The organism is Actinoallomurus acanthiterrae (genome assembly GCF_054775715.1).
Window position 1 is genome coordinate 6,913,682 of record NZ_BAAHCO010000001.1, and the last position, 54,247, is coordinate 6,967,928.

The following is a 54,247-nucleotide window of genomic DNA, read 5'->3' on the forward strand; positions in this document are numbered from 1 at the left end:
GTGGCGGTCGTGAACGCGCAGGCTCCCAGGTCGCGGGTAAGTCTGAAGGCATGAGCCTCCGGCAGCGCGTGTCGGCATTCCGCGGGTCATGGCGGCTCATGTGCCGGTCGTGCTTGTAGTCGGCCTGATTTTGTTGATCACCGTTGCCGACATCACCGCCTCGCGCGATGTCCACCTGAGCTCGCTGCTGATCGTCGCGCCCGCGATCACAGCCTCGTTCGAGGGCCCCAACATGACCGGGGCGATCGCGGTCCTCACCATCACGGCGGGCGCCGCCCCGGCCGTCTCATCTCGATCGATCGGCCGCCCTGGCCAGCCTGCTGCCTTGCGGCCGGCTGCTGCGGAAAATTCGGCTTCCTCGACCGATTCCTTTCGACAAGTCGCCGAGTCGGTAGGTGTGAGGGGACTTCGATGATGACTGAAGGGAGCGACCATGGCAGAGATGACGGGGATTCGGCTGGGCGGCCTGGTGCTAGGCAGCGACGACCCGGAACGGCTCAGCGCCTGGTACCGCGCAGCGTTCGCGCCGTCGGCCGAGCCAAGCACCGTGCTGACGGTGGGCGATAGCCAGTTGATCTTCGAACGCCGCGACGATCTCGCGCAGAACACACAGGAACCCGGCAGGATCCTGATCAACTTGAACGTTGAGGACGTCCAGGCGGTTGCGGCTCACCTGATGGCGCTGGGCATCGCGCGGTGGATCCGCCCCGTAGAGCCCTTCGGCGCCGGCCTCATCGCGACATTGGAGGATCCGGTCGGAAACTACGTACAGATCGTCGAGCTCGCCGCCCGGCCCGGCCCGGAGCGGTGACGCAGATGAGCCACACCGACGTCAAGGCCGATAACCTGGCGGGTGATGATCCCGCCGCCGCAAATACAGAGGGGTTGCGCACGCTCCGCACCACGTTCGAAGCGTTCGACCCCGGGGACGGCGAGCCAGCACGTCCCGGTCGACGGACTGGGGCAACGGTGACACCAGATAGCGACGTCTTCACACGGCTGACCCACCCATACCGGCCGGAGCTCCTGGCCTACTGCTACCGCATGCTCGGTTCAATCCACGACGCCGAAGACCTCGTCCAGGAGACCTATCTGCGCGCCTGGCGCTCCTACGAGGCATTCGAAGGCCGCGCGTCACTGCGCACCTGGCTCTACCGGATCGCCACCAACGTCTGCCTCACCGCACTCGAGCACCGAAAGCACCGGCCGCTGCCGTCGGGCCTCGGCGGTCCCGCCGACGACCCCGAAGGCCCTCTGGCGCCGCCGCCGGAAGTGACTTGGCTACAGCCCATCCCCGACCGGCTGGTCCGGGCCGACTCCGACGACCCCGCCACCATCGTCGCCGCGCGGGCAAGCTTGCGGCTCGCCCTGATCGCCGCCCTACAGTACCTCCCCCCGCGTCAGCGCGCCGTCCTGATCCTGCGCGACGTACTGGCGCTGCGCGCGGCAGAGGTCGCCGAGTTGCTCGGAATCTCCGTCCCCGCAGTCAAAAGCATCCTGCAACGCGCTCGCGCCCAACTCGGTCAGGTGGCACCGTCCGAAGCCGAGACCACCGAGGCCTCCGGCGCGCGGCAGCGGGAACTGCTGGACCGCTATGCCATGGCCTTCGAGAACGCTGACGTCGGAGCCCTGATGGGACTGCTGACCGAGGACGCCGTCCTGGAGATGCCGCCCACCCCGACCTGGTTCGCCGGCCGCGAGTCCATCGGCCGCTTCTTCAGGTCTAGGGTTCTCACGTTGCCCGGTGCCTTCCGGTTGGTCGCGACCGCGGCCAACGGGCAGCCTGCGGTCGCCTTGTACCAGCGCGGCCCGGACGGCGTCCATCACGCGCATGGGATGATGGTCCTCTCGACCTCCGCCGCCGGGATCACACACATTGTCAGGTTCCACGAGCAGGACCTGTTTGAACTCTTCGAACTCCCCCAAACACTCAGCCCCACTCCGGCGAGCCCTCAGGCCGGCGAACGGGCCAACGCTCTTGACAGCGGATCGCCCGCCCCGGACGAGTCGACGCCATGACGGTTCTGGCAAGCGGAGCCGCGATGCTGGAACGCGCAATCGGCTATACCCTCGGCACAATCCAAGCGGTATCGCCGGAACAGTACTCGAACCCCACACCCTGCACGGCCTGGAATCTACGGATGCTGCTTGAGCATCTCAACGACTCACTCGACGTGCTCCAGCAGATCAGCGACACCCAGCACATTGAGAGCAGCGCCATTCCCGCCCCCGACCACAACCGACCAATGACCGACCCGATGATGCACTTTCGGCGCCGGGCGACCCAACTGTTGGGATCATGGTCCGCCTCCGCCTACCACGACCGCATGACCGACATCGCCTGCCTCCCGCTACCGAACGAGATCGCGGCTTATACCGGAGCACTTGAGATCGCCGTACACGGATGGGACATCTCCCAAGCCTGCGGACACCACCAGCCGATCCCAACCGCCCTAGCCACCGACATGCTGCAAATCGCGCCGATCCTGGTTACCGAGGCGACCCGCCAGCCGCTCTTCGCCGCCCCGGCCCGGGTGTCGCAGCAGGCCAATCCCAGCGACCGGCTGATCGCCTTCCTTGGCCGCAGACCAGATGCCTGACCCGCGTCGTCTGAATACTCCAGCTGTAGATGGTGATCTTTCATGTTTTGTTCCGTGGATCGCCGCTGGTAGTGGCTTTCGCGTGGTTCTACGCGCGGCAGATGGCGCCTCGTCGCCGACCCTGGCTGCCGAGCTCGGTGACATCGCGAGCCGAGGTTTCAAGGCCGGGCGAACGTCCGCCCATGCCCGTAATCTCGTTCATGGATTCGGGGCCAGTCCAGTTAACGGCTCTGTCGCTCCTTCGGTGGTACAAGCATCCGCACTATGACCCGATGCTCCTCCCATCGGGCGAAGTACCAATGCACCGTCTGCCACGGCGGGAAATCCGCTGGCAGAGCGCGCCACGCGCACCGGTCTGCGCGACGCAAAATCGCATCCACCATCCTCAGCACAGGCAACAATCAAGATCACCCAAGCACTCCGGCACCCACCCAAGATCTACTTCCCAACACGCCAGGTGAGTCGGCCTTCGTCGCTACCCAGAACTCCTTGGCCTCCAGATCTCCATAGTCCGGCACTCAAGGGTGTGCGGGCGCAGGTCCAGCCGGGCGTCAGGCAGCCTTGTCGCGACCGTTACGGCCCCACGCCGAGATGTACAACCAGGCGAGGCGCATAAAAGTTTACTAAACTGACATGTCATTTTATGGACATATCAAGTACCTTCGATTTGCATTTTACTCGTCAGATCGGGCGACTCTCACCGAAAGGATTAGGCGAGTGCTTAGACAACGTCTGGTGCGTGCCCCGGTCGGTGCACTGACCGCGGCCGCGCCAGTGATCACCACAACGCCAGCTAGCGTCGCGTCCAAATTAGTCGGCGTGATTGGCAACGAGCCGTGGTGTACCGCCGGAGGCTACGAGGCGTGCCTGTCCGACGGCGCAGCATCACCAACGCGCACTGGCCCGCCAACCAGAGTTGGTCCGACCTGTCGGACCATTACTTCTCGCCTAGCGGCAAGACCTGCCAAAACACGAACGCGAATTGGAACGCCGGCGCCATGGCCTGTAGGTACGCCAACAAGTGCACAACCTGCACCGGCGCGGGCCACACCGTAAACGATGACTGGGAGTACAACGCGGAGGTCGGAGAATGTATTGGACCTTGGACCTGGAGTCTAAGCGGCCCCATTAAACTCTCCTAATGACCTAGTTGTATGATGCGCTCTGCCCGGCGGAGAGCAGGCCATAGCCTTTTGCAGGATTAGTAACAGGGAGTGGAATGCGAACCCATTCAGCATATCGACGTATGGTCGTCGTGGTAGTGGCCATTGCCGTACTGTTCGGTGTGGCGGCGGGATGCGGTTCGGGTGTCGATCCAGTGGCGGAGGCCGACCATGCCGCGTCGATCGCTACGACCCATGGGGGCAGCTCTGGTATTGAGATTGTCTTGCCGATAAACGCATATGAGTACACCGTGCCCGAACGCGACCAGATTGGCTGGGCACGTGATATTTTGATCGGCGAATGCATGCGTGGATTCGACTTCAGTTATGACGCCGCTGCGGACGCGGCGCAGAACCGTCGACTGGCCCGGATGGATATGCAGGATCTTGGGTTCTATGGCAATAAACGCCGCTACAGCGTGATCGACATGGCCACCGCCGCCAGCTACGGTTATCACCTGATCTCTACCACGACCGGCGCCCCGAGCACGGTAGATCAGACCAATCCGCACGGGCTGGGCAGGCTGAGCGCGACCAAAACAGTGGTGATGACTGGCTACGGTCCGGATGGTAAGCCGGTGTCTAGATCGGCCACCGGGCGTCGGATACCGGCCGGCGGCTGCGTTGGTGTGGCCGACGCCAAGCTGGTCGGTTCGGGATCGGTCGGGGAGGCCAAGCCCGTCAGTGAGCTGGCCGCCAGGTCATTCGACCAGTCGTTGAAGAACGTGAAGGTCACCGCAGCGTTCCGGGCTTGGTCGAGCTGCATGGCAGGCAGGGGCGACCACTACACAAGCCCGCTTGACAAAACCGGCTTCAACATCGACATCAAGACCGTTTCACCGCAGGAGACCGCCACTGCGCAGGCCGACGTGGCATGCAAGCAGCAGACCCACCTGGTCGACACCTGGTTCAACGTCGAGCTCGCGTACCAGAAGAACTGGATCGAAAAGCACGCCGACGAGTTCCACAAGGCCAAGACCGACCACGACAGGACGATGATAACGGTCTCCAGGATCATCTCTAGCAATCCCTGACCGGCAGGTTGCCACCAGGCGCGGACATAACCCACCGGCCAACGGCAGACGCTACGGCGGCAGGCCTGCTCCCATGCCTGGCCGGGTCTGGCCGGACGGGGCGTCGACAGTGCCGAAGACCGGCGTGTTCTCCAAGCACGCGATGGATACCTCGTAGCTGCGAATGAGGCTGCCGGTACATGCCCTTCAGCGCGGTCGGCGGCGCCTCTGCGTCCGAACTTGTTGATCGCGACGACATGGACGAAGTCGAGCATCTCGATCTTGAACGGACACTCCCGTGGCGAACGAGTACTGGCCGGGCAAGTTCTCGGCTCGCAGAAACCACAACAGGTCTCCGTGGCGGTATGGTGGGGCGACATGCCCCCTGGGATCAGCCTCCCGAGAGTGCTTTGTACTTCGCGTCGCCGGCGGACGCAGCTCTATGTTCGCGCCCTCGAACCGAAGTACGGCATGATCCCAGAGGGAAAGCCCAGCCGACGATCGCGTGACAGAAAAACATCACGACGAACGCAACGGTGACCGAGTCGTACCACGCCGAGATGTAGGTGAAGTCCGCTACCCGGGTCTTCGGCCGGTCGGCATGACGGCGCGCTGGAGATCATCGGCACGCTCACGCCTTTGGGTCGGTGACCATGGCGCGGATCTTCTTGCTCCGACGTTACCCTCTGTGGGCCGAATGCCTGCGTTATTACAACCCTGCCCCTCAGAGGATTTGACGGAGCCGACATGGTGATTAGTAAGGGTGGACAGCGCACCGACCTCCTAGTCGTATTCGTAAGCGTAATTACCGTTGCAGTCGAGGTCGTGGTAAGTCCTGCACTCATTGCCGCTTCTGCAGGCCATCGCCCCGGCACCGTACATCACGTTCGTGTTCTGGCCGGCCCCGGTACCGCTCCAAAAGCAGTGGTCCGACGGGTCAGACCAGCTCTGCATCGCGGTCCAGATCGCGTTGTTGAATCTGCCGCCCCAGTACAGGCACAGCACATAGCGCCCACTGGACATTTCAGATTCTCCTATTTCCGAGGATTCCCGATCGACGAAGTTCAGGTTCGCGGATGGCGCTTATCGCCGTCAGATCGATGCACGCCCAATCGTCAGAGAATGATTTTGATGGAACCGCTATGACCGCTGGTGTAGTGGAGCGCGCCAACCTCGTATGAGTTCTCGTAATCATAGTTGCCGTTGTAGTCCGCGTAATAATAGCTACGACACTCACTAGGGATTCCGCAAAACATCGCGCCCGCACCATTCATCACATTCATACCCTCACCGACACCGGTACCGCTCCAGAAGTAATGGTCTGACAAGTCAGACCAACTGTCATTGGCGGGCCAGAACGCATTCTTGATGCTGCCACCCCAGTACAGGCACGCCTCGTACCACGCATCCTTACACCGCGGCTCGGAACCGCTTACGCCGATGAAGTACTTGAAACCAGCAGCCTTGGCTGGCGTGGTGACCGCGAACGGCGTGGCTACGATTAGCCCCGCAATCAGGACGCGCACCAAACGGTATCTGAACACTCGAACTCTCCTAAGGAGGGAATCCCCGATGATCCGACCGGCATGATAATAGAAAAGTGAATTGACATAAGTCCACCGAGATGGACTCAGCGAATCGATTCGAACAGCAATGCTTTCGCGGAAAGCGCGGCCCGGCGCCCTTATCCCTGGCGATCGCCGCCGACGTCCAGACTGGGTGGACACTCTCCAGCAGGGCGAAAGCCGTCCCGCAGCGACGGCTAGCCGTTTAGGAGATTCCTCCGTTGACTGGAATGTCTTGGCCGGTGATGTAGGAGGCGTCGGTGGAGGCGAGGAATGCGACAACGCTGGCTACTTCCTCGGGTCGACCGAGTCGCTTCATGGGTGTTGCGGCGGCGATCTGGCGCATGCGTTCGACCTGCTCTGGGGGGAGGTGGGGTACGGGTAGGTCGATGGAGCCTGGACTGACGGTGTTGACACGGATTCGCCGGGGCGCGAGTTCGGCCGCCGTGGTTTGGGTGATGGCGTGGAGAGCAGCTTTGGACGCGGTGTAGACGGTGGTTCCGGGGCGGCGCCAGGCAGGGTCGACTGGGGCCAGGCCGCACATGATGATGGCGGCCCCGTCGTTGAGGTGCGGGATCGCCTTTTGCAGGGTGAAGAAGGCACCCCTGGTATTGGTGTCGAAGACCTCGTCGAAGGAACTTTTCGTCGCTTGATCCAGCGCCTGGAACCTCTTGAGGCCGGCGTTGATGAACAACACGTCGATCCGCCCAAGCGCCTGCGTGACGGTGGAGAACATCGTGTCGATCTCTTCTGTCCGGGCAACGTCTGCGCGGACGGTAAGGATGTCCTCGCCGATCGAGGTGGCGGCGTCGCGCAGTCGCTGTTCGTCCCGTCCAGCGACGGCGACATGGGCACCTTCCTGGTGGAACCGTTTGGCGGCGGCCAGGCCAATGCCGCTGCTTCCGCCGGTCACAACGACCACATGGTCGTCGAATCTGCCCATCGTCAGCGGGTTCCTCATCTCCGAGGCTGGTGGTGCCGTCAAGCCTTCCATTTGCATCACGCTAGTAACCTAGAGGCAGTTGGTAGCATAATGCAAGTAGGGCAAGGTGGTTGGTGCTCGGCCGGACCTACGATGGTCAAAACTGCCTGGTGCACGGGCCCTGGAGGTGGTCGGCGAACGCTGAAGCTTGTTGCGCCAGCTTCCGCCACGGGTCTGACACGAAAATAAGGACGCTACGCAGGTCGGAGGGGTGGCGGTGGGTGTCAAGTCAAGCGAGACGGGGGTCAGCGATCGTTAGGCGGCGTCTTGGTCGGGTCGGTTGATCAAGGCGACCGTGGGGATCTTGGGCAGCGTGGGCGTGCGGGTGAAGGCCTGTGAGCAGCAACCGAACGGGCAACGGCGATAGCGAGCTCGGTTCGGGCGGAGTTACCGCCGTCGACCGTTCGGATGCGGGTGGCCCATCTGCCAACAGGACTGAGGGGGCGGGGTCCTCGGGTCGGGCAGCAGGTCGGCCAGTGCGGTGCGCACGGCGACTCGGCTCACCTCGTACTCACGCGCGAGGCCCGCGATCGAGGCGCCTTTGTCACGGAACGCCGCCCGCACCTGCTCAAGCTGGTCTCCGGTGAGTGCGGGTGGCCGGCCGCGGTAGCGGCCTTCGGCTTCGGCCGCGGCGATCCCTTCAGCGGTCAGTTCGTTTGCAGGTCGCGCTGGAACTGTCCGACGGGGTGATCACGTTGATGATCAGGGCGGTGGTGGCGTCGTCGGCGGCCAGGTCGTAGAAGTTGGACAGCGGTCCTGACAGGACTCGCAGTACGACGCCGCGGGCCCGGTACCAGTCCCGGACGGCGTGGATGTCCGTCAGGTCTCGGCAGAGCCGGAACAGCTCTGACACGGTGAGGGCGTCGCCGGGGTGCGCGGCGGAGGCGACCTTGGCGAACGCGGGCCGCTCCAGTGCGGGGATCTTGGAGGTGGTCGCCGGGTCCTCGAACAGCAGCACCCCCTCGGCCGGGTGGAACCCTTCGGCGATTCCTTCGGTCCGGACCAAAAGCCCGGCCTCGGTGAGGATGTGCCGCTGCCGGAGCAGTGACTGGGTCGCGGTGGACAAGCGGGAGTAAACGATCCGCACGGGCGCTCCTGGGTTGGGGTCCCCGTGGCACTGACGAAGTTTCGGTCGGATATAGCCGCGACCTGCGGTGATGTCGAGGTGTAGGGCCTGACTCGTGGTCTGGTGATCTCTGCCGCTACGTTCTGATCCGGTTTGTTCGGGTCAGGCGGTGCGGTGGCCGGTGTCAGAGAAGATGTTCTCCGAGGAGCAGCTGGAGCAGCTGCGGTCGTTCCCGAAGATCACCAGGGACGAGCTGATCAAGTACTTCACGTTGACGCCGGCGGATCTGGCGTTCGTGGATCCAGGGCGCGGCCGTGGGCCGGCGGACCGCTTGGGCCTTGCTGTCCAGCTGGCGAGTTTGCCGTGGTTGGGGTTCGTGCCGGACGAGGTCGCCTCAGCGCCGGCTGCGGCGGTGGCCAGGGTCGCCGAGCAGTTGGGGTTGGACCCGCGTGTGTTGCAGGGGTATGGGAAGCGCGCTCATACCCGGACGGATCATTTGGTGCTGGCGGCGAAGTATCTGGGGTGGAAGAACGCGGCGGCCGGTAGCCGGGAGTGGAAGGAACTGGAGCAGTTCCTGCTGGACCGGGCGTTGGAGCACGATTCGCCGACGTTGTTGTTCAATTTGGCGCGTGAGTATCTGCTGGCCGCGAAGGTGATCCGCCCGGGCCCGATCGTTCTGGCGAAGATGATCGGGTCGGCGCGCAAGGCCGCCGACGATCTGACCTCGCAGCTGCTGGCGCCGGTGCTGACCGGGCAGTTGCGCGCCGACCTGGAGCGGATGCTGCTGGTGGACGTCGGGTTGAGGCTGGGACATGTACCTCCACTCGCTGGCCCAGTACCTCACCCACTTCCGCAGCCGGACCGCGAAGGTCGTCACCGCCATCCGGCCGCAGGCCGGCGCGGGCGATGACGTGTGGGCCGTGCTCAAGGGCGAGCTCGGGCTGGCCGGCACCGTCGCCGAGGGCGATCCCGTACGCCTCGCCGTCGCCGGGCTCCCGCCGGTCGAGGGCGTCGTGGACTTCGCTGGCCTTCCGACGTTCCTGGGCGTCCGCACGAGCGACGGGCTGTACTGGTTCATCCACTCGGGCCCGCTCCGCGGCGACGTCGTGGTGCTGGGTCATCACATCTTCGCCGGCGACGTGGACGAGCGGGAGACCGAGCAGGCCTGGCAGTCCTGGCTCGCTCGGTTGTCGTTCGCGTAGCACCCGCGACGACGCAAGACGCGTACGTGACGACGCCGAGACGCGTACGTGAGGTGGCCGGGGCGAGCCCCGGCCACCTCACGCGTACACGCCGGTCCCGCGAAAACGATTTAAGAAAGAGATTTGAGTAAGTAGGATGGCCTAACTGAAGATCGTCCGGGAGGTTCGCGTGCGGGGGCAGAACGGTGACACCCCTCTTGCCAGGAGGCTCAGCTCCACAGCGGTCCTGAAGGTCCTGCACGAGACCGGCGCCGCGACCCTCACCGAGCTGGCGAACGCCGTCGGCGTCTCGCGCCCCACCGCCGAGGGGATCGTCGAGGAACTCCTCGACGAAGGCCTGATCGAGGAGTCCTTCGAGGAGCCCGAGGGGCGTCAGCGCGGCAGACCGGCCAAGCGCTTCCGGTTCCGGGCGTCCTCCGGGCACGTGATCGGTGTCGACATCGGCGCGTACAAGCTGCTGGCCATGGCGGCCGACCTGGGCGGGCGGATCCTGGCCACGCACCGGGTGGCGGTCTCCCCCGGCATGCGCGTATCCGAGCGGCTGGAGGCCATCGTCGCCGCGGTCGAGGCCGTCGCGAAGGAGTCGGGGCTCACCACCTCGGACCTGTCCGTCGTCGGCTTCGGCACCACGGGTGTCGTGGACGGCGAGGGCCGGGTGGTCAAGAGCGTCGCGATGCCCGAATGGACCGGCCTGGAGCTACAGGCCAGGCTGGACGAGATGATCGCGGCGCCGGTGCTCGTCGAGAACGACATCCGGCTCGCCATACTCGCCGAGCACTGGCTCGGAGCCGCCCAGGACAGCCAGGACGTGGTGTACCTGTTCACCGGCAATCGGATCGGGCTCGGCCTGCTGATCGGCGGCCGGCCCTACCGCGGAGCCCACGCGGCCTCAGGAGAGCTCGGCGAACAGCCCCACGACCACTGGCGCGGCTACCGGCACGTGATGGAGTACGCGATGTCGGTGGAGCCGGGTGAACTGCGCTCGCCCGGCCAGGCGGCGGAGTTCACCTTCGAGATGGCCCGGGAGGGCGACGCGGCGGCCGTCGGCGCCGTCGAGGCGTTCGCGGGCAGCCTGGCCAACGGCCTCATCACCATCGTGACCCCGCTCGACCCCGAGCTGGTCGTCATCGGCGGCGGCCTGTCCAAGGCCGGCGACCTGCTCGTCGACCCCATCCAGCGGCGCCTGGGCGAGGTCTGCCTCTTCCCGCCCGGCGTCGTGGCCTCCCGGCTCGGTGACGAGTCGATCGCGCTGGGCGCGGTCAAGCTCGCGCTCGACCACGTGAGCCACGCCCTGCTTTCGCCACAGGGCTGAATAAATCCCTTCGTACACGGGCCTCCCGGGCCGTCGGAGCGCCTGATGCCGACGGTCCGTACTGCCGCTTCGCTTGTCTCTCGTCGAATTACTCTAGAAATTTTCATAAATTGTCGCTAGCCTCCTCCTACTGCGGCCCGACAGATAGAGACAAGATGGGCAGGAAGGCCTGGGCGCTGTTGTGCGCCGGTGCGATCGCGGTGGGAGCGGCGGGATGTTCGTCCGCCAAGGGCGACGACTCCGGCGGGAACGTCACGCTCACCTACGGGATCTGGGACAAGAACCAACAACCGGCGATGGAGAAGATCGCGCAGGAGTTCACCCGAACCCACCCGAAGATCACGGTGAAGATCCAGCTCACGCCGAACAAGGAGTACTGGACCAAGATGCAGACGGCGGCGGCCGGCGGCAGCGCCCCGGACGTCTTCTGGATGAACGGCCCTCACGTGGGTCTCTGGGCGTCGCAGGGCGCCCTGCTGCCGCTTTCGGACCGCATCACGAAGGACTCCTACGACACCTCGAAGTATCCCAAGTCGCTCGACGACCTCTACACGCTCAAGGGCAAGCAGTACGGCATCCCCAAGGACTTCGACACGATCGGCCTGTTCTACAACAAGGACCTGTTCGACAAGGCGGGCGTGAAGTACCCCACCGCCTCCTGGACCTGGGACGACCTGCGTACGGCCGCGAAGAAGCTGACCGGCAAGGGGACGTACGGCATCGCCGCGCCGGCCTGGTCGCAGGAGGTCTACTACAACACGATCTTCCAGGCCGGCGGGCACGTGATCTCCCCGGACGGCACGAAGGCCGGCTACGACGAGCCGGCGAGCATTCAGGGCCTGCGGTTCTGGGTGGACCTCATCAACAAGGACAAGTCCTCCCCGACCATCCAGCAGCTGACCGACACCGACCCGACCCAGATGTTCCAGAACGGCAAGGTCGCGATGTTCACGGACGGCTCGTACGACGCGAACCAGACCAAGGACCTGAACGCCGACGTCGCTCCGCTGCCCGCGGGCCCCAAGGGGAAGGCCACGGTCATCCACGGTCTCGCGAACGTGATCTACGCCAAGACCAAGCACAAGAGCGAGGCGTGGGAGTTCGTGAAGTTCCTCGGCTCGGAGCAGGCCAACCGGATCCAGGCCGAGACCGGAACGGTGATCCCGGCCTACAACGGGCTCCAGGAGGCATGGGTGAAGTCGATGCCCAAGTTCCACCTGCAGAACTTCATCGACGAGGTGCCCTACGCGGTGCCGTACCCGCGCTCGATGAACACCTCGGTCTGGGCGACCAAGGAGACCGAGATCATGTCGCAGGTCTTCTCGGGGACGAAGGACCTGGACGCGGGGGTGAAGGAGCTGACCACCTTCACCGACGCCGCCCTGGCCAAGGAACCCAAGCATGACGATCACGGAAAGGGCGGTCGCCTCACGGGCGGCCGCCCGCCCCGTCGTCCGGCGCCGGCTGCGCGACCGCGAATGGGTCTGGGGCTACCTCATGATCGCCCCGCTCACCCTCGGCCTCGGCGTCTTCTTCCTGTGGCCGGTCGTGCAGTCGGTGTACTACAGCTTCACCACGTGGACGCTGTTCGGCGACAGCAACTGGGCTGGCTTTCAGAACTACACCCAGCTCATGCACGATCCCGAGGTCGGCCGGGCGCTGTGGAACACCTTCGTCGTCACGCTGCTCGGACTGCTGGTCATCCCGATCGCGATCGTGGTGGCGGCCCTGCTGAACACCCGTGGCCTGCGCCTCGTTTCGTTCTACCGTACGCTGTACTTCCTGCCCGTGGTCACCATGCCGGCGGCGGTGGCGCTCATCTGGCGCTGGCTGTACAACGGCCAGTACGGCCTGATCAACTATCTGCTGTCACTCGTCGGCATCCAGGGCAAGTCGTGGGTCTCCGACCCGTCGACCGCGTTGTACGCCGTAGTCATCGTCTTCATCTGGATGTACGTCGGCTACTTCACGGTGATCTTCATGGCCGGGCTGCAGGGCATCCCGAGCCACCTGTACGAGGCCGCCGCCATCGACGGAGCGGGACGGATCCGGCAGTTCTTCAAGATCACCCTGCCGCTGCTCACGCCGACCATCTTCTTCTCGGCCGTCCTGATGGTGATCACCGGCCTGCAGATGTTCGACCTGCTCTACCTGATGTTCTCCAAGGGCAGCCCGGCGTGGACTGAGAACAAGACCATCGTGCTGCTCTTCTACAACCAGGCCTTCGAGCAGGGCGCGAAGGGCTACGGCGCGGCCATCGCCGTCGTGCTCATGGCGATCACGCTGATCATTACGGCGGTCCAGTTCCGGCTGCAGAAGAGGTGGGTGAACTATGCGTAACGGACGCCTCTGGCCGGTGCACGTCGTGCTCGCGGTGGGCGCGGCGGCGATGGTGATGCCGTTTTTCTGGGAGGTGCTCACCTCACTAAAGACCTTCACCGAGTCCACCCGGACGCCGCCGGCCTGGATCCCGTCCTTCGACTGGTCGAACTTCACGCAGGTGTTCCACAGCACGCCTTTCGGCCGGCAGTTCCTCAACACCGTCGTGATGACCATCGCGCGCACGCTGGGACAGCTCGTGTTCTGTTCGCTGGCGGCCTACGCGTTCGCCCGGCTGCGCTTCCCCGGCCGGAACGTTATCTTCATCGCCCTGCTCTCGGTGCTGATGGTCCCCGACCAGCTCTTCCTGATCCCGCAGTACCAGATCATCAAGGGCCTGGGCCTGCTGAACAGCGTGCCCGCGCTCTTCATGCCCGGCCTGTTCAGTGCCTTCGGCACCTTCATGCTCCGCCAGTTCTTCCTGGGCCTGCCGGACGAGATCGAGGAGGCGGCACGGCTCGACGGCGCGAACCCGCTGCGGATCTTCTGGAGCGTGATGCTGCCGCTGGCCAGGCCGGGACTGGTCGCCTTCGGCGTCCTGACCGTGCTGTGGTCGTGGAAGGACCTGATGTGGCCGCTCGTCGTCAACACCGACCCCGGGAAGATGACGCTGTCGGCCGGACTCTCGGCGCTCCAGGGTGAGCACTTCACCGACTATCCGCTGCTGATGGCGGGCTCGCTGATGGCCACCCTGCCGATCATCATGATCTTCGTCGTGCTGCAACGGCAGTTGATCGAGGGCATCGCGTTCACCGGCTCGAAGGCCTGACCGGCCCGGCCTACCAGACCGGCCCGGCCTGCCCGACCCGGCCTGCCCGACCGACCCCGAGTCCGCCGGACGGCGACTCCCAGAATCATGAGGACACCTGTGGAAGACCTGCGCATCGGAGTCGTCGGCCTCGGCCTGCGGCTGAAGCTCGCCGAGGCCGCGCATCGGCCGGGCAGAGGATCGATCGTGGCCGCGGTCTGCGACACCGACCCGGCCGCCCTCGAACATGCGGTACGGCTCTTCGACGCGAAGATCGCGGTCACGGACTACCGGGAGCTGCTCGACCGGGACGACGTCGACGCGATCATCGTGATGACGCCGGACGACACCCATGAGCGCATCACCGTCGACTGCCTCCAGGCGAGCAAGCCCGTGTACCTGGAAAAGCCGATGCACATCACGGTGACGGGCTGCGACAACATCCTGCGCACCGCGTACGAGACCGGGACCCGGCTCTACGTGGGGCACAACATGCGGCACATGAGCGTCGTGCGCCTGATGCGCGACATCATCGCCCAGGGGACCATCGGCGAGCCGAAGACCATCTGGGTCCGCCACTTCGTGGCCTACGGCGGCGACTACTACTTCAAGGACTGGCACGCCGAGCGCGGGCGGAGCACCGGGCTGCTCCTGCAGAAGGCCGCGCACGACATCGACGTCGTGCACTGGCTGGGCGGCGGCTACACCACGCGGGTCAACGCCCTCGGCGAGCTGACCGTCTACGGCGACCTGCCGCGCCGCGCGCCGGGCACGCCCCGGCCCGACGGCTGGCTGAAGGAGTTCGAATGGCCGCCGACGGCCCGCGAGAACCTGAACCACCACATCGACGTCGAGGACGTCTCGGTGATGAACATGCGACTCGACAACGGGATCATCGCCGCGTACCAGCAGTGCCACTTCAGCCCCGACTACGTGCGCAACTACACGGTCATCGGAACCGAGGGCCGCCTGGAGAACTTCGGCGACCGGCCGGGCGACACCGTCAAGGTCTGGAACACCGGGCCGACCGACTACCGAGCCGACTGCGACATCGCCTTCAAGGTGCCCTACGCCGAAGGCACACACGGCGGCGGCGACCTCCGGATCCTGGAAGAGTTCTGCCGTTTCGTACGCTTCGGCGGCCCGACCGACACCTCGCCGGTGGCGGCGCGGATGAGCGTGGCGGCCGGCTACATGGCGACGATGTCGCTGCGCGACGGCGGTACCCCGCAGGACATCCCGCCGCTCGACCCCACGCTCGCCGCCTACTTCGACCGCGGTCAGACTCCTGACGTACGCCCCGCCGCGCGTGCCTCGCGGCCGGACCCCGCCGGTACGCCCGCGTGACCCGTCACCCGCCGCTCCCGTAGGGGCGGGTGATGATCTCCAGGTTGTGCCCGTTCGGGTCGCTGAAGTACGCGCCGCGACCGCCGTCGAGATGGTTGATCCGGCCCGGCTCCTGGTGGAACGGGTCGGCGTAGTAGGTCACTCCGGCCTCCTGGATCCGCCCGAAGATCGCGTCGAACTCCTCCTCGGAGACCAGGAACGCGTAGTGCTGAGGGTCGATCCGGTCCGCGTCGCTGTCCATGAAGTCCAGCGTGACGCCTGCCGGTCTCGACCGGGAGGAACGGGCCGAAGGGGGCGCCGACCTCGAGGCCGAGAATGGTGGCCAGGAAATCGGCGGCGGCCTTCTTGTCGCGGGCCGCGACGATGGTGTGGTTGAGCTGCACGGACATCGCCGGATACCTCCTCAGGCGTACGGTCTCGGGCGTGCCCCTCTCCCTCATACCCCACGCGGGCGGGCGCTCCCGCCCCCGCGCGCCGGGGATGTCGGGCGCGGTACGAGCGCGAGGCCGCGCCGGCGGAGGTCGCCGACGTCGTCGTACGGGTCGACCATCCCAGAAACCCGACGCTGGCCGAGCGGTCATGAGGCCGCGGAACGGGGTTGGCGGGGACGCGGGCCCTACGCGCGCTCGACCCGGGACATGAACTCCTGGCTGGTCACGACGTCGGCCGTGGACTGGGCGAGCACGACCAGCGAGGAACGGTGCACCTCCTCGGCGGACATCGCGCCCCAGCCGAGGTCCGGGTGGTCGTACGTGGCGCAGGCGTCGGCGAGGACGACTGTCCAGAAGTCCCGGAACATCGCGTCCCGCGCCGTGGCGTGCACGCAGTCCTCGGTCGTCACCCCGGTCACGGCCACGGTGGTGATGCCACGGCCGCGCAACACGATCTCCAGGTCGGTGCCGTGGAAGCCGCTGTAGCGATGCTTCTTGATCACCGGCTCGCCCGCCTCCGGCGCGACGGCGGGATGGACCTCCGATCCCGGGGCTGCCGTCGACCAGGGCCGCGCGCTGCGCGATCGGCGGGTACAGGTCTCCGTAACGTCCCAGGTCAGTGCCGTCATCATGGTCTGCGGGCAGAAGATCGCCCTGGGACGCCTGCACGCCGGTCAGACCATCACCGTCCACGTCGCCGAGACCGTCTTCACCATCGAGTTGGGCGCCGATGACACCTGCACCGTCCGGCGGACCACGACGACTCCGGTGCGGAACACCAAAGCCCACCGGCCCCGCAAGGCCGGCCATGTTTCCTAGCCCACCCGTCAAGCATCAGCTGGGACTAGACATCGGTCATGGCGTCTTGTGCGACCGACGGTGATCGTTTACGCCTGGGCCTGGGTCTTTTGCTTGAGGCGTTCGTAGGGGGTCTGGCCGCCGAGGCCGCCGTGGGGCCGATCGTAGTTGTAGTAGTGCTCCCACTCGCGGAGCTTGTCGTTGAACACTTCGGCGCTGTCGATCAGGACGCCGTCGAGCATCGCGTAGAACTCCTCGGCGTCGATGCGATGTGATCGCTCGACCTTGCCGTTCAGCCGGGGTGTGCGCGGCTTGATGTAGGTGTGGGCGATGCCCTTGTCGAGTACGTGCCAGTGGAATGCCGACTGGAATTCTGCCCCGTTGTCGGTCTAGATGACCTCGACCTGGAACGGCAGGCGTGACAGGACGTAGTCCAGGAACTGGATGGCGGTCTTCTGGTTGAGCTGGGGGTAGATGCGCAGCACTCGCAGGTGGGTGCAGTCGTCGATGGCGGTGAACTGGTAGTACTTGTTGCGGCCGCCGCGGCGGCCGGTGGTGAGGCCGGCGATGGGTTCGATGAACTTCACGTCGATCTGGACGCGGTGGCCGGGCAGTTGCTTCTCGTACCACTTCCATCGCTTGTGTGCCGCTTGCAGCGCTGCGAGGCGGGCAGGCGGCCCATGTCGAGCGGTTGAGGATCCGCCACACGCCGGACTTGCTGATGGTGATGTCGTGGTACCGCTTGAGGTACATGGCGATCTTCTCGGGCCCGAAGTGGTAGTTCTGCCGCAGGTAGATGATCTTCCCGACCACCTCGACGTGGGTGGCGTTCGGGCTGGTCTTCGGGCGCTTGGAACGGGTGCGCAGGCCGTCGACGCCCTCGGCCCTGGTAGCGCCTGTACCAGATGTAGTAGGCCTGGCGGCTGATGTCGAAGTACCGGCATGTCATCGCGACGTTGCCGGTGACCTCCTCGACGTGGCGGATGACCGCCAGGCGCCGCTTGGCCTCACGATCGAGTGGCGGGTTGGGGCGGTCGAGCTGGGGGTTGGGGGTCGGCATAGATGATCTCCGTAGTGGCCGGAGACCCAGGTGTCAACGATGACCGTCAGTTTTAGACCCCCTGGCTGCTCAGCGACCTGCTTGACATCCATTGTGTCCTCTGGACGTGACGACCTGACACAGTGGAAAATCATGGTTCGGGAGCAGCCTTGTGGCACACCATCATGATCGCGCTGCACGCCGCGTCTGCCAGCGTCGCCCCTATTTGCCGGATGCGTAGCGGTCGGACGCGGCGCGTTGTTCGGGATATATCTTTGGTCGCTTGTCGGGATGGATATGTTCCTCGTGCTGGCAATCGCCGCAGACTGGGCAGCGATCGCGCCGTCCTCACGGCTACTCTTCGTCCTCTTCGCCCTGCTCGAGCTCATTATGGTGGGGCGCGCAGGCCGAGCACGCCGGATCCGGCCAAGTGACAACGCGCGACCGCTGGCTGGTTACATCGACCATGTCGGGTTCACACTCATCGCCCTGTTCGATGCTTTCATCATGATCCTCGTGCTGGACCTCAGCGGGCCTGGCTGGCTGGTTGCGGGGGCGGGCTACGCGATCGCGGTCGCCGGTCGCTTCACGCTGCGCACCGTACGAGCCCACCTTGCCGAGCCGGTGACCGGCCCGGGTTGAGCCAGAGGACGAGGCTGACGATAGCAACGGCTGTCCGGTTGTGCGCGGCGAGCCGCTCCGCAAACGCGTTCGCCAAAGGAGCCCGGGCGGGACCTCGCGGAGGTGCAGGACTCAAACCCCGCTTCAGAACCCGAGCCGATCACGCACCGCTCATTTCGTAAGCCCCCGCGGATCCGCTCATACCTCTACCGGTACCCACCCAGGACATGGTCCTGACCGCCTGCCCCCAAAGCGAAGTCGACAGTTGAAGCCCGACTGCCCGCTCTGCTATCAGGCGCTGACGCCCTGGGGCAGGAGCGCGTCTCCGAGCATGCGCCAGTACGGCATCGCGGACTGCCCCGGCTCGATCCCGATCACCTGGATGCTTACGTGGTCCGCACCGGCCTCGACATGGGCGTGGAGCTTCTCGACGATGGTGTCCAGATCGCCCCAGAACACGAAGTCATCGACGAGTCGGTCACTGCCGCCGCCTACGAGTTCCTCGTCCGAGTAACCCAACCGACGGAACTTCGCGAGGTTGTACGGCGTGTTCAGGTAGGGGTCCAGGTGCTCGCGCGCGACGGCGCGGGCCTTACCTGGGTCGGACTCGAACAGCACCGGGTGTTCGACACCAAGGAACGCGTCAGGCCCGAGAATCTCCCTTGCCTGCGCGGTGTGCGCCACATTGACGTGGTAGGTCTGAGCGCCGTCAGCGCGGTCGCGGGCCAGCGCAAGCATCTTCGGTCCGTACGCGGCCAGGAAACGGTGCATCGGAGCCTTGGGCTCGGGGTTGGGCGTCTCAAGCGCGTCCATCTCGTCGAGGTATGCGCTCATGGCGGCCACGGGTCTGGTGCCCGGACGCTGCTCGCCACCGAATCCCAGGCCGAGCACGTGTCGACCCGGAAAGGCGTCGGCCAGGAGACGGGCTGCACCGAACGTCCACCGGGCCTCGCGCGACCAGATCTGGGCGATGCCGTTGATGATGTGCAACCGCTCGGTGCAAGAGAGCAGAAAACAGGCGTGTGTGAACGCCTCACGCCCGAAAAGCTCGGGAAACCAGAACGCCCGCCATCCCCGCTCTTCGAGTTCCTGGACCGACTCACGCATCTGCGCAGCGGGCTGGTACTCGAAGTCAAACGTGTAGACCCCGAACGTTCCAAGGTTCAGGCCATCGATGCCACCCATCACATACCTCCTGTCACATCGCCATAACGCATCGAAGTTTCGCAGAATTACGATGCATCTGCAAGCGTGCGAGCGATCGAAGGGGCGATGTGAAGGTACCTGCCGCTCCCCGCCCTGTCGGACTGACGGGTCATTTTCTGGCACCGCGACAGGTCCGGGACGGCCTGGGGGACCGGCGCCACCGGCAGAAACCCGACCGGGAGACATTCAAGATCCGGCACAGGCGCTTGACGCCGTAGACGGCGTGGTGGGCGGAGATGAACCCAAAGCGGCTGGTCGCCGATCCAGCTCCTTGGCGAAAAAGCGGCTGCCTTCCGCAAGATCTCCCGCTCCAGCTTCAACTCCGCGACCTCCTTACAGAGCCTGGCCAGCTCAGCGTCCTTGGCCGATTCCTCGACCGCTCCCAGCCGCCCGGCGACCTCCGCTGCACGCACCCAGGTCCGCAGCGTCTCGTGATTGACATGAAGTTCCACCGACCTTGTGAACAGCTGATCGCTTGGCACGATGGCCCCGGGAGAAGGTCACAACTGCCGAGGTCACGACTGTCGCATCCGCCGAATTCCGGCGGCAGGTGGTGGGGCCGGTGCGGGCCAGCCGGACGTGCCAAGAGCCGGCGGCCGAGTTCGAGCCGACGGCTTATCGATCCGGACTAGGGTGTTCAGGCCGACCACGATGAAGGCCGTACGCCCCGTGCTTCCTTGACGTCTGCGCACGTCAACTTGTTCACGGCATTAGCCACCCGGTGCCAGGGCAACGACTCGCCAGCGACATCGACCACGGCCGCTTGGGCGCCGACGTGACTCCCCAACGAGATGCAACCGCCGGCGTTCCAAAGATCGGGAGTGCGGGGCGGTAGCCAGGGATGCAGGCTCCGCATGTCCGGCCCATCGACTCAGCCAAGAGCTAATTTCGACAAGCATCGAACTATGACTATGATCGAAGTTACTGTTGCGTGCTCTCGTTCGCCCGGGCCGGTGCCCTCGTGGGTGTCGCACGCAGATGTCGTTCGTAACCGACCTACGGTGACGATCAGTTGAGATGTGGGTGGGGTCTGTGGCGAAGGTCGTACGGTTCCATGAGTTGGGCGGGCCGGAGGTGCTACTGCTGGAGGAACATGACTTGGGCGAGCCCGGCCCAGGCGAGGCGCTGCTGGAGATGGAGGCGATCGGACTCAACCGGTCGGAAGCCAACTTCCGCAGGGGCCGATATCTCGACCGGGTTGCGGCGCTGCCGTCAGGGCTGGGTTATGAGGGTGCGGGGCGTGTGCTGGCTGTCGGCGAGCAGGTGACCGACGTGTGCGCGGGGGAAGCGGTCAGCGTGCTGCCTCTGTTCCGCCAAAGCCATTACCACGTCTACGGGGAGCAGGCGATAGTGCCGGCCTCGGCACTGGTGACACGACCCGCATCGGTGGATGCGGTGACTGGCGCGTCCGTATGGATGGCCTTTTTGACGGCTTATGGCGCGTTGGCCGATGTCGGGCGACTGCGGGCGGGTGACCACATTGTGATCACTGCCGCCTCCAGCAGCGTTGGTTTGGCGGCGATCGCAACCGCGCTGCGACTGGGCGCGATCCCCATCGCCACTACCAACGACCCGGCCAAGGAGCAGCGTCTGCTTGAGGCAGGGGCGGCCCATGTCGTCGTATCGAAGAGGGACGAGGTACCCAAGGCTGTCTTGGACCTTACCGGCGGGCGCGGAGCGGAGATGGTGTTCGACGCTGTCGCCGGGCCGGGGATCGAGGAGCTGGCGCGGGCGACCGGCCAGGACGGTTTGCTGATCGTGCACGGTTCACTGTCGGGGCAGCCGACGCCGCTGCCGGGCCTGGACGTCATGCGGCCGGTGTTCGTACGTCCTTACACGCTGTTCGAGGTGACCGGCGATCGGCACCGCCTGGAACGGGCTCGACGCTTCGTCACCAGTGGGCTGACCTCGGGGACGATCACTCCGATCATCGACCGTACCTTCGCCCTCGACGACATCGTCGAAGCTCACCACTACCTGGAGGCAGGCGCCCAGGTCGGGAAGATCGTCGTTACCGTCAGCCGAAAGGTCGGGTCGTGAAGTACGGATTCATCATGTTCCCCACCCGCGAGGCCATGCCACCTGGCGAGTTCGGGATGCTGCTGGAAGATCGAGGGTTCCACTCGCTGTTCGTGCCTGACCACACCCACATTCCCGCCGTCACCCCTGAGCGTTACGACGTGCTCAACCTGGCGCCGGAGTTCAAGAATGGCATGGACGCCTTCGTCGCGCTGGGCGCCATCGCCCAGGCAACCACCACGTTGACGATAGGCACCGCAGTGCTGCTCGTACCCGAACGTGATCCAATCATCACAGCCAAGGAGGTCGCGTCGGTCGACGTGCTGTCCGGTGGGCGCATGCAGTTCGGCATCGGGCCCGGTTGGATTTACCAGGAGATGCGCAACCACGGTGTCGATCCCGCCGCCCGGTTCCGCGTCATGCGCGAGCGCATCGAGGCCATGAAAGAGATCTGGACGCGCGATGAAGCCGACTACCATGGCGAGTTCGTCGACTTCCACCGCATCACCTCCTGGCCCAAGCCGGTCCAGCGACCCCATCCGCCCATCCTGGTCGCTGGGAACGGACCACGGGTCGCCGAGCGCGTCATCGCCTATGGAGACGAATGGATCCCCATGGTCCGGCCCGGTGTGCTCGAGCACATCGCCCACTTCAAAAAGACCGCCCGCAAGCCCGAACGTGATGAACCCATCCCAGTCACGCTGTTCGGCGGCGACCTCAAGGACGTCGACGCCTACGCCGCCGCGCGTGTTGACCGGGTACTCTTCTGGATCCGCCCAACCCCCAGCCAGGACATGCCCAAGCTCATCGACAAGATCGCCTTGGAACTCGGTCCGCGCCTAGGCTGACCGCATTGCCCCGGAACTTGCGGCGTTACTCGATCGTCCTTCGATTTCCGGGTGATGCAGTCCCCTAAAGCGCCGCTTTCCGCCCCAACCTTGCTGGCCGGGGCGGTCAGCGATCCGGATCCGCGTGAAGCACTGCGTCGCGTCGCGCTTGGCCTGTTCGACGCAATCGACGCGCACATCTGGATCAGCGCCGAACTCTCCCTGGAGCCGTGGCGGCCCGCGCTGCTGGACTTCTACGAGAGCGTAGGCAGGCTGCTGGACGCACTCGCCATCCCGAGCGGGCACGCTTCGACGCGGCCGGCACGCTCGTGAACTACGTCCTCGGCGTCGCCGTGCAGAACGCCGCGAACACCCGGCACCTTGCCGGCAGCGACACAGGCCGAGCGGCGTTCCTGGACAACGCCGCCGCGCAATGGGCGCAACTGGACCCCGACCGGTACCCCTTCGTGCACGCGGCGGTGACGCAGTTGCGCGAGAACGACGACCGCGAGCAGTTCCTCGTCGATGTCGACATCTTCCTGGCCGGCATCGCAGCCCTGCGCTAGAAGACGACCAGCGGCCGCCGTCCTCTCACTGCTCTGTTCGCAGAGGTCAGCCAGCAGGAGGCAGCGCGAGGGCCGGCAGGCCGGGCACGTGATTGGTCATGTCGAGCTCGAACCGACCGTAGAGATTCAGGCGTGGCCAGAACAGCGCCGACAGGCCACGCCGGTCGGCGCCGCTGAGCCGCCGCCTCCAGGCGGGTTTTTCAGGATGATCTGAATCAGGAGAGTGTTGAGGTAGGTGATGGTGGCGGCGACCAGGTGCAGCGCGAAGGCGGAGACATCGACATTCTCACGGTCGTCGCCGGTCAGCTCGCCCGCCTTGCCGTAGAACAGGTCCTTGCTGGCGGAGTTGAAGTTCTCCACCACGTTCGACCCTCGCCGATCTCGCGGCGCAGTTCCTCATCGGCCGGGTAGTCGCAGATGAAGATGGTGCGGATCACCCGGCCGAGTTCCTCGATGGCCTCGTAGGTGGGGTGCTTGGGGCCGCCGCGCGTGAAGCGGCGCAGCATCTGGTGGCACTCGGCGGTCTTGAGCCGAAGCGCGGTCGCGTACTTGATCATCTGATCGTAGTGCCGGGAGATCAGATCCCAGTCGATGGTCTTGTTCGACAGCACCGGCTCCAGGTGCGGCCAGTTCCCGGCCCCGCCATCGGCCTCGACTTCGCCGTCGGCGCGTTCGGGGCTGCTGCTGGGGTCGGGGATGACGCCGGGCCGGTACAGGCGGGCCGAGCCGATGTTCTTCAGCCGCGGCAGCCGGTTGAACCCCAGAAGGTGGGAGAAAGCGAACCCAACGATTGAGGCGCCGTGGGTGTCGGTGTACTGGTGGTCGACGTCGGTGTCGGTCAGGTGCCGCAGCAGGCGCTCGATCATCGAGACGACCTCGGACGCGGTCGTGGAAGTGACCTGCGAATAGATGCAGACGCTCCTGCGCTCGACGTGCCAGTACACCATGATCCCGGGCCCGCCGTAGCGCTGGTGCCACTCGGTCATCATGTTCGCCGACCAGGACCCGAACTTGCGCGAATCCAAGGCGCACGCGGTGCCCATCGCCCCACAGGGCGGTGTCGCGGATCTTCAAGGTCTCGTTCACCACGGTGCGGATGGCCGCGCGCAGGTTGTCGCGGTTGATGAACAGCCAGCGGATGCGGCGCAGCACGGCCTCGCCGTCGTCCAGCCCGGCGGCGACCGCGCCGTCGGCCACGCGCTTGATCCCGACGTTGGTGCCCAGCCCGTTTACCAGTTCCGGGCTGGCCCGCTTACCGCGGCGTTGCAGCACTGCGTGCACACGCCGATATCCATAGGTCTCAGGGTGGGCGTGAAAGATCGTAGCGATCATCGCCTTGAGGCGTTCGCGCCGTTCGGCGGTCGCCGATGCGGGCTGGTGCCGCCATTCGTAGTAGCCCGATCGCGACACGCCCAGCCATGCGCACATGTCCACGATCGCATGATTGGCCTTCTCCGCGTCGATCAGCTCGTAGGCGGCCGTCACCGATTCTCGGACGCGAAGAAGACCGCGGCTTTCTCAAGAACACGACTGCCTCGCGGAACTTACAGTTCTCCTCCTCAAGCTGGAGTTCCCGCTCGCTTTTGTCTTGGGCCGCCTCGGGTGCATCCCCGCCGTGCCGGCGCTTGTACGCCGCCACCCAGTTTCCCAGCGTGGTGTCGTGGATCCTGAGTTCTCTCACCACCATGCGCGACTGGGCATGGCCCATCCAGCACCATGCGGACCGCTTCGTCCTTGAACTCCCGCGTGAACGTCCTACCGCGAGCCAGTTACCTTTCCCTTCGAGACCCCCCAAGCCCACTTGGAGACGCTGTCCGAACAGTCCGAGGCACCTCAGGTCCTGGTCGCGCCGGTGCACGGTCTGGACGCCAGGGATCGGGGGCGGTGTGTTGCATGGGCGACCACCTACGTAACGCATCCAGAAGGCCAGTGGCTGGTAAGCCGGCGCTCTTGAGTCCGCTATCGTCACTGGCCTTCTGGATACCGCTCAAGCCCCGGGACACGTTCGCTATGAGTCCGGCTCGCCGATCTTCCTGGTCAGAGCATCGCCAGCAGCATCGCCGCCATGCCGGCGCTCATGGCGGCGTGGCCGGCTGCGGGCCTGCCGTTCACGCGTCGACCGGGGCCGCAGGCCCATACGGACCACAGGACGGCGGCCAGCGCGAAGTAGGCCGCGAGCAGCACACTGACGGCCTTCACCGCGGCGGGCATGGAAGAATGGGACGAAGAATGGGACATGGCGGGCTGGGACATGGCGGGCATGGCAGCGCGGGCGAGCCCTTCGTGCGTCATGCGCATGTCCGCGGGCATGGCGGTAATCATCCAGATCATGGCGCCCGCCGTCAGCGCGTGATGCACCCCGGACAGTCTGCGTACCGCCAAAGGCACCATTTGGCCGGGACCCGCCAGCAGGAACCAGACCGCAGCACAGCCGAACAAGGCAGTCTGCAACCACACGGCCGACGCGGGCTCTGATCGCCAGGTCATGGCGATCAGAGCCGCGCTCATCAGGACGTGGAAGGCCTCGGAGATCCGGTCCGACGCCCGTGTCATGCCCACTCGCCTCAGGGCCAGCAGTGATTCCAGCCCGGCCACGGTGAAGACGGCGGTGAGCAGCCACCTGGCCATCAGCGATGTGACCATCACGCGCCTGCGTGGTCGGTGTCGTGATACGGGAACAGGCTCACCCTGGCGTCCCGCCCGGTGTTCCAGCACCAGAACCCACCGAGGTCAGCCCCGATGCCGTCATACGTACTCGTCATGGCGGCGAATCCAGGTCTGGATCGCATCACCCTCGTCACGCCCCTTCGGCACCCGGTCGAGAATCGGGTAGTAGCCCATCAGGAACTCGACCCCACGCCAATTGGTCGCATAGGTGTGGTAGACAACGCCGTCCTCGATCGTGAAGACGTTCACCGCCGGTGATTCCGACATGTATCCCTCGGCGTCCGTGCCGGTCGAGGTCGCCATGTGGGCAACGATCGGGTGTGCGCCCCGGCTCGACAACGCCTCGCTCACCTGCTCCTCGGTGTAGGAGACCCCGAGGTCGAAGTTGAAGTCGGTGTCCGCCGAGGAGACCCAGGGAAGGCTCCAGCCCATCCTCTGCTTGTATGCCCGAAGCTTCGCCAGCGGAGCCCGCGAAACCATCTGCAGGGTCACATCTCGGGCATGAAGGTGGGGCAGGAGACCGTTGAAGCCGTCGGCCATCGATGAGCAGGTCGGGCACCCCGCCTTGTAACTCGGCCCGAACATGAACTGGTAGAGCACGAGCTGTGAGCGGCCGTCGAAGAGCTCGGCCAGGGTCCGCGTCCCGTCGTCGGTGTCGAACCGGTACTCCTCCTCGATCGCGACCCAGGGCAGCTCACGGCGCTGGCGCGCCAGCTCGTCCACCATCCGCGTGTGCTCCTTCTCGCGCTGAAGCAACTCCGCACGAGCGGCCTGCCACTCCTCGCGGCCGACAACCTTATGATCCGTCATCGTGTCTTGTCTCCTCTTGTTATCTCGATGGCTCCGGCGTAGCCGGGGGTCGAGGTGATTCGAAACGGAATCCAGCGATAGCGAGGCCGTGGACTGGCCAGCGACCTACGCTCTGTTATTGAGTGTTGCACTTTGTGATGATCGTGCCGCTACCACTCCCAGTTCCTAGAGCCGTCATCTCTGCAATGGTTGGTCCCTTCTCGGTCGACATCGGATTCCGTCATACCTATAGACTCCGCGGCCCACCGAAAGGAATCGGTGGGCCGCCAAAGATGCCAAGCAACTCGGTGACCTCGGGCGCGCGCAGCGCCAGTACGTCGCGCAGGATGAGGACGGCACGCTGGCGGGGCAAATACTGGAGGAGATCAGGGGTGTGTCCAGTTAACGGCGTGCGCCGTGAGGCGCTGTGATTCGAGTGGAGGTGGGAGACCTCCGCCGGTGGCCTGTCGCAGCAGGTCAGCGTAGTTGAGGGCAGCCTGATCCGGGTGATGGCGGGGAGGGTGGGAGCAGCCCTGACAAAGCCGGGGCGTGCCAGTACTACCAGATGGTGCGGGTCCGGTGAGCGAGATGGAGAGGAGTACGAGAGGAACCGGCGTTGTTACGTCCCTCCACTTGACGCCTGCTCGAACCTGGTGGATCTGGGCAGGACGCGGTGCGCACCCGTCGGCGGAGCCGGTGGGGAACTCCTGGGTCGGCTTGCCGTTGCTGACCGGGAGGCCATGAGGAAGGTCTGCGGCGTACTCATGGCGATGCCGCAGGGACAAAGTCGGGCTCCTACTTCGTCGAGCGAATCACAGTGAACACGGGAACCACCTGGTCTCAGCTCCAGGTCACGGGCGTCCAGCCTGGTGGCGGGGATAGGCGCATCGACCGCTGAACGGGCCGGGTGGGGCGGAGCCGCCGTAGTAGTCCGAGGCCGGGAGAGCCGGTCACAAGGCGAAGGGCGGTAGCGGATTCGAGAAGGGACGGAGACTGCAATGCCGAAAGACGCGCTGTCGAACGACGGCGCCCAAGACCCGGCCCCGGTGGGGTCATGGACGCGGGTATCGGAGATGCAGGCCAAACTTCACCGTTGGGCGGTGGCTGACCACGGCCGCCGGTTCGATGACCTGTTCAACTTCGTGCATGACCCGGCGACGCTGATCGTGGCGTTCGACCGGGTCGCGGGCAACCGAGGGGCACGTGCTCCCGGTGTCGATGGCCTGACGGTCACCGATGTCGAGGAGCGGATCGGTGTCCCGGGGTTCCTGGACGAACTGCGGGCCAGTCTGAAGGATGGTTCGTTCCGGCCGTTGCCGGTGCGGGAACGTAAGATCCCCAAGCCGGGCGGGTCGGGGAAGGTCCGTGCTCTCGGGATTCCGACGGTTGCGGACCGGGTCGTGCAGGCTGCGCTGAAACTCGTGCTGGAGCCGATCTTCGAGGCCGACTTCGAGCCGGTCTCCTATGGGTTCCGGCCCAACCGGCGTGCTCAGGACGCGATCGCTGAGATCCACCATTTCGGCACCCGAGGCTACCGATGGGTGGTGGATGCCGACATCGAGGCGTGCTTCGACCGGATCGACCACGCGGCCCTGATGGAGCGTGTGAGGGTCCGGGTCAAGGACAAACGTGTCCTGGCACTGGTCAAGGCATTCTTGAAAGCCGGGATATTGACCGAGCTCGGCGAGAACAGGAGCACCACGACCGGGACGCCGCAGGGCGGCATTCTGTCTCCGCTGCTGGCCAACATCGCTTTGTCGGTGCTCGATGAGCACTTGATGGAACCGTGGAAGCCGGGCGGGTCGATGTCGAGCGAGGGTAAGCGCGGGTATCGCCGCCGCAAGGGCCGGCCGACATGGCGGCTAGTCCGCTATGCCGACGACTTCGTCGTGCTCGTCCACGGGACCGAGCTCGACACCCAGGCGGTGCGCGAGGACGTCGCCGGGGTGCTCGAACCGATGGGATTGCGGCTCTCACCGGCCAAAACCCAGATCGTGCATCTGGCTGACGGGTTCGACTTCCTAGGGTTCCGCATCCAGTGGCGCCGCAAGAGGGGAACCGATAAATGGCACGTCTATACCTTCATCACCGACCGGCCCATCCGGTCGTTGAAGGCCAAGATCCGTGCCCTGACCCACAGGAAATCGCAACAAGACCTGGGATCCGTGCTGATCAGGCTCAACCAGATCATGCGCGGCTGGGCCAACTACTTCAAGCATGCCGTGGCCAAAGACCGGTTCTCCGCACTCCACCAGTTCGTCTGGTGGCGGCTGATCCGGATGCTGCAAGCACGGCACCACTGGAGCTGGAAGGACGTCCGACGCCACTTCACCACCCCCACCGGGCGGTGGCTACCCATCACAGCGGCGGACGGGACCGAGTTGTTCGACATCGCCAAGGTCACGGTCACCCGATACCGCTGGCGGAGCAACACCATCCCCAACCCCTGGATCGCACCCACATGACGACAGAGACCGTGGAGAGCCCGTTGCGCTGAGAGGCGCACGGCGGGTTCGGCGAGGGGTCTGGGGAAACGGACCGGGAGCAACCCCGGCACCGCGCCCCGGGCCCACTCTCCTCTTTCGGCTCTGTCGCTCTTTGGGTGGTAACAGAGGGTGTTGCCCTGTCACGTTGAGGCGTGCTGGGGATCAACCAGCTTGTCGACGTGGTGTTTTTGGGCCTGCCGGGCCTGCTCATCGACGATGTGACGGACGAAGGCGAGCTCATCCGGCTCCGGGCCCACAGGTGCCCGTACCGTGCCCGGGATGTGCTGTCGAGACCGCCCGTGTCCGTGCGTGGTGCGGGCGGACGGTGGCTGATGTTCCGGTCGACGGGCGGCGGGTGATGGTGAACGTGCGGGTGCGCCGACTCGCCTGCCAGGACTGGCGGTGTCCCCGGCAGACATTCCGGGAACAGTTCCCGGGGTCTGGGTGCGTTACCAGAGACGAACAGTCCGCTTGGCCGTCCAGGTCCGGGCGGCGGATCGACAAGCCCGAAAAGATGCGGCGGGCTCCCCAGTACCGTCCCGCGCTTGTCGATCCTAACCGCGGCTACCTGCGTAATCGCCGGGCCGAGGACCCCGCGGTCCCCGTCCTTCAGCTTCTGCGCGAGATCCGGGAACGCGGCTACACCGGCAGCCAGAACCTCCTCTACCGCTACATCACGCAAGGCCGCGTCGAGGACGATCGACCCGCCGTTTCCCCCGCAGGCTCTCCCGACTGCTGCTCACCCGCCCGCCGTTCCCGGGCCCGACCCGCCGACAGAGTAGTCGCTGGCCCTGTGCCGGCCGCTTGCCGGTCAGTCGTGATGGCGCCAGGGATGGCGCATCTTGTCCACGGACAACACGATGAGCTCCTGCAGGCTGACCCTCGTGCCCGGCCGCTCCGACTGCGCGGCCACCGTCCAATGTGAGGGCATGGCCACGAACGCGCGGTTCTCCGGGCTCAGCTTGATCCGGTTATCGGCGAACCCGAGCCGTTCCAAATCGTCTTTGGCGACCGCCCCGTTCTTGCCAACGAGGTCCGGCATGGTGACACTGCCGGTCCGAGCGGGATGCGGCTTCCCGGCGTCCCCGCAAGCCGTCACTCCGGACACGACCGCCAGAAGCAGCGTCCCTGCGATGAGATACCTCGGCACCATTCATCCACCTCTACCAATCGAGCAGCACTGAACATCTCGCCAATGGTCCCGCATGCCCCCGGTGTGGAGAGTCGGATATCAGTCGGGGAGTGATCGTGGGAGCCCGAAGGATGGGAGGACGCTGTTGTCGAAGCGGGTGATGGCGCGGATCGTGTCGCCCGTGACGGTGAGGACGAGGAGGCCGGTCCCGTGGCGGACGCCGGTGGGGGCGTGGAGGTAGGCCGCGAGTGCGGGCTGGCCGTTCGCCCGGGTCGGCACGAGGTCATAGGTCCGGTCCGGGCGGATGACGGCGGCGTAGAAGCGGGCGACGGCGTCCCGGCCTCGGTATTCAAGGGGGATCGGCGGCATGGAGACGCGGACGTCGTCGGTGAGCAACGCGACCAGCCCGTCGACGTCGCCGGATCCGTACGCGCGGACGAACTTTTCCACGAGCGCCTGTTCGGTGGGCGAGCCGGGAGCGGGAGGCGGTTCGTGCTCGCCGGTCGGTGGCAGGTGGTGCTGGAGGCCGGCGCGGGCCCGCTTGAGGGCGCTGTTGACCGAACCGACGGTCGAGTCGAGCATGTCGGCCACCTCGTTCGCGTGGAATCCGAGGACGTCGCGCAGGATGAGGACGGCGAGCTGGCGAGGCGGCAGGACCTGTAGCGCGGTCACGAAGGCCAGGGAGATCGCTTCCGTCTGTTCGTAGCGGGCCTCCGGGCCGAGCGGCACGTCGATCGCACCCTCGAGGAGGACGTCGGGGAAGGGCTCGAGCCACACGACCTCGCTGAGCCGGGTCGGTTCGGGCGGTTCGATCCCAGGGATGGCCCACTCCTTGGCCGGGCGCCGGCTGGCCGCGCGCAGCGCGTTGAGGCACCGGTTGGTGGCGATCCGGTAGAGCCAGGTACGGATCGAGGCGCGCGCCTCGAACTTCTGGATGCCCTGCCAGGCGGCCAGCAGCGTGTCCTGCAGCGCGTCCTCGGCGTCCTGGAAGGAGCCGAGCATCCGGTAGCAGTGCACCTGCAGCTCTTGACGATGCGGCTCGGTGAGCTCCCGGAACGCCTCCTCATCTCCGGTCCGCGCCCTGGTGATCAGGTCGGTTGCCACGACTCCACCCCCGCGTCACGTCTCCGGCCTTCCTGGCCGATCTCAAGTATCGACACCGGCCGGGTCGTGAACTGGGCGGTCGGCGGGCGACCAACTTTCGGGCGTCGTGGTGTCTACCTCGTCGACGGCCCGGAACGGTCCGGGCGGTAGACCCCAGAGGACCGCGCATGGCGCAGAAGACAAGCGGCTGGCTGCTCGGCCTGACCGCGGCGGCGTCGCTGATGGTGGCACTGGACGCCACCGTGGTGGCGACCGCGTTGACCAGGATCCGGCTGGACCTGTCCGCCACCATGGAACAGCTCGAATGGACGGTGAACGCCTACAGCCTGAGTTTCGCCGTACTCCTGATGACCGGGGCCGCGCTCGGCGACCGGTTCGGGCGCAGACGGATGTTCGCGGCCGGACTAGGGCTGTTCACGGCGGCCTCGGCGGCGTGCGCGACGGCGCCTGGCATCGCCTGGCTGATCGTCGCCCGCGCCGTCCAGGGGTGCGGGGCCGCGCTGGTGATGCCGCTGGCGATGGCGCTGCTGAGCAACGGGTTCCCGCCCGCGCGGCGGGCCAAGGCATTGGGGATCTTCGCCGGGCTCACCGGGCTGGCGGTGGTCGCCGGTCCGGTGGTCGGCGGGGATCGTCACCCAGGGGCTTGCCTGGCAGTGGATCTTCTGGCTCAACGTGCCGATCGGCCTGGTCGTCATCCCGCTGGTGCTCCGGCGCATTCCGGAAAGCCGCGGCGCCGGGACCTCCTTCGACCTCGGCGGCGTCGTGCTGGTGACCGCCGGTGCGCTCGGGCTGGTGTGGGGCCTGATCCGCGCAAGCAGCGTCGGCTGGGGCGCGTTCGAGGTGGACGGCGCGCTGGTGGCCGGGGCCGTACTGCTGGCGGCGTTCGTCGCCTGGGAGCTCCGCGTCCGGCAGCCGATGGTGCCGATGCGGTTGCTGCGCTCGCGCGGCTTCTCCGCGGGCAACATGGCAGGGCTCTTCCTGTACGCGTCGCTGTACGGCTCGTTGTTCTTCATGGCCCAGTTCCTCCAGACGGGCTTGGGGGACGGCCCGATGGCCACCGGGCTCCAGCTCATGCCATGGACGGCGTCCGTGACCGTGGTGGCACCCGTCGCGGGGGCGCTGGTGAACCGGGTCGGGGCCCGTACGCTCATCGTCGCCGGACTGACCATGCAGGCCGCCGGGATGGGGTGGATCGGGCTCGTCGCGGAGCCGTCGCTGGGATACGCGCAGCTGATCGCGCCGATGGTCGTCGCCGGCGCCGGAGCCAGCCTGGCGATGCCCGCCGCGCAGACCTCGGTCATCAACGCCGTCGCGCGGCAGGAGATCGGCAAGGCCTCCGGCGTCTTCAACATGCTGCGGCAGTTCGCCGCGGTGTTCGGCGTGGCGGTTCTCGCCGCGGTGTTCACCGCCAAAGGCGGTTACGGCACCGCGCGAACCTTCTCCGACGGCTTCGCGCCCGCCATCGCCGTCAGCGGCGCACTGTCGCTGACCGGTGCGCTCGCCGGCCTGTTCATTCCCGGACGGAGCCGGATGGCCCGGCAGGCGCCGACGCCGGCCGTACCCCGGCAGGAACCCGAACTGACCCGCTGACCCGCTGAGCCGCGAAAAATCCGCGCGCCCTATGGCGTGCCGCTCTTCGACATGGAGGAAACCGATGGCCGCTGACATGGCGGATCTGAAGACTCACGCCGAAAGGCTCCGCGAGCTGCACGGCGGAGAGATGCTCGTGCTGCCCAACGTGTGGGACGCGGCCGGCGCGACGATCGTGGCCGACGCGGGGTTTCCCGCGGTCGCCACTTCCAGCGCCGCGATCGCGGCGATGCTCGGTCATCCCGACGGTGAGGGAGCGCCGTGGCAGGAGATGTTCGCCGCGGCGGGGCGGGTCGCCCGGGCGGTGCCGGTCCCGGTCACGGTGGACGCCGAGGCGGGATACGGCATGCGGCCGCGTGAACTGGTGGACCGGTTGCTGGACATCGGCGCGGTCGGCTGCAACCTGGAGGACACCGACCACCGGGCCGGCGGCCTGGCCGAGGCCGGTGCGCACGCCCACTGGCTCGCGGGCGTCCGCTCCGCCGCGGACGAGGCCGGGGTCCCGATCGTCATCAACGCCCGCGTCGATACCTTCCTGCCGGCCGCGGGATACCCGAGCCGGACCGGGTCGCGGAGACGGTACGACGGGGCCGGCTCTACCGGGACGCCGGCGCCGACTGCGTCTACCCGATCGGCGTGCGCGACAAGCGCGACATCGCCGCCCTCGTCGCCGAGATACCCGGCCCGGTCAACGGCAACACAGGTGAACATCTGGACCTGGCCACGCTCCGGGAACTGGGCGTGGCGCGAGTGTCCTACGGCCCGCGCTTCCACCGCGCGGCCATGGCCGACCTGAAAACCGCTGTCGAGAAACTGCCGGCCTGACGTACGACGCCGCGAGCGTAACTGGCGGTGATCGCTGCTCTGGCGCTGGACCATCAACTTCTCGGCTGCGGAAGCGGAGGCTTGCCGCCATCTCAGGCGCGCCGCCGCTTCCGCAGCCTGCGGATCAGATTTCAAACGCCACCGCGACCGACCACCGCTGTCAGCACGCCAGAAAGCCCTCAACCGGTCCCACGCCCGCATCCGCGCCCGCAGCGAACGCGCCAACGCCACCCTCGAGACCTGGAAGATCCTCACGAAGCTGCGCTGCAGCCCGTGCCAGACAACCGCGATCGTGCAGGCCATCCTGGTCCTGCCCCACGTCGAACACCCAACCTACCCAGGATGAAAGGGCTCATTGGTTGGCTCGTGCAGCACTCCCGAACTACGTGAATCGGACGTCCGTCAGACGACGCGCCCCAGCAAGGAAAGGAGCTGAACGGCGGGGTCGGTGCTGGTAGTGGGCACCGGAGCAGCGGTGATTCCCAGGCGCGTCATTCTCTCGGCGTTGGCACGCGCGTAGGCCAGGCTGTGGTCGACCGCGGCCGGGGCGAGCGACTCGGGCTGGCCGGACCCGCGGGCCAGATCCCACTCGTGGACGGTCAGGTCGACGAGGATCTGGTCCGCGTACACGGTCAGTGGGGCCTCCCCGAAGGAGAACCGAGCTGTCCCGGACAGATCGGCGCCCTTCCACGCCGCGAGGAGTGCTCCGCGGCCTCGTCCCACGCGCGCACTGAATCGGCGCCGACCACGTCGCCATCGTAGCGGTCGCCCACCTGCTCCAGGGACTCTCCGGCGAGCAGGTGTGGCATCTACAGGTGCTCGCAGACCAGGTGGCCGACGAGATCCCGAACCGTCCACTCGGTGCACGGCGTCGGATCGTTCCACCGGTGGCCGTCGACCGCGTGCACTCGTGCGTCGAAGCGGTTGATGGCATCGGGAATCAACCGCAGGGCTGATTTTGGCATGGCGGTACATTACGCCGTGATCTTCCACCTTCCCCGAACGGAGGCCAGACGACGGCGTCAGCGAGCAGGCGTGGCTGGCGCCCTCGCCCAACCTTGGCGTGGCTCACTGGGTGTCGCCGGCTGGCCCGCGACTGCGAACGCCCGCCGGAGGTCTCCGCGGCGCTCATCCGCTGGGCTGCGATCGCTGGCAAGGACGTGGACGGGTAAGACAGCACAGGCGAGGCTTCCGGTCGGGCATCGGGTTCTTGGTCGATTTGCTGTCTTACTTGGAGCCTCGCCCTCATCGATCTCCGGACTCCTACCCGCACTGACCTGCAAGACCAGGTTGGAAACGCTCCTTAGTGATGCTGGCGAGGGGGAGCAGGCCGAGTGCGAGGTTGCGGAAGGTGGCGGCGGTTCGGGGACTGTTGCCTACGTGGGCTTGGTGGTCGTCTTCGCGCCAGGTGGTGTCGCGGTGCCGGTGGGAGAGGTTCTCCACCCCCCAGTCGCCGCGGACACCTGTGTGGAAGCCGGCGGCGGTGAGCGTCCGGCACCGCCCCGATACCCAGCTGCAGCGTCGCCTCCTTCGGCGCCAGCGCCGCAACCCGCTCGCCGATCATCCGCGCCACCGTGCCCCGTTCCCGCCGTACTGGCGCCGCCAGGGCGCGATCGGCCTCGATCGCGTCGTCAACCTCACCCACCGCCAGGACCCGCGTCACCGAACGTGTACGACATCTGCGGGCTGATCTGTGGGACGACCAGCCCGCCACGGGCCCGCGCGGTCTCGATCGCCGCCGACAGCACGTTCACCTCGATGCCCAAGGACACGGTCCCGCCCACCGGCGGGGATGTCTGCACGATCACGACATCGGGCATCAGCACCTCGTTCAACAGGTGCGGCACCCGCGACAACCTGCACGGGAAGTACCGCAGACCGGCGCGCCCACGCTGCCCCGGGCCGACGAACGGGGTCTCCAACACGACCCCTCCCGATCCGGCAGGCCCGCCTGACCGTTCAGCACGAACAACCGGTACTCCGCGACCGCCGCATCCAGCACGGACAAGGCCTGCCAGGGGTGGCGAAATTGCCACCGGCCACCACAACCCGGCCGGGGCGGCAGACCCGCCAGCACCGCCGCCAACCGCGACTCCGAGACCACCCGCAGTCACCCCCTCACCATCACCCGGACAGACCCGCCCCGCGAGCGCCCCCGGTTCCGCACCGATCCGCTCCAGCACACACGACCGGATACCCGACGCGCCACAGACCAAGGTCCTCTCCCCCAGGCCGAACTGAGCTGGAAAAGGCCGTTGTGTCCACGCGCCGGAGGCGGTTCGCCGCTCGACGGCTCGACCGCCGCGATCGAAGAGCGTTCGCCGCCGGGCGCCGTTCGTATCGGGACGCTCGCGTCCGGGGGTCCGCTTCCGCGCAGATTCGGAGATCCGGCCGCACTCGAGCGATTCCTTTCGGCGGGTGACCGAGTCGGTAGGGGTGACGGGACACCGTCGGCAACATCCACAATCAGGAGTGACAATGCTGCTCGAGAACAAGAACGCGATCATCTACGGAGCGGGTGGATACATCGGAGGTGAGGTCGCGCAGGCCTTCGCCGCGGAGGGCGCACGGGTCTTCCTGGCCGGGCGCAGGAGCTCCGCGCTGGAGGTCGTCGCGGAAAAGATCCAGGCCTCGGGTGGCGCCGCCGACTTCGCCACGGTGGACGTGCTGGACCGCGACGCCGTCGAAGCACACGCCGATGCGGTGGTCACCAAGGCCGGATCCCTCGACATTTCCTTCAACGCCATCAGCCTTCCCCAGGCCGGCATTCAGGGCACCCCGCTCGTCGACCTGGCGCCCGAGAACTTCGATCTGCCGATGGCCACCTACCCCAAGGCCAACTTCCTGACCGCCAAGGCCGCAGCCCGACACATGACCGGCCAGGGATCGGGTGTGATCTTGACGATCACGGCGAGCCCGTCGCGGACCGCCGTTCCTCTCATGGGGGGCATGGCACCGGCGTGGGCGGCGCTCGAGTCGCTGTCGCGGGGTCTGGCCGCCGAGCTCGGACCGCACGGTGTGCGGGTGGTGTGCCTGAACGCGGCGGGAATGCCGGAGACCCCGCAGCTGACCGAGGTGTACGGCCTGCACGCCGACGCCTATGGCATCAGCCGTGAGGCGTTCAACGCCCGCATGACGGACCGGACCCTCCGCAAGCAGCTGCCCACCGTCGCCGAGATCGCCAACGTTGCCGTTTTCGTGGCCTCGGACCGGGCCGCCGCGATGACCGGCGCGATCGCCAACCTCAGCGGCGGCATGATCGCCGACTGACCGCCGTAAGGCATCGACGATCAAATGACGTAGCGTGGAAGCCCGGTCTCCGTCAGTTCCGGGCTTCCACGCGGACCGCGGGGGAAAAATCCCCTACGGCGTCCAGCCAGTACACAGTCGTCGGCAGGTCCCGGTGCGCCGGTGTGCGATCACTGAGAACAACCGGCCGACCGGAAATCCGAGGATTCATCATGGCGCACGCGTTGGACTCCACAGCCTCAGCCGATCCGCGTTCGGGTGAGGTATCCGATTCGGCGAATGCCTTCGAGGATGTCCTGCTTCAAGTAGCCGAACGGCGTGCGGAATTCGACCAGAAGCGACATGTCCCACGCGATATGATCGCCGAATTCAAGCGTGCGGGGATCTACCGGGCGAGCACTCCCAGACGCTTCGGCGGCGACTCGCTGCCGCCGGCCGAGTTCCTCTCTCGTATCGAGCGGATCTCGATGATCGACGGCTCCGCGGGGTGGGTCGCCAGCTTCGGTTCCTCGATGGTCTACCTGGCTGCGCTGCCACTGGAAACGCAAGCCCAGGTATACGCCGACGGGCCGGACGTCGTCTTCGCGGGTGGTCTGTTCCCGGTGCAGCCCGCCGACGTCGTCGAGGGCGGGTACCGGGTCTCGGGCCGCTGGAAGTTCGCCAGCGGTTGCATGGGCGCCGACCTCCTCAGCGTGGGCATCACCGCGGGCGAACAGAACGGCACCCGCCCCCTGACGGCCGTACTACCGCCTGAGCAGGTGGAGATCGTCGAGAACTGGGACGTCATCGGGTTGCGCGGCACCGGCAGCCACGACCTCAAGGTCGACGGTGTGATCGTCCCCGCTGAGTGGACGTTCGTGCGCGGGTCCGAATCCACCGTGGACGAACCGCTGTACCGATACCCGAGCGTCCCTTACGCCTCCCAGGTCCTGGCGGTCGTCGGCCTCGGCGTCGCACGCGCCGCCCTCGACCACGCCATCCGCGACGGCGGCCGCAGCGGCTACACCGGCGGGCCCAAGCCAGCCGATCGTGCCGCCTACCGGCTCTCGGTCGGCAAGGCCGAGGCCGAGCTACGATCCGCGCGTGCCTTCTTCTACGAGATCACGCACGAGGTGTACGAAACGGTCCTGGCCGGTGACCCGGCGACGGCGAACCAGACCAGCCTGCTACGCCTGGCCTCCGCCCACCTGGCCAGAAGCTCCTTCGACGTCGCTTGCACGGCCTACCAGATAAGTGGCATCCCAGCCGTCGCCGACGATAGCCCGATGCAGCGCTACCTGCGCGACGCCTCGGTGGTCCCCCAGCATGCCTTCCTTCAGGAAGGCATCTACGACGGCGCTGGCGCGGTCCTCATGAACGTCCCCCCTTTCCCCGGCTACCTGTAAGGAACCCTCAAAGGTCGAGTCGCTCATGGAAAGCGGAAAGGAGCCAGTGGTGACTATCGGAGAGCCCGCTCAGCCCCCCTCGCAAGCCGAATTCCGGGAGGCGATGGCACACCTGCCGGCGGCCGTCAGCATCATGACCACCGACGGTCCGTACGGCCGCTGCGGCATCACCGTCAGCGCGGTCTGCTCGGTGAGCGACGATCCCCCGACACTCTTGGTCTGCCTCAACCGCAAGAGTGCCATGCACGACGTGTTCAGGGCCAACCGCCGAGTCGGCCTGAACGTCCTAGGCGGCGACCAGCAGGATCTGGCGATGCACTTCGCCGGAGTGACCGAGATCTCTATGGCGGACCGCTTCTCGTGGGATGTCTGGGATCGCGGTCAGACGATGCCGGTCCTCAAGGACGCGTTGGTGACCGTAATCGGCGTGGTGAAAGACTGTAAGCCCATGGGATCGCACAGCGTGCTGTTCGTACAGATCGAGCAGCTCCGCACCCGGAATGGCGGCCAGAGCCTCGTCTACTTCAACCGGAGCTTCCATCGCCTTGGCTCCGTCTCCCCGATGGCCTCCTGACGGTCGCCCATCGCGCTCCCTCGCGCGCAGGACGGCGTTTCCTTCTCGGGCCGAGACGGCGTATTCGCGATTGCGGCCGTGTCCATCGGCCGTGCCCCGGTTCGTTCGCTCACCAGAGCCCGGCACCGTGTCGGCGCCGCTGACGGTCGGCAGTCCCCAGCAGGTCATCGACAGGACACTCGCCTTCAGGAAGCACTTCGGCGACCACCAGCGGCAAATGTACATCATGGACCACACGGGCCTGCCGCTGAAGACCGTACTGGAACAGCTCGACATCCTCGGCGAGCAGGTGGTGCCGGATGCTGCGCAAGGAGTTCGCCTTCTTGCGCAGCGCGGGAGTCCCCGACGATCCCTCCCGGATCGGGGCGGCCGGTGGCTGCGATGGTCGAGGCTTCCCCGAGCGAGTCGCCCATGTCGACCTCCAGTGCTGAGAAGCCGTGGTCGGTGAGGTGCGCGGCAAGGCAGGCGGTGCTGTTGGCGTTGGCGATGTCTTCGGGGACACCGATCGAGGGAGCAAACATACGGCCGCCGCGCGGCCGTCTGGTGACTACGTGCTGTATACGTAGCAGCCGAGCAGTCCCAGCCGGTCGCAGACCCCTCGAAGCGGCTCATGTCGCGTGCCAGATCTGCCAAGACCTTACGGTCGGAGACCTGCACCAGCATCCGCAGCCGTCCCACCGAGGCGACACGACACCACGCCGACGCCTCAAGGCCCAGGGCGGGAAGGACCAGTTCGCTCTCCGCCCTGACCGGGGCGCGCAGTTCGACGGGCCCGGGATCGAAGACGGCCTCGAACCGGCCATCACCGCCGGTGGCCTACCTCGCCGCCCAAGCCCGCGAGATCGGCCTGCGGGCCGCGTTCATGATCACTGAAGCCGATCAAGCGGGGTTGAAAACGATCGTGGCGCTGATCGAAACAGGACGGCTTCGTGTCGAGATCGACACCGTGCTGCCGCTCGAACAGGCGGTCAAGGCCCACCAGATCAGCGAAGACGGCCAGACGGCGGGCAAAATCGTCCTGACCGTCGTTGACTGATCCGTACGAACACGGGCCCAGACGACCGCCCTCCCCGGACCAGCGCATCAGCCGCCGGGCCGGGCACTCCACTGCCCACCGGACTCGGCCCAGCGCGAGGCCGACGGCCCGTACGGCCCCCGGGCCCAGCTCGTTGCGTTACGCCGGTGCGAAGTATGACAGGGCCTGGGGGTTGACCATCGCGTCCGGGTTGGCGGCCTTCTCCACCGGCATGCCGAGCAGAATCCTGCAGACCGGCACCTCGAGCTTCTTTCCGGACAGCGTGCGTGGGATCCCGGGGACGGCCTTTGACTTCGTCCGGGACGTGCCGAGACGACAACGTCGACCGCAGCGCCGACCGAATCCGGACGGTCAGTTCGTCGGTCGGCGCGACGTCCTCGGCGAGCTGGACGTACAGCAGCAGCCGGCCCTCCTCGCCTAGCTGCCCGGTGTCGACGGCCAGGGAGTCGGCGATCTCGTCGAAGCCCGACGACGACGCGGTAGAGGTGGGCGGTGCCCATCCGGCCGCCCCCACGGTTGAGGATCGAGTCGGACCGCCCCGCGTAGGTCGGCCCGCCACCGGTCGGCTTGGCCTCGGGGGTCGCGGTAAGGGGATCAGCAGGGTCGCCTGAAGCGTCGGAAGGGCCTTCTCCAGCGCGTGTACGACGTCGCGCCGTTCGTGAGCCTTGCCCTTGTAGAGGTAACCGTCCACCGCACTGAGCACTTTCGGCCCGACCTGCGCCAACCGATCGATCACGCTCGGCGCAACGAAGTCGGGCGAGCAGGATGGCGCGCACCTCGGCGACCTCACGGCGCAGTTCCCCGTACGTCAGCGTCCGGTCACCCCGCCCGTCCCCGGTGCGGAAGATCACCGCGGTGGCGTCCAGGTCGCGGTCCCGCCGCACCGCGTTGTGGGCGTAGTTCAGCGTCGCGCCGGGGAACCATCGGGTCCCGGACACCACCGAGGTGTCCGCCGCCCGCACCGGCCCGTCGCCGCGTTCGCCCACGACCCGGAAATCCGCCCGCACCGCGTCCCAGAACGCGGCCGGGTCGGTGACCCGGCCAATGCTGCAGCGTGTCATATGAGCCGAAGCCGCGCTCGGCCATGAACCGCGCCACGCGTGCGTTGCGACGCATCTCGTCGGACGGCTCCCACAACAGGTCGCCTTTGGCAACGGCGTCACAGACCTCCTGACTCATCTGTACGTCGGAATATCGGGCCGATCCGGCTCGAAGATGTTCGTATGCGCGTCAGAGGCCATCGACGATGAACAGCCGTCGGTCGAAACCGTCGTTGGCGGCCTCGATCGCCTTGGCGTACGAATCGGATGTGTACCACCGGCGAGCGTCCTCCGCCGTGTCGAAACGGATGATCACCAAGCGCTGAGCGTCGTCGAAGGATCCTTCGAGCGTCTCCGGTACGGCGTTTCGCGCGAGGAAGGTGCCGCCGAACTCGATGACCGACTGCTTCGCGAGTGGTTTGTAGTTCGCCACAGCGGCCTCGTCGAGGATCTTCTCTTCTGCGATCACGTATGCGGCCATGCGCGTTCTCCTTGAACGTACGAATCGGTCAAAGGTCTTTGATCGGGAAGATCGGCCCTGGAACCGTGGTTCGATCGATGCGGCCGATCAGTGTTCCGTTCTCGAGCACGCCTGGGGCGTCGTGCGCGGGCAGGACGCACCGGTACCGCGTGATCCGTTTGAGAGGCACCAATCTCTTCGAGTATCGAGGTCGTGAAATTGTGCGTGAGCGCGAGCTCATGGGTCGCGAAGGCACACGGCTGCATGCGCGCCGCAGCCGTCTCGTCGGGATGGCGCAGCAGGCTGCCCTCGATATCGTAGATCAAGTCGCCGTAGAGGCATGCCTCGCCGTCGTCGGTCCCCACCACGACGCTCAAGGAACCCTCGGTGTGCCCACCCGTGGCGTGGCAGCTGAGGCCGAATGAACCCCGACCCGCCGGCCGACGCGCTCCGCTGGCATGCCCCTCCCGACCCGGTCGATGATCCCGGCGCCGTCATCCCCGGGCATCGGTCCTCAGCCGGTGGCCGACCCCGCCACGCCTCTTGACGTCGCGCGGGTTGATCCCGGGCGCTTCGACCCTCACTCGGACCTCTCACGGCCCCGTCTCCGGGTCGGAAAGCTCGCCCAGGACGAGCACCTCCGAGGCCGGTCCGGTGCGATCGTAGGGACACTAGCTCGTGGATCGCCATCGCCAAGCAGGCCATCCACCGGCGCGGGGAGCATCTTCGGATCAGCGGGCGCCCATTTTGAAGTGAGCAACAGTGCTCGGGACCGCCGTCGAACGCGCCATCGCCGAACCTGACCAACTGGAAGATCCTCAATGCCGACTGGCGGGGACGCCTGGGCGAGTTCCCCGAACTTCTACGCAGGGTCACCGGACTGGACATCTACCGGGTGTGGGGACCGGCCACTTCTGAATGGCGCTTCTTGAGAGGTACTCGTCTGATCGCCGGAGGGCCACGGGTCGGTGACCGCCTGCAGCAGCCGACCGATGGCCGACAGATCTCCTACGACGGCGACGTTGCCGTCGGCGCATGCGGTTGCGAGTGTGGCTGGATCGGCCAGCAGGGCGCTGAGCGTCTTGGGCTCTGTACGAAGCGAGACGTCTGCCGTTGCAGGTTCGCCGGGCTGCACCTCAACCCGTCCGGACGCTAGGCGGACCGTCCAAACCCGACCGTCGAGCTCGAGACGGCAAGTCGTTGGAGGTGCTGCGGGGTCGGGGCGAGCGGCACCTCGCAGGAAGATCAGCACGGAGGTAGCGCTGAGCGCGGTCGGCGGCGGGGGTTGCGGTGCGTCGATCCCCCAGTCGCCCAGAGCTAGCAGGATCGGTTCCAGCTTCCGGCCCCATTCGGTCAGTTCATAGACCCGCGGTCCTTCCGCCGGTGCCGGTCTACGGCGGATCACCCCGTTGTGTTCGAGTTCTCGGAGTCGGTCTGCGAGCAGGTTCGAGCTGACGTGGGGCAGAGCATGCCGCAGCTCTGAGAAACGTTGAGGCGCCAAGAGCAGCTCGCGCACGACCAGCAGGGCCCATCGCTCCCCCACGACGTCGAGGGCCCGGGCAATCCCACATGAGTCCCGATAGCTACGGCTGGTTGGCATGACCACTCTCCTCGTCCAACTGATCCGAACCTACCATGGCATTCGGTTGTTTTTTACAACTATAACTAGTTGTTTTTTACAGCTGGCTGTGGTTACTGTTGGCTCGCATGGCCGTACTGGGCCCAGGACGGCCGCGCCAGCGATGAGGGCCCTCGCCCCTGGCCTCCCGGCGCACGGAGAGGACAGATCGATGGGGCAGCCACATGTCCACATCGAGATCACTAGCCCATCTGGCGACCTGGCACTTGAAGGAGTTTCCTCAATGAGCAAAGACATGATCGAGCGCGACACCCTGATCGACGCCTCGGCCGAGCGCGTCTGGTCGCTGGTGTCCGCACCCGGCTTCTGGGTGGCCGACCCGGAGAGTATCAAGGGCACCACCGCCGTCGAGGGCGAGTCGACGGTGGCCAAGAACCCGGAGCACGGCGACTTCCCGGTGCGCGTAGTGAAGGTCGAGCCGCAGTCGTACGTCGCGTACCGCTGGTCCCCCGCCTCCCCCGGCCAGGAACTGACCGAGGTCAACAGCACCCTTGTGGAGTTCACGCTGTCCGCCGAGGGCGACAAGACCCGCCTCACCGTAGTCGAGAGCGGCTTCGCCGCGCTGGCCGTGTCCGAGAAGGTGCGCGCTAGGACGATCAAGGACCTTTCCAGCGGCTGGCCGCAGGTCCTCAATTCGGCGAAGAAGCGCGTCGAAGAGTCGACTGTGTGAGGGCGGAATCCGACGGCGCGGCCACCGCGACGACGCTCGCCGGGCGGCTCCCCGTCCTGGACGCCGCCGGACTCGTCGTCGGCAGCCGGGTCGGACGCGAGGTGAGGTACTCGCTGCGGCCCGCCGGCCTGGACGCCACCACGCGGTGGATGTCCTCGCTCGCAGCCGACTGGGACCGCCGGCTGGCGGCCATCAAGCGCGCCGCCAAGGCAGCCGAACTCGAATCAAGTAGCACCGGGACGCGTGGTGTGGCGATTGCCCCTGCCGCGACCTGTGATCACACAACAAGGAGAATCGACATGACGACACTGAAGCCCGGAAGCATGCTGCTCGGCACGACCCGTCCCGCCGAGCTGCGGGCCTGGTACATCAAGGCGCTGGCGCCGGAGTTCACGGGCGAGGGCGCGATCGACCTGGGCGGCTTCCTACTGGTCATCGACGGGCGAGACGACGTCGAGGCGAAGAACAACGAACCGGGTCGCACGATCATCAACTTCCACGTCGACGACTTCGACGCCATGGAGGCCCAGCTGAATGCGGCCGGCGTGGAGTGGATCTCGGTCGACGACCGGGCGAAGGGCAAGTTCGGCACGTTCGCCGACCCCGACGGGAACCTCCTCCAGATCATCGAGTGGAAGAAGGACGCCTGAGACCAGACGTCCTCCAGCCCCATGACAGGACCGTGGCCATCCTCGGTCGCGCCAGGCACGCAGGTTCCACCCGTTCGTTGAGACGACTCCACGCAACACGACAAGAACGAAGAGTGCACATGAGTACCCAGCAAACGGCGCTGAGCCCAGGCAGGGCCAACCTGGCACTGGCCACGCTGTTCCTAGGAATGTTTGTACTGGGCAGTGGCGAACTGCTCGTGGTCGGCGTGCTGAACCGGATCGCCGCCGACCTCCACGTGACCATCCCCGCGGCCGGAACCCTGGTGACCGTGTACGCGCTGGGCCTTGCCATCGGTGGTCCGATCCTGACCGCGCTGACGATCAAGCTGGAAAAGAAGATCGTCCTCATCGGCGCGGTCGCGCTGTTCATCGTGTGCAACCTGGTCGCGGTGCTGACCCACGTCTACGCCCTGTTCCTCGTGCTGCGCTTCGTCATCGGTGCGTCGCAGGGCCTGTTCATCGCGGGTGCGTTCATTGCGGCGATGTCGGTCGTCCCGCCAGAGCGCATGGGCCAGGCGATCGGGATCGTCGTCTCCGGTGTCGCGGTGTCGGGGGCGCTCGGCTTGCCGCTGGGCACGCTGGTCGGTCAGACCCTCGGCTGGCGCGGCTCGTTCATGGCGATCGTGGCGGGCGCCGTGGTGACACTGATCGGTACGGTGGCATTGATCCCGTCCGTGCCGTCCGCCGGCGCCGGTGCGGGCCACCAGGCCAAGTACGCGTTCGCCCCCAGCGTGCTCGCCGTGCTGTTCCTGAACTTCATCGTGTTCTCGGCGGTGTTCGCGGCGCTGACCTACCTCGTGCCATTCCTGCAAAGCGTCACCGGCATCTCTGGAGCCATGCTGAGCGTGTTCCTCCTGGCCTACGGTGCGGCCACGGCGGTCGGCTCGTTCGGCGGCGGCAGGTTCGCCGACCGGAACGCCCGGCGCACCCTGATCATCGGGTCCATCGGCATCGCGGTCTCCCTGCTGGCGCTCTACCTCGTCGGCTCGATCGCTGCGCTCGTGGCGCTCACGCTGCTCGCCTTGGGCCTGTCCTTCTACAGCATCGTGCCCTCACTGCAGGTTCGGGTGATCAGCCTGGCCGGCCCCGGTGGCCAGCTCGCGCAGTCATTGCCTGTCTCCGCGGCCAACGTCGGTATCGCCTTCGGCGCGTTCGCCGGTGGTATCGCGATCGACCACCACAGCGCTTCCGCCACCGTGATCACCGGCCTGATCTTCTCCGTGGTCACCATCGCGGTCGCCTGGGGGACCAGCTTCCTGAAGCCACCGATGGTCGAGGAGTCGTCGCCGGCAACCGCCCAATCCGTACCCGAACCCGCATAACACAACCCGTCAGACCACTTCTCGCACCCCTCAGTTGGCACGGTGGTGGCCCCGATCCCGTCACCACCGCGCTACCGAATCGAATCGCATTCCGAGCCCGGCGGCGTCGAGCACGGCGAGGTGCTTGACCACCGCCTGCCGGTGATCGCACCACGGACGGCCACGCCCGTCCACCTGCGGCAACAGGGGCCCTATCCGCTCTCACGCCGCGTCCGTCAACTCACCTCGACCTGCCAAAAGATCAATTATCAGACCAGCCTTAGCGCGAGGGATTCCTCGAGATGGAGCAGGATGATGCAGATGAGTACTCAGCCAGTAGCGCTGCTTGGGAAAAAGAACGCTGTGATCTATGGAGGCGGGGGCGCTATCGGCGGCGCCATCGCACGGGTATTCGCCCGGGAAGGCGCAAGGGTCTTCATCGCCGGGCGGACGCAGGCGAAGCTCGACGCCGTGGCGCGCGATATCGCCGCCACGGGCGGAACGGTCGAGGCCGCGCAAGTTGATGTGCTCGATCAACAGGCCGTCGAAAAGCACGCCGATGCGGTCGCAGCGAAGGCCGGCAGCATCGACATCGCCCTCAACGCCGTGAGCGTCATGCACGACCAGGGGACTTTGCTAGCGGACCTCTCGCTGGAGGAGTTCATGCGGCCGATCGATGGTTTTCTACAGACGCTGTTTATCACAAGCAAGGCTGTGGCACGGCACATGGGTCGCAAGCGTCCTGGCGTCATCCTGACTTTGTCCGAGCCGGGTGCCAAACTGGCTGTAGGCGGCATCTTGGGACACGGCGTGAGCTCCGCCGGGAAGGAGGCGTTCTCGCGGCTTCTGGCCGCGGAACTAGCACCCAGCAATATCCGGGTCATCGACATCCGTCCACACGCTGTTATCGATGCGCCGGCAGCGGGTTCCTACACCAAGGACCTCTTCAAACAATCCGCGGCAGCGGCCGGGCAGTCGGTCCAGGAATTCCTCGAAGGCGGGGGGATGGTGCAGGGGACGCTTCTAAAAAGACTGCCTACGCTCTCTGAGATAGCAGAGACGGCCGCGTTCCTGGCGTCAGATCGTGCTGGAGCCATGACCGGAACAGTTGCCAATCTGTCCGGCGGCGCACTTGTGGATTGAGTTTCATTTCGAGGTGTAAACGTAGTTGAAAAAGAGATCACCAATGCCTACGTAGGCGCACCTGATGCATCGCGGGCGCCTGTACGGCGAAACGGCGCAGGCGGGCGACGCTTCCTCGCGCTGCTTCGGCCATAAGGCCTAATCCTGGCAGACGTCAACCCGGTCATGGCTGCGCACCCTCGTGAACGGCTCAGCGGTGCACGAACCCACCCGTGACGTACAGGTCATTTTGGACCGGGTTGACAACCAGTCGATGCAGTTGCCCGCGAAACCGAACCCCACACCAGAATCGCCTGTTTCGGCGGCGCCTCACACCAGAGCATCCAAACCGAGACCCGCGGGAGGTGACGTCCCAGCTTGTGGTGTAAATGGCGGGCCTTCTCGGCGTGGTGACCACGCTGGGGAGGAGCCATCGTGTGATGGTCGGCGAGACCACGCCAATGGTTCTCGCGAAAGAGACACATCACACGATGGCTCTGGGCCGGTCTGCCCTGCTCGAGGTGCTCGAGGTGCTCGAGGTGCTCGAGGTGCTCGAGGCACTCAAAGGCGCCGATGTCGAAGAACGGATCCGCCAGGCGGCCACCACCATCTACCAGGCCCTGCTCGAGGCGGAGCTGACCGCGGTGATCGGAGCGGCCCCGCATGAGCGCACCGAGGGCCGGACCGCGTTGCGGAACGGGCACCGACCCAAGACGATCACCACCACCGCCGGGGACCTGCAGCTGCAGATCCCCAAGTTGGGGTCCGGGTCGTTCTCTCCCTCGCTGCTGGAACGCCGCCGGCGGGTCGACCAGTCCCTGTTCGCGGTGATCATGGAGGCCTACCTGCACGGCACCTCCACCCGCAAAGTCGATGACCTGGTCAAAACCCTCGGCGCCGACACCGGCATCTCCAAATCCGAAGTCTCCCGGATCTGCGCCGAACTCGATGTCGAGGTCGCCGCGTTCCGCGACCGGTCCCTGGCCGACCAGCCGTTCCGCTACGTCTTCCTCGACGCGACCTACTGCAAGGCCCGCGTCGACCACCGCGTGGTCTCCCAGGCCATCGTCGCCGGAGTCGCCGCCGACAGACGCCGCGGAGTCCTGGGCTTCGATGTGGGTGACAGCGAGGCATCGGCGTCGGCGAGCAGCACCGCCACCCACCCAGGACCGTTGTCGGCCCACTGCGCGTCAACGATCTCGTCACGGCCGATACCGAGGATCGCCGCGATCTTCCTGACCAGCGTCTCATCGACGGCCCCGGATCGTACGAGCGGCGGCGCGGCGAAGGCGAGCCCGTCACCGGTCCGCCGCACGGTGACCAGCCCCGCACCGCACTCCTGCACGACCACATCACGCTGCTGGTCGCCGGTGGCCGACAGCCACACATGGCAGGTCCCCAGCGTCGGATGCCCCGCGAAGGGCAGTTCCCTGGCCGGCGTGAAGATCCGCACCCGATAGTCGGCGTCCGGCACCGTCGGCGGCAGCACGAACGTCGTCTCCGACAAGTTCGTCCACCGCGCGAACCGCTGCATCTCCTCAGCCGACAGCCCTTCTCCGTCCAGCACGACCGCTACCGGATTCCCCCGGTACGGCTCGTGAGTGAACACGTCGACCTGCCGGAACTCACGCGTGATCAAGGCTTCCTCAATCGACACCGAGCCTGCCTCATGGTGCGTCGCCATAGCCCTCAGCCTGTTGGCAGAACCGAACACGGCCCCAGAGCCTAATCTGTTCTCCAATTCCATCGCCTCGGTAATCGTCGCCGGCTCCCTTTAAGGTCTTGGACCTGCCGGGGGACTTGAGGGGAAATGCGCACCCGCTGGCCGACAACGCCGTGCTGTTCCGTTCGCGGATGACCGAGGCCGGCTTCGAGGTCCTTCCCAGCGACGGCGTCAGGACCATTCTGGTGGTCGCTCTCGCGGACGAACCCTGGATCGGCCCTTACCCCGGTAACCCGTGCCACGAAGTGGTAGTCCTCGCTTGCGAATACGCAGGTTTTCAGCCACGGCTGGACCACTTCTCTGATGACTTCTGGGCCGTTGTCGCGCTCATTGCCGCGGGTGTGGAGGCGCCCTCATTGCCGGTTCGGCACTACGCGACGTAGACCTGTTCCAGGCGACCGTCTGCGCGGTCGCCCGTCGGCAGACATCACACAGTTCAGGCCTGGGTCTCCATCGGTGGTTCGTCGACTAGAGCATCGCGTTGCTCCACTGGTTCCGTCGGCTGCGCATCCGCTGAGCATGGGCGGCCCTGGGCATCGGCGAGGGACACACGCCAGTTCGGGTACGGATCCGTCGTGCCCGGCTGGTCCTGCGTGCGCCGCTGCCCCAACCGCGTCGGCCGGCGAGTCGGGCCTCAAAGGATCACCTGTGAGAAGCTCTTGGCGGCGTTCAGAGTGACGGCCTGCGGATACTGGCGAGTGGAAGCATGACGGTGCTCTACACGCGTCTGCGTGTTACGCCTCACCTGACCGTCCGGTGGTTGGATACGTAGTCCGGTAGCGGCCGGGGGTGATGCCGTACTCGCGTTTGAACGCGGCAGCGAACGCGATGTCCGATGAGTACCCGGCTTGCCGCGCGACCACGCGCAGTGGCGTGGCCGAGTCGCGCAGCAACCGTGCCGCGATCGTCATGCGCCACCAGGTCAGATAGGTCAGCGGAGGCCGGCCGATCAGCGCGGTGAACCGATTGGCGAAGGCCGCCCGAGACAGCCCCGCCCGCGCTCCGAGTTCGGCGACCGTCCACTGCCGCTCGGGGGCGTGATGGATGGCGGTGAGGGCCGTGGTGATCGCCGGGTCGGCGAGCGCCATCGTCCAGCCGGTGGCCGCCGGGTCCTCGGCCCGCTCCTCAAACCAGGCCCGCAGAATGTAGAGCAGCAGCGTGTCGAGGAGCGCGGGCACGATGGCCCCCGCCCCAGCGCGCGGCCGCTCCACTTCGCCGCCGAGCAGGTCGACGGCGGCACGCAGCGACGGATGGCGTCCAATCCGTGCGGGCAGATGAACGACAGGCGGGACCTCTGACAGCAACGGATGCATCCTGCTGCCGTCCAGCAGATAGGCACCGCACAACACGGTCGTCAGGGCGCCGTCACCGCCCGGCCGGATCTCCTGGCGCCGCAGATCGAACTCCACCAATGGACTGGCGGGACTGTCGGCCAGCCCGTGTGCGCCTGCGCCGTGCAGGAACGCCACGTCCCCGGCACTGAGCTGGATCGGCGGCGCGTCGTCCGGAGGCAGCAGCCAGCATGACCCCTGCAGCACGACATGGAATGCACCGCCATCGTCGGCTGTGAAGCGCATGCCCCACGGAGCGAACAGCTCATGGCGGTTTGCATGCGGCCGACCGGTACGCATGACGGTGATCGCGTCGCTAAGGACATCCATGACTGAAGTCTAAATACATAGACGATCGCTTGGCCATGCGAGACGACCACTTATTGAACGCCTTGGTTCTGTGCTCCTACGGTGATGATGCCTGGCCCGCATCAGCGCGGGCGGCACGATAGGGAGTCCGCAATGACAAAGGCAGTGCTCTTCGACGAACTCGGCGGACCGGAGGTCCTCCGGCTGGAGGAGGTGACGCTGAGCGAACCAGGAAAGGGCGAGGTCCGCATCCGCGTCGACGCGATCGGTTTGAACCGGGCGGAGTCGAATTTCCGGTCCGGCACCTACGTCTACCAGCCGAACCTTCCCGGGTCCCGGCTTGGGTACGAGGCCGCCGGTGTCGTCGAGGCCACCGGCGACGGTGTCGACGGCTTCGCGCCCGGCGACGCCGTCAGCACGGTGCCCACGTTCCTGATGACCGAGTACGGCACCTACGCGGAGTCGGCCATCCTCCCGGCGCACGCCCTGGTGAACCGTCCCGACGGCGTCGACGCGGTGACCGGTGCCGCCACGTGGATGGCCTACACCACCGCCTACGGCCTCCTGGTGGAGTTCGGCGGAATCAAGCCCGGCGACACCGTGCTCATCAACGCGGCGTCCAGCAGCGTCGGCCTCGCCGCCATCCAGGTCGCCAACCACATCGGCGCCATTCCCGTCGCCACCACCCGAACCAGCGTCAAGAAGAAAAGACTACTGGACGCAGGCGCCGCCCATGTCATCGCCACAGAAGAGGAAGACCTTGTCAAGGAAGTCCACGCCGTGACCGGCGGCGGGGGCGTAGAACTGGCCGTTGACGCCATTATGGGACCAGCGGTGAACACCCTCATTCAGGCAGTCGCTCCGGACGGCGCTCTCCTGTTCTACGGTTGGCTAGACCCGACGCCCGCGCCGATGCCCCTCGCGCCCGACTTCCTCGGCCGCAATATCCGCACCTACGCGTTCACCGAACTCACCCTCGACAGCGAACGGCTACGCCACGCCAAGCACTTCATCAACGCGGGCCTGCGCACCGGCTCCCTCCGCCCCGTGATCGACCGCACGTTCGACCTGACCGACGTCACCGCAGCCCACCAGCACCTGGAGTCCAACACCCAGTTCGGCAAAATCATCCTCACCGTCCAACACTAGAAATGCAGGCGCAGGATCGCAGCCTGATCCTGCGCCGCCGTCATCGATACCGGCCACGGCACGCTTTCGAGCACGGCGTCGCGTCCGCCCACCGCACCCGCGCCGCCGTAGCCGGGAGCCTCGCTATCGCTCAGCGCCCTGCCCGCCATCGCCCTCCGGCTCGCTGCAGACGTCTTCGTCGATCGCACCGCGACCCAGCGGTGCTCATCGCGGTCAGCACGCTGCCGATCGTCCTCGGCACTGCCGTCACCGTTACGGTTAGCCGCGCTGTGCCTCGGATTCTTCGGACAGCGTCTCCAAGTGGGCTTGGGGGGTCTCGAAGGGAAAGGTAACTGGCTCGCGGTAGGACGTTCACGCGGGAGTTCAAGGACGAAGCGGTCCGCATGGTGCTGGATGGGCCATGCCCAGTCGCGCATGGTGGTGAGAGAACTCAGGATCCACGACACCACGCTGGGAAACTGGGTGGCGGCGTACAAGCGCCGGCACGGCGGGGATGCACCCGAGGCGGCCCAAGACAAAAGCGAGCGGGAACTCCAGCTTGAGGAGGAGAACTGTAAGTTCCGCGAGGCAGTCGTGTTCTTGAGAAAGCCGCGGTCTTCTTCGCGTCCGAGAATCGGTGACGGCCGCCTACGAGCTGATCGACGCGGAGAAGGCCAATCATGCGATCGTGGACATGTGCGCATGGCTGGGCGTGTCGCGATCGGGCTACTACGAATGGCGGCACCAGCCCGCATCGGCGACCGCCGAACGGCGCGAACGCCTCAAGGCGATGATCGCTACGATCTTTCACGCCCACCCTGAGACCTATGGATATCGGCGTGTGCACGCAGTGCTGCAACGCCGCGGTAAGCGGGCCAGCCCGGGGTTCTCCAGGCGTTGGTTGCCAACTCTTGCAGGCGGCCCTGACCTGTTTTCGGGGGGAGGCGGGTGTGGCTGGCGGCTTCTACTCGTCGTTTGTTGTCGGTTTGTTCGTGGATTGTCCGGGCGAGGGGGGTGCGAGGTGGTTGAGCAGGTGGCGTAGTCCCTTGCCGTAGCGGGTTTCGAACTCGGGGGTGCGGGGGTCGATCCCGAAGATTTTCCGCGCCATGTGCGGTAGCACGATCGGGGCAGCGATCGCGCCGAGCAGGACCAGCCGCACGGTGGCGGGGTCGAGTTCAGCGGCGAGCTCGCCTCGGTCCTGGCGTCGGCGCATGCCTGACAGGTCCTCGGTGTCAGTGAGGTCAGGGGGTTGTTCGTTGTCTCCGGTCAGGCCGCGCCAGGCCAGCAGGCGCATCGGGCGCGGATCGCCGATGGCGTCGTGCAGGTATCGGGTGAGGTTCTCGGCGAGGGGAAGCTGAGGGTCGGAGAAGGTGTCCTCACGTCGCAGCCAGGCGCGCTGCACCTCAGCGTAGAGCCCCTCTTTTCCGCCGAAGTGGTAGTTGATCAGGTCCTTGCTCACGCCGGCCCGAGCCGAGATTTCCCGTACCCGCGCGCCTGCGAACCCCTTGTCAGCGAACTCCTCCAACGCCGCATCCAGCAGAACGCGCCGTGAGCGGTCAGCGTCGATCCGGCGCTCCTGCGGGGTGGGGGACCTTCTGCGACGTGCGTTCTCCATCAGACCAGCATATCCCTGGCGCTAGACACACCGCCGAACCTCTCGGACGTCTGTTTGACTTTATCGGACATCTGTATAAGCATCTCGGGTCGTGACACCACAAGCTCAGCACGTGCCGACTGGGCGTGTTCGTCTGCGGCTCCCGCCCGAACTGCGCCGAGCGATCGCGGTGGTGATGATCGGGGCGAGCCTGTCGTTTCTCGACTCCACGATCGTCAACGTCTCGCTGCGGACACTGTCGGTAGACCTGCACGCATCGCTGGACGACATCCAGTGGGTGGTCACGGGCTACCTGCTCGCGCTGGCCGCGGTGATCCCAGTGACTGGCTGGGCGGCGAGGAGGGTGGGTGCGGCCCGCCTGTACGTGATCGCACTCGCGGTGTTCACCGCGGGATCGGCGATGTGCGCACTGAGTGGATCCGCCGGCGAGCTGATCGCCTTTCGGGTCCTGCAGGGCGCTGGCGGAGGGATGATCACGCCGGTCGGTACGATGATCTGGGCGAAGATGGCCGGCCCGGAGCGGATGGCGCGGGTGATGAGTGCCGTCGGTATGCCGATCGTCCTGGCGCCGATGCTCGGGCCCACCCTCGGCGGTCTGCTGGTGCAGGAGCTCGGCTGGCAGTCGATCTTCTGGTTGAACGTGCCCGCCGGCATCATCGGGGTCATCCTCGCGACACGGTTGCTGCCCCGCGACCAGGCACAGGCCGCCGGTCCGCTCGATGTTCCCGGGCTGCTCCTCATCACTGCGGGGATGGTCGGACTCACCTACGGGCTGACTGAGGTCGCGACCGCCGGTGGGGTGGGAAGGGCGACGGTGTTCGGGCTGGGTGGCGGAGTAGTGCTGCTCGCGATGTTCGTGCTACGTGCCCTGCGCGTCTCGGATCCGCTGCTGGACCTTCGTCTGTATCGCGACGCCTCGTTCGGCGCCGCGTCGCTCACCGCGTTCAGCCTCGGCATCGCGCTGTTCGGCGGCGTGATCTTGATGCCGCTCTACTTTCAGCTGGTCCGGGGCGAGAGCGTGATCGCCACCGGCCTCCTTCTCGCCCCGTCCGGCCTGGGCGCGGCGGTCGCGAACCGGCTGTCGGCACCGCTCACCGAGCGGCTCGGCGCTGGGCTTACGTCGCTGATCGGAGCCGGGATCAGTCTCGCGGCCACGATGCCGTTCGTCCTAATTAAGGCGGATACGTCCTGTCTCGCGCTGGGTGCCGCAATGCTCGTCCGAGGCTTCGGCGTCGGGATCTCACTGATGCCCGCCATGACCGCCACGTACCGCTCGCTCCCCGCAGCAAAGATCAACGATGCGACGCCGCAACTGAACATCCTGCAGCGCGTCGGCGGCTCGATCGGGACCGCGGTGCTCACCGTCGTTCTGCAGCACGGGCTGCGTGGGGCGACAGGCCGGACCGCGCAGGCGGCGGCGTTCGCCACCACATTCTGGTGGGTGCTGGCCGTCGCCGCCCTCGCCGCACTGCCGACCACATTGCTCACAGTGATCGAACGCCGGAAATAGACCCTGA

General features: G+C 66.4%; 59 protein-coding genes and 9 pseudogenes. 40 read left to right on the forward strand and 28 right to left on the reverse strand.

Annotated elements, in window-relative coordinates; genetic code table 11:
- Positions 1 to 88 precede the first annotated feature (88 nt).
- From ACYVF7_RS32470 to ACYVF7_RS32485, 4 genes are read left to right on the forward strand one after another with little or no spacing between them, the layout of a single operon-like run.
- Positions 89 to 415, forward strand: coding sequence for a hypothetical protein (locus ACYVF7_RS32470; protein ID WP_460348228.1), 327 nt, complete (start codon positions 89 to 91; stop codon positions 413 to 415).
- Between the two features lie 18 nt (positions 416 to 433).
- Positions 434 to 811: a VOC family protein gene (locus ACYVF7_RS32475; RefSeq protein WP_460348230.1), complete on the forward strand. Its 378-nt coding sequence runs from the start codon at positions 434 to 436 to the stop codon at positions 809 to 811.
- A gap of 5 nt (positions 812 to 816) precedes the next feature.
- The gene (locus ACYVF7_RS32480) at positions 817 to 2,019 is read left to right on the forward strand and encodes a sigma-70 family RNA polymerase sigma factor (RefSeq protein ID WP_460348233.1); all 1,203 of its coding nucleotides are present in this window, start codon (positions 817 to 819) and stop codon (positions 2,017 to 2,019) included.
- Positions 2,016 to 2,600, forward strand: a complete 585-nt coding sequence (locus ACYVF7_RS32485) for a TIGR03086 family metal-binding protein (RefSeq protein ID WP_460348236.1) — start codon at positions 2,016 to 2,018, stop codon at positions 2,598 to 2,600. The genes ACYVF7_RS32480 and ACYVF7_RS32485 overlap by 4 nt, the downstream gene beginning before the upstream one ends.
- A 221-nt stretch (positions 2,601 to 2,821) precedes the next feature.
- On the opposite strand, the gene ACYVF7_RS32490 is transcribed toward ACYVF7_RS32485, so the two are convergent.
- Positions 2,822 to 2,983: a transposase gene (locus ACYVF7_RS32490; protein WP_460348239.1), complete on the reverse strand. Its 162-nt coding sequence runs from the start codon at positions 2,981 to 2,983 to the stop codon at positions 2,822 to 2,824.
- Between the two features lie 863 nt (positions 2,984 to 3,846).
- Here ACYVF7_RS32490 and ACYVF7_RS32495 point away from each other — a divergent pair.
- A complete protein-coding gene (locus ACYVF7_RS32495; protein ID WP_460348242.1) occupies positions 3,847 to 4,797 on the forward strand; it encodes a hypothetical protein in 951 nt (316 codons plus the stop codon).
- Positions 4,798 to 5,559: 762 nt separating this feature from the next.
- Here the strand turns inward: ACYVF7_RS32495 and ACYVF7_RS32500 are convergent.
- From ACYVF7_RS32500 to ACYVF7_RS32515, 4 genes are all read right to left on the reverse strand, one after another.
- Positions 5,560 to 5,799: a hypothetical protein gene (locus tag ACYVF7_RS32500; protein WP_460348245.1), complete on the reverse strand. Its 240-nt coding sequence runs from the start codon at positions 5,797 to 5,799 to the stop codon at positions 5,560 to 5,562.
- Positions 5,800 to 5,891: 92 nt separating this feature from the next.
- Complete coding sequence (locus tag ACYVF7_RS32505; RefSeq protein WP_460348248.1) at positions 5,892 to 6,320, reverse strand: hypothetical protein; 429 nt, start codon at positions 6,318 to 6,320, stop codon at positions 5,892 to 5,894.
- 226 nt (positions 6,321 to 6,546) lie between these two features.
- Entirely contained in the window at positions 6,547 to 7,335 is a 789-nt protein-coding gene (locus tag ACYVF7_RS32510) for an SDR family NAD(P)-dependent oxidoreductase (protein ID WP_460348251.1), read from the reverse strand.
- A 628-nt stretch (positions 7,336 to 7,963) separates the two neighbouring features.
- Complete coding sequence (locus ACYVF7_RS32515) at positions 7,964 to 8,410, reverse strand: recombinase family protein (RefSeq protein WP_460348254.1); 447 nt, start codon at positions 8,408 to 8,410, stop codon at positions 7,964 to 7,966.
- A 160-nt stretch (positions 8,411 to 8,570) separates the two neighbouring features.
- Between ACYVF7_RS32515 and ACYVF7_RS32520 the strand changes: the two genes are divergently transcribed.
- The 4 genes and pseudogenes from ACYVF7_RS32520 to ACYVF7_RS32535 form a co-directional block, all read left to right on the forward strand.
- On the forward strand, positions 8,571 to 9,299 hold the full coding sequence (locus ACYVF7_RS32520) for a DUF4158 domain-containing protein (protein ID WP_460348257.1): 729 nt from the start codon (positions 8,571 to 8,573) through the stop codon (positions 9,297 to 9,299).
- A 10-nt stretch (positions 9,300 to 9,309) separates the two neighbouring features.
- On the forward strand, positions 9,310 to 9,591 hold the full coding sequence (locus tag ACYVF7_RS32525) for a hypothetical protein (protein ID WP_460348260.1): 282 nt from the start codon (positions 9,310 to 9,312) through the stop codon (positions 9,589 to 9,591).
- 169 nt (positions 9,592 to 9,760) lie between these two features.
- Positions 9,761 to 10,903 carry an ROK family transcriptional regulator gene (locus ACYVF7_RS32530; protein ID WP_460348263.1) on the forward strand — a complete coding sequence of 381 codons (1,143 nt, stop codon included), beginning with the start codon at positions 9,761 to 9,763 and terminating at the stop codon, positions 10,901 to 10,903.
- Between the two features lie 296 nt (positions 10,904 to 11,199).
- Positions 11,200 to 12,102: pseudogene (locus ACYVF7_RS32535) on the forward strand (ABC transporter substrate-binding protein); the annotation flags it as partial.
- A 44-nt stretch (positions 12,103 to 12,146) separates the two neighbouring features.
- Here the strand turns inward: ACYVF7_RS32535 and ACYVF7_RS32540 are convergent.
- On the reverse strand, positions 12,147 to 12,275 hold the full coding sequence (locus tag ACYVF7_RS32540; protein WP_460348266.1) for a hypothetical protein: 129 nt from the start codon (positions 12,273 to 12,275) through the stop codon (positions 12,147 to 12,149).
- 29 nt (positions 12,276 to 12,304) lie between these two features.
- Here ACYVF7_RS32540 and ACYVF7_RS32545 point away from each other — a divergent pair, with 29 nt between their 5' ends.
- From ACYVF7_RS32545 to ACYVF7_RS32555, 3 genes are all read left to right on the forward strand, one after another.
- Positions 12,305 to 13,243, forward strand: coding sequence for a carbohydrate ABC transporter permease (locus ACYVF7_RS32545; protein ID WP_460348269.1), 939 nt, complete (start codon positions 12,305 to 12,307; stop codon positions 13,241 to 13,243).
- Positions 13,236 to 14,051 (forward strand): carbohydrate ABC transporter permease, encoded by an 816-nt coding sequence (locus ACYVF7_RS32550; protein WP_460348272.1) that lies wholly within the window; start codon positions 13,236 to 13,238, stop codon positions 14,049 to 14,051. Before ACYVF7_RS32545 ends, ACYVF7_RS32550 begins: the two co-directional genes overlap by 8 nt.
- Before the next feature lie 87 nt (positions 14,052 to 14,138).
- A complete protein-coding gene (locus tag ACYVF7_RS32555; RefSeq protein WP_460348275.1) occupies positions 14,139 to 15,377 on the forward strand; it encodes a Gfo/Idh/MocA family protein in 1,239 nt (412 codons plus the stop codon).
- A 4-nt stretch (positions 15,378 to 15,381) separates the two neighbouring features.
- Here the strand turns inward: ACYVF7_RS32555 and ACYVF7_RS32560 are convergent, their stop codons facing one another.
- Entirely contained in the window at positions 15,382 to 15,618 is a 237-nt protein-coding gene (locus tag ACYVF7_RS32560; RefSeq protein ID WP_460348278.1) for a VOC family protein, read from the reverse strand.
- 375 nt (positions 15,619 to 15,993) lie between these two features.
- Positions 15,994 to 16,440 (reverse strand): cysteine hydrolase family protein, encoded by a 447-nt coding sequence (locus ACYVF7_RS32565; RefSeq protein ID WP_460348281.1) that lies wholly within the window; start codon positions 16,438 to 16,440, stop codon positions 15,994 to 15,996.
- On the opposite strand from ACYVF7_RS32565, the gene ACYVF7_RS32570 reads away from it, so the two are divergent.
- On the forward strand, positions 16,439 to 16,627 hold the full coding sequence (locus ACYVF7_RS32570) for a hypothetical protein (RefSeq protein WP_460348284.1): 189 nt from the start codon (positions 16,439 to 16,441) through the stop codon (positions 16,625 to 16,627). The genes ACYVF7_RS32565 and ACYVF7_RS32570 overlap by 2 nt on opposite strands.
- Positions 16,628 to 16,695: 68 nt before the next feature.
- Here the strand turns inward: ACYVF7_RS32570 and ACYVF7_RS32575 are convergent, their stop codons facing one another.
- The 3 genes and pseudogenes from ACYVF7_RS32575 to ACYVF7_RS32585 form a co-directional block, all read right to left on the reverse strand.
- Entirely contained in the window at positions 16,696 to 16,938 is a 243-nt protein-coding gene (locus ACYVF7_RS32575; protein ID WP_460358225.1) for an integrase core domain-containing protein, read from the reverse strand.
- Positions 16,939 to 16,995: 57 nt separating this feature from the next.
- A complete protein-coding gene (locus ACYVF7_RS32580; protein WP_460348287.1) occupies positions 16,996 to 17,193 on the reverse strand; it encodes a hypothetical protein in 198 nt (65 codons plus the stop codon).
- A 118-nt stretch (positions 17,194 to 17,311) separates the two neighbouring features.
- Positions 17,312 to 17,482 (reverse strand): annotated as a pseudogene (locus ACYVF7_RS32585) (helix-turn-helix domain-containing protein); the annotation flags it as partial.
- 454 nt (positions 17,483 to 17,936) lie between these two features.
- Between ACYVF7_RS32585 and ACYVF7_RS32590 the strand changes: the two are divergent.
- Positions 17,937 to 18,287: a hypothetical protein gene (locus ACYVF7_RS32590; protein WP_460348290.1), complete on the forward strand. Its 351-nt coding sequence runs from the start codon at positions 17,937 to 17,939 to the stop codon at positions 18,285 to 18,287.
- A gap of 270 nt (positions 18,288 to 18,557) precedes the next feature.
- Here ACYVF7_RS32590 and ACYVF7_RS32595 read toward each other — a convergent pair whose 3' ends face one another.
- Positions 18,558 to 19,451 (reverse strand): TIGR03620 family F420-dependent LLM class oxidoreductase, encoded by an 894-nt coding sequence (locus tag ACYVF7_RS32595; RefSeq protein WP_460348292.1) that lies wholly within the window; start codon positions 19,449 to 19,451, stop codon positions 18,558 to 18,560.
- Positions 19,452 to 20,504: 1,053 nt separating this feature from the next.
- Between ACYVF7_RS32595 and ACYVF7_RS32600 the strand changes: the two genes are divergently transcribed.
- Genes ACYVF7_RS32600 through ACYVF7_RS32615 form a run of 4 tightly spaced genes read left to right on the forward strand, consistent with a single transcriptional unit; the run spans position 20,505 to position 22,884 of the window.
- Positions 20,505 to 21,512 carry a zinc-dependent alcohol dehydrogenase family protein gene (locus ACYVF7_RS32600; RefSeq protein WP_460348294.1) on the forward strand — a complete coding sequence of 336 codons (1,008 nt, stop codon included), beginning with the start codon at positions 20,505 to 20,507 and terminating at the stop codon, positions 21,510 to 21,512.
- The gene (locus ACYVF7_RS32605) at positions 21,509 to 22,339 is read left to right on the forward strand and encodes an LLM class F420-dependent oxidoreductase (RefSeq protein WP_460348296.1); all 831 of its coding nucleotides are present in this window, start codon (positions 21,509 to 21,511) and stop codon (positions 22,337 to 22,339) included. The genes ACYVF7_RS32600 and ACYVF7_RS32605 overlap by 4 nt, the downstream gene beginning before the upstream one ends.
- A gap of 51 nt (positions 22,340 to 22,390) precedes the next feature.
- The gene (locus ACYVF7_RS32610) at positions 22,391 to 22,651 is read left to right on the forward strand and encodes a hypothetical protein (protein ID WP_460348298.1); all 261 of its coding nucleotides are present in this window, start codon (positions 22,391 to 22,393) and stop codon (positions 22,649 to 22,651) included.
- Entirely contained in the window at positions 22,648 to 22,884 is a 237-nt protein-coding gene (locus tag ACYVF7_RS32615) for a hypothetical protein (protein WP_460348300.1), read from the forward strand. Before ACYVF7_RS32610 ends, ACYVF7_RS32615 begins: the two co-directional genes overlap by 4 nt.
- Before the next feature lie 126 nt (positions 22,885 to 23,010).
- On the opposite strand, the pseudogene ACYVF7_RS32620 reads toward ACYVF7_RS32615, so the two are convergent.
- The 4 genes and pseudogenes from ACYVF7_RS32620 to ACYVF7_RS32635 all read right to left on the reverse strand — a co-directional run bounded on the left by ACYVF7_RS32620 (position 23,011) and on the right by ACYVF7_RS32635 (position 26,361).
- A pseudogene (locus ACYVF7_RS32620) lies at positions 23,011 to 23,927 on the reverse strand (Tn3 family transposase).
- Positions 23,928 to 23,976: 49 nt separating this feature from the next.
- Positions 23,977 to 24,312, reverse strand: a pseudogene (locus tag ACYVF7_RS32625) (IS3 family transposase); the annotation flags it as partial.
- Between the two features lie 609 nt (positions 24,313 to 24,921).
- Positions 24,922 to 25,599, reverse strand: coding sequence for a DUF5134 domain-containing protein (locus ACYVF7_RS32630; protein ID WP_460348302.1), 678 nt, complete (start codon positions 25,597 to 25,599; stop codon positions 24,922 to 24,924).
- A gap of 30 nt (positions 25,600 to 25,629) precedes the next feature.
- Positions 25,630 to 26,361: a DUF899 domain-containing protein gene (locus tag ACYVF7_RS32635; protein WP_460348143.1), complete on the reverse strand. Its 732-nt coding sequence runs from the start codon at positions 26,359 to 26,361 to the stop codon at positions 25,630 to 25,632.
- A gap of 977 nt (positions 26,362 to 27,338) precedes the next feature.
- On the opposite strand from ACYVF7_RS32635, the gene ltrA reads away from it, so the two are divergent.
- From ltrA to ACYVF7_RS32650, 3 genes are all read left to right on the forward strand, one after another.
- The gene (gene ltrA / locus ACYVF7_RS32640) at positions 27,339 to 28,805 is read left to right on the forward strand and encodes a group II intron reverse transcriptase/maturase (RefSeq protein ID WP_460342555.1); all 1,467 of its coding nucleotides are present in this window, start codon (positions 27,339 to 27,341) and stop codon (positions 28,803 to 28,805) included.
- Between the two features lie 173 nt (positions 28,806 to 28,978).
- The gene (locus tag ACYVF7_RS32645; RefSeq protein ID WP_460358649.1) at positions 28,979 to 29,185 is read left to right on the forward strand and encodes a hypothetical protein; all 207 of its coding nucleotides are present in this window, start codon (positions 28,979 to 28,981) and stop codon (positions 29,183 to 29,185) included.
- Entirely contained in the window at positions 29,086 to 29,751 is a 666-nt protein-coding gene (locus ACYVF7_RS32650; RefSeq protein WP_460348305.1) for a transposase family protein, read from the forward strand. Before ACYVF7_RS32645 ends, ACYVF7_RS32650 begins: the two co-directional genes overlap by 100 nt.
- Here the strand turns inward: ACYVF7_RS32650 and ACYVF7_RS32655 are convergent.
- Both ACYVF7_RS32655 and ACYVF7_RS32660 read right to left on the reverse strand, forming a co-directional pair.
- Positions 29,638 to 29,979, reverse strand: coding sequence for a PASTA domain-containing protein (locus ACYVF7_RS32655; protein WP_460348307.1), 342 nt, complete (start codon positions 29,977 to 29,979; stop codon positions 29,638 to 29,640). The genes ACYVF7_RS32650 and ACYVF7_RS32655 overlap by 114 nt on opposite strands.
- Before the next feature lie 78 nt (positions 29,980 to 30,057).
- Positions 30,058 to 31,062, reverse strand: a complete 1,005-nt coding sequence (locus ACYVF7_RS32660; RefSeq protein WP_460348309.1) for a sigma-70 family RNA polymerase sigma factor — start codon at positions 31,060 to 31,062, stop codon at positions 30,058 to 30,060.
- 221 nt (positions 31,063 to 31,283) lie between these two features.
- Here ACYVF7_RS32660 and ACYVF7_RS32665 point away from each other — a divergent pair.
- The 5 genes and pseudogenes from ACYVF7_RS32665 to ACYVF7_RS32685 all read left to right on the forward strand — a co-directional run.
- Positions 31,284 to 31,628 (forward strand): annotated as a pseudogene (locus ACYVF7_RS32665) (MFS transporter); the annotation flags it as partial.
- A gap of 61 nt (positions 31,629 to 31,689) precedes the next feature.
- Positions 31,690 to 32,652, forward strand: a complete 963-nt coding sequence (locus ACYVF7_RS32670; protein WP_460358228.1) for an MFS transporter — start codon at positions 31,690 to 31,692, stop codon at positions 32,650 to 32,652.
- A 130-nt stretch (positions 32,653 to 32,782) separates the two neighbouring features.
- Positions 32,783 to 33,127, forward strand: a pseudogene (locus ACYVF7_RS32675) (isocitrate lyase/phosphoenolpyruvate mutase family protein); the annotation flags it as partial.
- 74 nt (positions 33,128 to 33,201) lie between these two features.
- Positions 33,202 to 33,477: an isocitrate lyase/phosphoenolpyruvate mutase family protein gene (locus ACYVF7_RS32680; RefSeq protein ID WP_460358230.1), complete on the forward strand. Its 276-nt coding sequence runs from the start codon at positions 33,202 to 33,204 to the stop codon at positions 33,475 to 33,477.
- A gap of 127 nt (positions 33,478 to 33,604) precedes the next feature.
- Positions 33,605 to 33,823: pseudogene (locus ACYVF7_RS32685) on the forward strand (transposase family protein); the annotation flags it as partial.
- A 56-nt stretch (positions 33,824 to 33,879) separates the two neighbouring features.
- Here ACYVF7_RS32685 and ACYVF7_RS32690 read toward each other — a convergent pair.
- The 3 genes from ACYVF7_RS32690 to ACYVF7_RS32700 all read right to left on the reverse strand — a co-directional run bounded on the left by ACYVF7_RS32690 (position 33,880) and on the right by ACYVF7_RS32700 (position 35,402).
- Positions 33,880 to 34,200 (reverse strand): DinB family protein, encoded by a 321-nt coding sequence (locus ACYVF7_RS32690; RefSeq protein WP_460348311.1) that lies wholly within the window; start codon positions 34,198 to 34,200, stop codon positions 33,880 to 33,882.
- Between the two features lie 86 nt (positions 34,201 to 34,286).
- Entirely contained in the window at positions 34,287 to 34,442 is a 156-nt protein-coding gene (locus tag ACYVF7_RS32695; RefSeq protein ID WP_460348313.1) for a maleylpyruvate isomerase N-terminal domain-containing protein, read from the reverse strand.
- A 672-nt stretch (positions 34,443 to 35,114) separates the two neighbouring features.
- Positions 35,115 to 35,402: a hypothetical protein gene (locus ACYVF7_RS32700; protein ID WP_460348315.1), complete on the reverse strand. Its 288-nt coding sequence runs from the start codon at positions 35,400 to 35,402 to the stop codon at positions 35,115 to 35,117.
- Between the two features lie 553 nt (positions 35,403 to 35,955).
- Here ACYVF7_RS32700 and ACYVF7_RS32705 point away from each other — a divergent pair.
- The 5 genes and pseudogenes from ACYVF7_RS32705 to ACYVF7_RS32725 all read left to right on the forward strand — a co-directional run bounded on the left by ACYVF7_RS32705 (position 35,956) and on the right by ACYVF7_RS32725 (position 39,721).
- Positions 35,956 to 36,747, forward strand: coding sequence for an SDR family NAD(P)-dependent oxidoreductase (locus tag ACYVF7_RS32705; protein WP_460348317.1), 792 nt, complete (start codon positions 35,956 to 35,958; stop codon positions 36,745 to 36,747).
- A 335-nt stretch (positions 36,748 to 37,082) separates the two neighbouring features.
- Positions 37,083 to 38,111: an acyl-CoA dehydrogenase family protein gene (locus ACYVF7_RS32710; protein ID WP_460348319.1), complete on the forward strand. Its 1,029-nt coding sequence runs from the start codon at positions 37,083 to 37,085 to the stop codon at positions 38,109 to 38,111.
- Positions 38,112 to 38,214: 103 nt separating this feature from the next.
- Positions 38,215 to 38,685 carry a flavin reductase gene (locus ACYVF7_RS32715; RefSeq protein ID WP_460348321.1) on the forward strand — a complete coding sequence of 157 codons (471 nt, stop codon included), beginning with the start codon at positions 38,215 to 38,217 and terminating at the stop codon, positions 38,683 to 38,685.
- 130 nt (positions 38,686 to 38,815) lie between these two features.
- Positions 38,816 to 39,116 (forward strand): annotated as a pseudogene (locus tag ACYVF7_RS32720) (hypothetical protein); the annotation flags it as partial.
- A 380-nt stretch (positions 39,117 to 39,496) separates the two neighbouring features.
- Entirely contained in the window at positions 39,497 to 39,721 is a 225-nt protein-coding gene (locus tag ACYVF7_RS32725) for a zinc-binding dehydrogenase (protein ID WP_460348323.1), read from the forward strand.
- A 1,230-nt stretch (positions 39,722 to 40,951) separates the two neighbouring features.
- On the opposite strand, the gene ACYVF7_RS32730 is transcribed toward ACYVF7_RS32725, so the two are convergent.
- The 3 genes from ACYVF7_RS32730 to ACYVF7_RS32740 all read right to left on the reverse strand — a co-directional run bounded on the left by ACYVF7_RS32730 (position 40,952) and on the right by ACYVF7_RS32740 (position 42,821).
- Complete coding sequence (locus ACYVF7_RS32730; RefSeq protein ID WP_460348325.1) at positions 40,952 to 41,242, reverse strand: DUF1330 domain-containing protein; 291 nt, start codon at positions 41,240 to 41,242, stop codon at positions 40,952 to 40,954.
- Positions 41,227 to 41,598, reverse strand: coding sequence for a hypothetical protein (locus tag ACYVF7_RS32735; protein ID WP_460348327.1), 372 nt, complete (start codon positions 41,596 to 41,598; stop codon positions 41,227 to 41,229). The genes ACYVF7_RS32730 and ACYVF7_RS32735 overlap by 16 nt, the downstream gene beginning before the upstream one ends.
- A gap of 485 nt (positions 41,599 to 42,083) precedes the next feature.
- Positions 42,084 to 42,821, reverse strand: a complete 738-nt coding sequence (locus ACYVF7_RS32740) for a winged helix-turn-helix transcriptional regulator (RefSeq protein ID WP_460348329.1) — start codon at positions 42,819 to 42,821, stop codon at positions 42,084 to 42,086.
- Between the two features lie 262 nt (positions 42,822 to 43,083).
- On the opposite strand from ACYVF7_RS32740, the gene ACYVF7_RS32745 reads away from it, so the two are divergent.
- The 5 genes and pseudogenes from ACYVF7_RS32745 to ACYVF7_RS32765 all read left to right on the forward strand — a co-directional run.
- Positions 43,084 to 43,530, forward strand: coding sequence for an SRPBCC domain-containing protein (locus ACYVF7_RS32745; protein ID WP_460348331.1), 447 nt, complete (start codon positions 43,084 to 43,086; stop codon positions 43,528 to 43,530).
- The gene (locus ACYVF7_RS32750) at positions 43,527 to 44,180 is read left to right on the forward strand and encodes a VOC family protein (RefSeq protein ID WP_460348333.1); all 654 of its coding nucleotides are present in this window, start codon (positions 43,527 to 43,529) and stop codon (positions 44,178 to 44,180) included. Before ACYVF7_RS32745 ends, ACYVF7_RS32750 begins: the two co-directional genes overlap by 4 nt.
- A 119-nt stretch (positions 44,181 to 44,299) precedes the next feature.
- Complete coding sequence (locus ACYVF7_RS32755) at positions 44,300 to 45,523, forward strand: MFS transporter (RefSeq protein WP_460348335.1); 1,224 nt, start codon at positions 44,300 to 44,302, stop codon at positions 45,521 to 45,523.
- A 42-nt stretch (positions 45,524 to 45,565) separates the two neighbouring features.
- The gene (locus tag ACYVF7_RS32760) at positions 45,566 to 46,645 is read left to right on the forward strand and encodes an SDR family NAD(P)-dependent oxidoreductase (protein WP_460348337.1); all 1,080 of its coding nucleotides are present in this window, start codon (positions 45,566 to 45,568) and stop codon (positions 46,643 to 46,645) included.
- A 470-nt stretch (positions 46,646 to 47,115) separates the two neighbouring features.
- A pseudogene (locus tag ACYVF7_RS32765) lies at positions 47,116 to 47,757 on the forward strand (transposase); the annotation flags it as partial.
- Here ACYVF7_RS32765 and ACYVF7_RS32770 read toward each other — a convergent pair.
- On the reverse strand, positions 47,646 to 48,371 hold the full coding sequence (locus ACYVF7_RS32770) for a PhzF family phenazine biosynthesis protein (RefSeq protein WP_460358232.1): 726 nt from the start codon (positions 48,369 to 48,371) through the stop codon (positions 47,646 to 47,648). The pseudogene ACYVF7_RS32765 and the gene ACYVF7_RS32770 sit on opposite strands and share 112 nt — an antisense overlap.
- 35 nt (positions 48,372 to 48,406) lie before the next feature.
- On the opposite strand from ACYVF7_RS32770, the gene ACYVF7_RS32775 reads away from it, so the two are divergent.
- Positions 48,407 to 48,730, forward strand: coding sequence for a hypothetical protein (locus tag ACYVF7_RS32775; protein WP_460348339.1), 324 nt, complete (start codon positions 48,407 to 48,409; stop codon positions 48,728 to 48,730).
- Between the two features lie 351 nt (positions 48,731 to 49,081).
- On the opposite strand, the gene ACYVF7_RS32780 is transcribed toward ACYVF7_RS32775, so the two are convergent.
- A complete protein-coding gene (locus ACYVF7_RS32780; RefSeq protein ID WP_460348341.1) occupies positions 49,082 to 50,008 on the reverse strand; it encodes an AraC family transcriptional regulator in 927 nt (308 codons plus the stop codon).
- A gap of 132 nt (positions 50,009 to 50,140) precedes the next feature.
- Here ACYVF7_RS32780 and ACYVF7_RS32785 point away from each other — a divergent pair, with 132 nt between their 5' ends.
- Entirely contained in the window at positions 50,141 to 51,136 is a 996-nt protein-coding gene (locus ACYVF7_RS32785; RefSeq protein ID WP_460348343.1) for a zinc-dependent alcohol dehydrogenase family protein, read from the forward strand.
- On the opposite strand, the gene ACYVF7_RS32790 is transcribed toward ACYVF7_RS32785, so the two are convergent.
- Positions 51,133 to 51,285, reverse strand: coding sequence for a hypothetical protein (locus ACYVF7_RS32790; protein WP_460348345.1), 153 nt, complete (start codon positions 51,283 to 51,285; stop codon positions 51,133 to 51,135). The genes ACYVF7_RS32785 and ACYVF7_RS32790 overlap by 4 nt on opposite strands.
- A gap of 524 nt (positions 51,286 to 51,809) precedes the next feature.
- Between ACYVF7_RS32790 and ACYVF7_RS32795 the strand changes: the two genes are divergently transcribed.
- Positions 51,810 to 52,157 carry an IS3 family transposase gene (locus ACYVF7_RS32795; RefSeq protein WP_460358235.1) on the forward strand — a complete coding sequence of 116 codons (348 nt, stop codon included), beginning with the start codon at positions 51,810 to 51,812 and terminating at the stop codon, positions 52,155 to 52,157.
- On the opposite strand, the gene ACYVF7_RS32800 is transcribed toward ACYVF7_RS32795, so the two are convergent.
- A complete protein-coding gene (locus tag ACYVF7_RS32800) occupies positions 52,080 to 52,730 on the reverse strand; it encodes a TetR/AcrR family transcriptional regulator (protein WP_460348347.1) in 651 nt (216 codons plus the stop codon). The genes ACYVF7_RS32795 and ACYVF7_RS32800 overlap by 78 nt on opposite strands.
- 112 nt (positions 52,731 to 52,842) lie before the next feature.
- Here ACYVF7_RS32800 and ACYVF7_RS32805 point away from each other — a divergent pair, with 112 nt between their 5' ends.
- Entirely contained in the window at positions 52,843 to 54,240 is a 1,398-nt protein-coding gene (locus ACYVF7_RS32805) for a DHA2 family efflux MFS transporter permease subunit (RefSeq protein WP_460348349.1), read from the forward strand.
- The last annotated feature ends 7 nt before the right edge of the window (positions 54,241 to 54,247 follow it).

What these genes read in the sequence shown, in the direction of transcription:
- ACYVF7_RS32550 (WP_460348272.1), top strand. Translation starts at nt 13,236, where the DNA reads ATGCGTAACGGACGCCTCTGGCCGGTGCACGTCGTGCTCGCGGTGGGC.
- ACYVF7_RS32510 (WP_460348251.1), bottom strand. Translation starts at nt 7,335, where the DNA reads ATGGAAGGCTTGACGGCACCACCAGCCTCGGAGATGAGGAACCCGCTG.
- ACYVF7_RS32740 (WP_460348329.1), bottom strand. Translation starts at nt 42,821, where the DNA reads ATGCCAACCAGCCGTAGCTATCGGGACTCATGTGGGATTGCCCGGGCC.
- ACYVF7_RS32635 (WP_460348143.1), bottom strand. Translation starts at nt 26,361, where the DNA reads ATGACGGATCATAAGGTTGTCGGCCGCGAGGAGTGGCAGGCCGCTCGT.
- ACYVF7_RS32485 (WP_460348236.1), top strand. Translation starts at nt 2,016, where the DNA reads ATGACGGTTCTGGCAAGCGGAGCCGCGATGCTGGAACGCGCAATCGGC.
- ACYVF7_RS32745 (WP_460348331.1), top strand. Translation starts at nt 43,084, where the DNA reads ATGAGCAAAGACATGATCGAGCGCGACACCCTGATCGACGCCTCGGCC.
- ACYVF7_RS32730 (WP_460348325.1), bottom strand. Translation starts at nt 41,242, where the DNA reads ATGGCCGCATACGTGATCGCAGAAGAGAAGATCCTCGACGAGGCCGCT.
- ACYVF7_RS32795 (WP_460358235.1), top strand. Translation starts at nt 51,810, where the DNA reads ATGTGCGCATGGCTGGGCGTGTCGCGATCGGGCTACTACGAATGGCGG.
- ACYVF7_RS32785 (WP_460348343.1), top strand. Translation starts at nt 50,141, where the DNA reads ATGACAAAGGCAGTGCTCTTCGACGAACTCGGCGGACCGGAGGTCCTC.
- ACYVF7_RS32470 (WP_460348228.1), top strand. Translation starts at nt 89, where the DNA reads ATGGCGGCTCATGTGCCGGTCGTGCTTGTAGTCGGCCTGATTTTGTTG.
- ACYVF7_RS32545 (WP_460348269.1), top strand. Translation starts at nt 12,305, where the DNA reads ATGACGATCACGGAAAGGGCGGTCGCCTCACGGGCGGCCGCCCGCCCC.
- ACYVF7_RS32555 (WP_460348275.1), top strand. Translation starts at nt 14,139, where the DNA reads ATGAGGACACCTGTGGAAGACCTGCGCATCGGAGTCGTCGGCCTCGGC.
- ACYVF7_RS32790 (WP_460348345.1), bottom strand. Translation starts at nt 51,285, where the DNA reads ATGGCGGGCAGGGCGCTGAGCGATAGCGAGGCTCCCGGCTACGGCGGC.
- ACYVF7_RS32500 (WP_460348245.1), bottom strand. Translation starts at nt 5,799, where the DNA reads ATGTCCAGTGGGCGCTATGTGCTGTGCCTGTACTGGGGCGGCAGATTC.
- ACYVF7_RS32565 (WP_460348281.1), bottom strand. Translation starts at nt 16,440, where the DNA reads ATGATGACGGCACTGACCTGGGACGTTACGGAGACCTGTACCCGCCGA.
- ACYVF7_RS32560 (WP_460348278.1), bottom strand. Translation starts at nt 15,618, where the DNA reads ATGGACAGCGACGCGGACCGGATCGACCCTCAGCACTACGCGTTCCTG.
- ACYVF7_RS32710 (WP_460348319.1), top strand. Translation starts at nt 37,083, where the DNA reads ATGATCGCCGAATTCAAGCGTGCGGGGATCTACCGGGCGAGCACTCCC.
- ACYVF7_RS32475 (WP_460348230.1), top strand. Translation starts at nt 434, where the DNA reads ATGGCAGAGATGACGGGGATTCGGCTGGGCGGCCTGGTGCTAGGCAGC.
- ACYVF7_RS32780 (WP_460348341.1), bottom strand. Translation starts at nt 50,008, where the DNA reads ATGGATGTCCTTAGCGACGCGATCACCGTCATGCGTACCGGTCGGCCG.
- ACYVF7_RS32655 (WP_460348307.1), bottom strand. Translation starts at nt 29,979, where the DNA reads ATGGTGCCGAGGTATCTCATCGCAGGGACGCTGCTTCTGGCGGTCGTG.
- ACYVF7_RS32755 (WP_460348335.1), top strand. Translation starts at nt 44,300, where the DNA reads ATGAGTACCCAGCAAACGGCGCTGAGCCCAGGCAGGGCCAACCTGGCA.
- ACYVF7_RS32570 (WP_460348284.1), top strand. Translation starts at nt 16,439, where the DNA reads ATGGTCTGCGGGCAGAAGATCGCCCTGGGACGCCTGCACGCCGGTCAG.
- ACYVF7_RS32595 (WP_460348292.1), bottom strand. Translation starts at nt 19,451, where the DNA reads ATGGGTGGCATCGATGGCCTGAACCTTGGAACGTTCGGGGTCTACACG.
- ACYVF7_RS32715 (WP_460348321.1), top strand. Translation starts at nt 38,215, where the DNA reads ATGGCACACCTGCCGGCGGCCGTCAGCATCATGACCACCGACGGTCCG.
- ACYVF7_RS32705 (WP_460348317.1), top strand. Translation starts at nt 35,956, where the DNA reads ATGCTGCTCGAGAACAAGAACGCGATCATCTACGGAGCGGGTGGATAC.
- ACYVF7_RS32770 (WP_460358232.1), bottom strand. Translation starts at nt 48,371, where the DNA reads ATGGAATTGGAGAACAGATTAGGCTCTGGGGCCGTGTTCGGTTCTGCC.
- ltrA (WP_460342555.1), top strand. Translation starts at nt 27,339, where the DNA reads ATGCCGAAAGACGCGCTGTCGAACGACGGCGCCCAAGACCCGGCCCCG.
- ACYVF7_RS32490 (WP_460348239.1), bottom strand. Translation starts at nt 2,983, where the DNA reads ATGGTGGATGCGATTTTGCGTCGCGCAGACCGGTGCGCGTGGCGCGCT.
- ACYVF7_RS32695 (WP_460348313.1), bottom strand. Translation starts at nt 34,442, where the DNA reads ATGCCAAAATCAGCCCTGCGGTTGATTCCCGATGCCATCAACCGCTTC.
- ACYVF7_RS32800 (WP_460348347.1), bottom strand. Translation starts at nt 52,730, where the DNA reads ATGGAGAACGCACGTCGCAGAAGGTCCCCCACCCCGCAGGAGCGCCGG.
- ACYVF7_RS32590 (WP_460348290.1), top strand. Translation starts at nt 17,937, where the DNA reads ATGGATATGTTCCTCGTGCTGGCAATCGCCGCAGACTGGGCAGCGATC.
- ACYVF7_RS32495 (WP_460348242.1), top strand. Translation starts at nt 3,847, where the DNA reads ATGGTCGTCGTGGTAGTGGCCATTGCCGTACTGTTCGGTGTGGCGGCG.
- ACYVF7_RS32480 (WP_460348233.1), top strand. Translation starts at nt 817, where the DNA reads ATGAGCCACACCGACGTCAAGGCCGATAACCTGGCGGGTGATGATCCC.